This window comes from Cytobacillus praedii (assembly GCF_001439605.1).
GTDB classification, from domain to species: domain Bacteria; phylum Bacillota; class Bacilli; order Bacillales; family Cytobacillaceae; genus Cytobacillus; species Cytobacillus praedii.
Window position 1 is genome coordinate 1 of sequence record NZ_LMBX01000014.1, and the last position, 45573, is coordinate 45573.

At 34.7% G+C, this 45573-nt stretch carries 45 protein-coding genes, 1 pseudogene and 1 other annotated feature; of the genes and pseudogenes, 36 read left to right on the plus strand and 10 right to left on the minus strand.

Going from position 1 to position 45573, the window contains the following annotated elements:
* The first annotated feature begins 226 nt into the window (after positions 1–226).
* The 3 genes from ASU02_RS15060 to ASU02_RS15065 all read left to right on the plus strand — a co-directional run bounded on the left by ASU02_RS15060 (position 227) and on the right by ASU02_RS15065 (position 2650).
* Positions 227–1234 (plus strand): ketoacyl-ACP synthase III, encoded by a 1008-nt coding sequence (locus ASU02_RS15060; protein ID WP_057765038.1) that lies wholly within the window; start codon positions 227–229, stop codon positions 1232–1234.
* A gap of 384 nt (positions 1235–1618) precedes the next feature.
* Positions 1619–1762, plus strand: coding sequence for a hypothetical protein (locus tag ASU02_RS26705; RefSeq protein ID WP_165571608.1), 144 nt, complete (start codon positions 1619–1621; stop codon positions 1760–1762).
* 264 nt (positions 1763–2026) lie between these two features.
* Positions 2027–2650 (plus strand): nitroreductase family protein, encoded by a 624-nt coding sequence (locus ASU02_RS15065; RefSeq protein WP_057765040.1) that lies wholly within the window; start codon positions 2027–2029, stop codon positions 2648–2650.
* Between the two features lie 156 nt (positions 2651–2806).
* Here the strand turns inward: ASU02_RS15065 and ASU02_RS15070 are convergent, their stop codons facing one another.
* Entirely contained in the window at positions 2807–3244 is a 438-nt protein-coding gene (locus ASU02_RS15070) for a GNAT family N-acetyltransferase (protein WP_057765042.1), read from the minus strand.
* Positions 3245–3446: 202 nt separating this feature from the next.
* On the opposite strand from ASU02_RS15070, the gene ASU02_RS15075 reads away from it, so the two are divergent.
* The 5 genes from ASU02_RS15075 (at position 3447) to ASU02_RS15095 (ending at position 8115) form a co-directional block, all read left to right on the plus strand.
* A complete protein-coding gene (locus tag ASU02_RS15075) occupies positions 3447–4019 on the plus strand; it encodes a helix-turn-helix domain-containing protein (protein ID WP_057765044.1) in 573 nt (190 codons plus the stop codon).
* A 228-nt stretch (positions 4020–4247) separates the two neighbouring features.
* Positions 4248–5489, plus strand: coding sequence for a CynX/NimT family MFS transporter (locus tag ASU02_RS15080; protein ID WP_057765046.1), 1242 nt, complete (start codon positions 4248–4250; stop codon positions 5487–5489).
* Positions 5490–5735: 246 nt separating this feature from the next.
* On the plus strand, positions 5736–7022 hold the full coding sequence (locus ASU02_RS15085) for a histidine--tRNA ligase (RefSeq protein WP_057765048.1): 1287 nt from the start codon (positions 5736–5738) through the stop codon (positions 7020–7022).
* Positions 7023–7103: 81 nt separating this feature from the next.
* A complete protein-coding gene (locus ASU02_RS15090) occupies positions 7104–7535 on the plus strand; it encodes a DUF4181 domain-containing protein (protein WP_057765049.1) in 432 nt (143 codons plus the stop codon).
* 136 nt (positions 7536–7671) lie between these two features.
* Positions 7672–8115 carry an SRPBCC family protein gene (locus ASU02_RS15095; RefSeq protein WP_057765051.1) on the plus strand — a complete coding sequence of 148 codons (444 nt, stop codon included), beginning with the start codon at positions 7672–7674 and terminating at the stop codon, positions 8113–8115.
* 73 nt (positions 8116–8188) lie between these two features.
* Here ASU02_RS15095 and ASU02_RS15100 read toward each other — a convergent pair whose 3' ends face one another.
* Entirely contained in the window at positions 8189–8995 is an 807-nt protein-coding gene (locus tag ASU02_RS15100; protein WP_095396724.1) for an MBL fold metallo-hydrolase, read from the minus strand.
* A gap of 471 nt (positions 8996–9466) precedes the next feature.
* On the opposite strand from ASU02_RS15100, the gene ASU02_RS15105 reads away from it, so the two are divergent.
* Positions 9467–10288: an MBL fold metallo-hydrolase gene (locus ASU02_RS15105; protein ID WP_057765055.1), complete on the plus strand. Its 822-nt coding sequence runs from the start codon at positions 9467–9469 to the stop codon at positions 10286–10288.
* A 192-nt stretch (positions 10289–10480) separates the two neighbouring features.
* Positions 10481–10924: an NUDIX hydrolase gene (locus ASU02_RS15110; RefSeq protein WP_095396725.1), complete on the plus strand. Its 444-nt coding sequence runs from the start codon at positions 10481–10483 to the stop codon at positions 10922–10924.
* A 113-nt stretch (positions 10925–11037) separates the two neighbouring features.
* On the opposite strand, the gene ASU02_RS15115 is transcribed toward ASU02_RS15110, so the two are convergent.
* A complete protein-coding gene (locus tag ASU02_RS15115) occupies positions 11038–11490 on the minus strand; it encodes a hypothetical protein (protein ID WP_057765059.1) in 453 nt (150 codons plus the stop codon).
* A gap of 90 nt (positions 11491–11580) precedes the next feature.
* Here ASU02_RS15115 and ASU02_RS15120 point away from each other — a divergent pair, with 90 nt between their 5' ends.
* From ASU02_RS15120 to ASU02_RS15235, 23 genes and pseudogenes are all read left to right on the plus strand, one after another.
* The gene (locus ASU02_RS15120; protein WP_408607279.1) at positions 11581–12036 is read left to right on the plus strand and encodes a GNAT family N-acetyltransferase; all 456 of its coding nucleotides are present in this window, start codon (positions 11581–11583) and stop codon (positions 12034–12036) included.
* 352 nt (positions 12037–12388) lie between these two features.
* Positions 12389–13090 carry a class I SAM-dependent methyltransferase gene (locus ASU02_RS15125; protein WP_057765062.1) on the plus strand — a complete coding sequence of 234 codons (702 nt, stop codon included), beginning with the start codon at positions 12389–12391 and terminating at the stop codon, positions 13088–13090.
* Between the two features lie 67 nt (positions 13091–13157).
* Entirely contained in the window at positions 13158–13445 is a 288-nt protein-coding gene (cutA, locus tag ASU02_RS15130) for a divalent cation tolerance protein CutA (protein WP_057765064.1), read from the plus strand.
* Positions 13446–13460: 15 nt separating this feature from the next.
* Positions 13461–13913: a GNAT family N-acetyltransferase gene (locus ASU02_RS15135; protein WP_057765065.1), complete on the plus strand. Its 453-nt coding sequence runs from the start codon at positions 13461–13463 to the stop codon at positions 13911–13913.
* Between the two features lie 77 nt (positions 13914–13990).
* On the plus strand, positions 13991–14371 hold the full coding sequence (locus ASU02_RS15140) for a hypothetical protein (protein ID WP_057765067.1): 381 nt from the start codon (positions 13991–13993) through the stop codon (positions 14369–14371).
* Positions 14372–15020: 649 nt separating this feature from the next.
* Positions 15021–15235, plus strand: a binding site (T-box leader).
* A gap of 47 nt (positions 15236–15282) precedes the next feature.
* The gene (gene argS / locus ASU02_RS15150; protein WP_057765071.1) at positions 15283–16971 is read left to right on the plus strand and encodes an arginine--tRNA ligase; all 1689 of its coding nucleotides are present in this window, start codon (positions 15283–15285) and stop codon (positions 16969–16971) included.
* Positions 16972–17021: 50 nt separating this feature from the next.
* Entirely contained in the window at positions 17022–18251 is a 1230-nt protein-coding gene (locus ASU02_RS15155; RefSeq protein WP_057765073.1) for an MFS transporter, read from the plus strand.
* A gap of 160 nt (positions 18252–18411) precedes the next feature.
* Positions 18412–19137 (plus strand): beta-ketoacyl-ACP reductase, encoded by a 726-nt coding sequence (locus tag ASU02_RS15160; protein WP_057765075.1) that lies wholly within the window; start codon positions 18412–18414, stop codon positions 19135–19137.
* A gap of 38 nt (positions 19138–19175) precedes the next feature.
* On the plus strand, positions 19176–19631 hold the full coding sequence (locus ASU02_RS15165; protein ID WP_057765078.1) for a GNAT family N-acetyltransferase: 456 nt from the start codon (positions 19176–19178) through the stop codon (positions 19629–19631).
* Between the two features lie 153 nt (positions 19632–19784).
* On the plus strand, positions 19785–20210 hold the full coding sequence (locus ASU02_RS15170) for an SRPBCC family protein (RefSeq protein WP_057765080.1): 426 nt from the start codon (positions 19785–19787) through the stop codon (positions 20208–20210).
* Positions 20211–20543 (plus strand): ArsR/SmtB family transcription factor, encoded by a 333-nt coding sequence (locus ASU02_RS15175; protein WP_057765082.1) that lies wholly within the window; start codon positions 20211–20213, stop codon positions 20541–20543.
* A 161-nt stretch (positions 20544–20704) separates the two neighbouring features.
* The gene (locus ASU02_RS15180; RefSeq protein ID WP_057765084.1) at positions 20705–21739 is read left to right on the plus strand and encodes a DUF3231 family protein; all 1035 of its coding nucleotides are present in this window, start codon (positions 20705–20707) and stop codon (positions 21737–21739) included.
* Between the two features lie 91 nt (positions 21740–21830).
* Positions 21831–25052: a DEAD/DEAH box helicase gene (locus tag ASU02_RS15185; RefSeq protein ID WP_057765086.1), complete on the plus strand. Its 3222-nt coding sequence runs from the start codon at positions 21831–21833 to the stop codon at positions 25050–25052.
* 37 nt (positions 25053–25089) lie between these two features.
* Positions 25090–26268 (plus strand): DHH family phosphoesterase, encoded by a 1179-nt coding sequence (locus ASU02_RS15190; protein ID WP_057765088.1) that lies wholly within the window; start codon positions 25090–25092, stop codon positions 26266–26268.
* 463 nt (positions 26269–26731) lie between these two features.
* On the plus strand, positions 26732–27304 hold the full coding sequence (locus ASU02_RS15195; protein ID WP_057765090.1) for a histidine phosphatase family protein: 573 nt from the start codon (positions 26732–26734) through the stop codon (positions 27302–27304).
* An 11-nt stretch (positions 27305–27315) separates the two neighbouring features.
* Complete coding sequence (locus tag ASU02_RS15200) at positions 27316–27957, plus strand: kinase (RefSeq protein WP_057765303.1); 642 nt, start codon at positions 27316–27318, stop codon at positions 27955–27957.
* A 50-nt stretch (positions 27958–28007) separates the two neighbouring features.
* Entirely contained in the window at positions 28008–28829 is an 822-nt protein-coding gene (locus ASU02_RS15205) for a GNAT family N-acetyltransferase (protein ID WP_057765304.1), read from the plus strand.
* Positions 28830–28846: 17 nt separating this feature from the next.
* Positions 28847–29268: pseudogene (locus ASU02_RS15210) on the plus strand (DUF1801 domain-containing protein).
* Positions 29269–29378: 110 nt separating this feature from the next.
* Entirely contained in the window at positions 29379–30038 is a 660-nt protein-coding gene (locus ASU02_RS15215) for a Type 1 glutamine amidotransferase-like domain-containing protein (protein WP_057765092.1), read from the plus strand.
* Positions 30039–30062: 24 nt separating this feature from the next.
* A complete protein-coding gene (locus tag ASU02_RS15220; RefSeq protein WP_057765094.1) occupies positions 30063–31280 on the plus strand; it encodes an MFS transporter in 1218 nt (405 codons plus the stop codon).
* A 198-nt stretch (positions 31281–31478) separates the two neighbouring features.
* Positions 31479–31940, plus strand: a complete 462-nt coding sequence (locus tag ASU02_RS15225) for a GNAT family N-acetyltransferase (protein WP_057765096.1) — start codon at positions 31479–31481, stop codon at positions 31938–31940.
* 660 nt (positions 31941–32600) lie between these two features.
* Positions 32601–34937, plus strand: coding sequence for an RNA polymerase recycling motor HelD (gene helD / locus ASU02_RS15230; protein WP_057765098.1), 2337 nt, complete (start codon positions 32601–32603; stop codon positions 34935–34937).
* Between the two features lie 172 nt (positions 34938–35109).
* Entirely contained in the window at positions 35110–36636 is a 1527-nt protein-coding gene (locus tag ASU02_RS15235) for a DHA2 family efflux MFS transporter permease subunit (protein WP_057765100.1), read from the plus strand.
* A gap of 328 nt (positions 36637–36964) precedes the next feature.
* On the opposite strand, the gene ASU02_RS15240 is transcribed toward ASU02_RS15235, so the two are convergent.
* Positions 36965–38002 carry a serine hydrolase domain-containing protein gene (locus ASU02_RS15240; RefSeq protein WP_057765103.1) on the minus strand — a complete coding sequence of 346 codons (1038 nt, stop codon included), beginning with the start codon at positions 38000–38002 and terminating at the stop codon, positions 36965–36967.
* A 169-nt stretch (positions 38003–38171) separates the two neighbouring features.
* Between ASU02_RS15240 and ASU02_RS15245 the strand changes: the two genes are divergently transcribed.
* From ASU02_RS15245 to ASU02_RS15255, 3 genes are all read left to right on the plus strand, one after another.
* The gene (locus ASU02_RS15245; RefSeq protein ID WP_332307641.1) at positions 38172–38807 is read left to right on the plus strand and encodes an NUDIX hydrolase; all 636 of its coding nucleotides are present in this window, start codon (positions 38172–38174) and stop codon (positions 38805–38807) included.
* 8 nt (positions 38808–38815) lie between these two features.
* On the plus strand, positions 38816–39352 hold the full coding sequence (locus tag ASU02_RS15250) for a small multi-drug export protein (protein ID WP_057765106.1): 537 nt from the start codon (positions 38816–38818) through the stop codon (positions 39350–39352).
* A gap of 77 nt (positions 39353–39429) precedes the next feature.
* The gene (locus tag ASU02_RS15255) at positions 39430–40359 is read left to right on the plus strand and encodes a glycine-rich domain-containing protein (protein ID WP_057765108.1); all 930 of its coding nucleotides are present in this window, start codon (positions 39430–39432) and stop codon (positions 40357–40359) included.
* Positions 40360–40411: 52 nt separating this feature from the next.
* On the opposite strand, the gene ASU02_RS15260 is transcribed toward ASU02_RS15255, so the two are convergent.
* From ASU02_RS15260 to ASU02_RS26995, 6 genes are all read right to left on the minus strand, one after another.
* Complete coding sequence (locus tag ASU02_RS15260) at positions 40412–41575, minus strand: ABC transporter permease (protein ID WP_057765110.1); 1164 nt, start codon at positions 41573–41575, stop codon at positions 40412–40414.
* A gap of 15 nt (positions 41576–41590) precedes the next feature.
* Positions 41591–42847 (minus strand): hypothetical protein, encoded by a 1257-nt coding sequence (locus tag ASU02_RS15265; protein ID WP_057765112.1) that lies wholly within the window; start codon positions 42845–42847, stop codon positions 41591–41593.
* Positions 42844–43722: an ABC transporter ATP-binding protein gene (locus ASU02_RS15270; RefSeq protein ID WP_057765115.1), complete on the minus strand. Its 879-nt coding sequence runs from the start codon at positions 43720–43722 to the stop codon at positions 42844–42846. Before ASU02_RS15270 ends, ASU02_RS15265 begins: the two co-directional genes overlap by 4 nt.
* Complete coding sequence (locus tag ASU02_RS15275) at positions 43706–44479, minus strand: hypothetical protein (protein WP_057765117.1); 774 nt, start codon at positions 44477–44479, stop codon at positions 43706–43708. Before ASU02_RS15275 ends, ASU02_RS15270 begins: the two co-directional genes overlap by 17 nt.
* On the minus strand, positions 44466–45023 hold the full coding sequence (locus tag ASU02_RS15280; RefSeq protein WP_057765119.1) for an RNA polymerase sigma factor: 558 nt from the start codon (positions 45021–45023) through the stop codon (positions 44466–44468). Before ASU02_RS15280 ends, ASU02_RS15275 begins: the two co-directional genes overlap by 14 nt.
* 255 nt (positions 45024–45278) lie before the next feature.
* Positions 45279–45573, minus strand: a 295-nt coding sequence (locus tag ASU02_RS26995) for a hypothetical protein (protein WP_232426264.1), incomplete at its 5' end; no start/stop codon positions are given.

A 45573-nucleotide genomic window follows, 5' to 3' on the forward strand; every position in this document is an offset into this window, starting at 1 on the left:
TATTGTTCTATTTCTATTTTAAAACAAAAAAGACTGTAGGCAAACTCGATTTTCATCGAGTTTGTCTACAGTCTGAGCACCCTAAAGGGGTGTTTTTTTGTTTTGGAAAAAACAATTTTAATTTAAAGAATAAAAAAGGAATATATTTGCTTTTATCGTAAATTAATCGGTATAATTAGTACTAGGTACTATTACTAACTTACAATAAAGATTTGAGGTGTTGAGGATGATAGGTGCAAGAATTACAGCAATTGGGACATTTGTCCCCGAAAAAATATTAACAAATTTTGAACTTGAGCAAATGGTTGAAACGAATAATGAATGGATTATTCAAAGAACAGGCATTCATGAACGCAGAATTACGCGGCCAGATGAATTTACAAGCGATATATGTGTATCAGCTGTAAAGGATTTAATGTACAGATTCAACAAAAAAGTTGAAGATGTAGACATGATAATAGTAGCAACAAGCACACCAGATTTTCCATTTCCTTCAGTCTCTAGTATTATCCAAAATCAGTTAAACATCTCTCAAACAGGAGCAATCGATTTAAGTGCAGCATGTGCTGGATTCGTATATGCCTTGCATACTGCTCATAGTTTAATTTCATCAGGCCTTCACAAAAAGGTGTTAGTGATTGGTGCAGATACACTCTCAAAAATTACTGATTATACAGATAGAAGTACCTGTATTTTATTTGGGGATGGAGCGGGTGCCGTGTTAGTTGAAAGAGATGAAGAATCGAAAAGTTTCATTGGATTCCATCTTGGAAGTGATGGGAGCGGATCACAGCATGTATACCGTTCAGGTTTATCCAAAAAAGTCAATGGAATTGAATTAATAGATACTCAATTTCTTGTGCAGAATGGGAGAGAGGTTTTTCGTTGGGTTGTTAGGAATGTTCCTGCTAGTGTAAGGAGAATTTTGGAAAAAACACATACCAGTATAGATCAAGTAGATTGGTTTATCCCTCATAGTGCAAACTTAAGGTTGATTGAACCAATTTGTGATAAATTAGAATACCCAATGGAAAAGACACTTTACAGTTTAGTCAACTTTGGAAATACGTCGGCAGCAACCATTCCTTTAGCTCTTGATTTAGGAATTCGTTCGGGAAAAGTTAAAAATGGGGATCGAGTTCTTATGTATGGTTTTGGATCTGGGTTGGTTCATGCAGGACAGCTTTTAGAAATCAATTTAGATGAGCAAGTGAAAATACCAAGCCCACTTTGAAACTGTTATTAAAATGAAAAATGCATTTATAAATAGGTCGATAAATGATTAATTGACCAATTTTTATTTTTGGGTGCTATTTTTCCTAATTAATTATTTAAGTTTAGGGCAATAAGAAAAGAAAAGGTTAAAATTAAATCTGGGTATTCTTATTTTGCGAAAAAGATTAACCCTATTGAATTCTTACACACTGAAATTTTATAAACACTCATTAGAGATGTATCAGAAATGTAAAAAATACAAACTACCGCGGACTTTTTCTATCGAATGACCTGTATTGATATTTTTGTATGTCGGTAAAAAAAAAGTATTCACAAATCTTCAACCTTCTTCAATAATTCCCATAATTAATGGACATTTTATTATTATTGGGGGGTGATTGTTTTGACAGAAAAGGACTTTCAAAATGTTAGTTTAGGCGGGAAGATAGTAAAAGAAAAGGGAAATGGCGGAGATCAAATTCACGGCCGCGAGAAAGAAAATAAAAATGGAAAATTTAATACGAATCCCAAAGTCGATTTAAAGTAATAATGACAGAACCAGTTGACCATTTTGTTAACTGGTTTTTTTGTACAAAATTGATAATGGCTTTGATGGGTAAATAAGGAGGAAATTAACAATTGATATAAATTTTACAAAAAGTTATTGACTAAGATAAATATAAGAATTAAAATTATTTTGAATTAGAGATATTTTAAATAAAGGTAAAAATGTGTACATAGTCTAAATAAGGTTAACCTTATTTACATGCATTTGTTTAAAAAGAAACAACAAAGCTTAAATACGAGGAGAATGAAAATGGATTTTATAAATTTGGTACAGGATAGACGATCAGCGAGCAACTTTTTAGCAGACCAAGTAATAGATCAAAAAGAATTAAATGAAATATTTGAATTAGTAAAGCTTGGTCCATCGGCATTTAATTTACAGCATACAAAATATATAACTGTTCTAGACCCTGATTTGAAAGAACTAGTAAGGAAAGCAGCAAATGGACAGTACAAGGTTTCAAGTGCATCAGCAGTTGTATTCGTTGTAGGTGATAAAAATGCTTATCAGCAAGCTCCTGAAATTTATGAAGGATTAAAGCTGCTGGGCATTGTAAATAAACAAGAATATGATCACATGGTTAATGACACAATATCATTCTATGAATCTGGGGGCGAAGTATTTCAACGGGACGAGGCTATCAGAAATGCATCGCTGTCAGCCATGTTATTTATGTTAGCTGCAAAGGAAAAAGGTTGGGATACATGTCCAATGATTGGATTTAATCAACAGGAGATAAAGGATTTATTGAAAATTGATGAACAATATGAGGTTGTGCTGATGATAACAATAGGGAAGGAAAAGGTTTCAAGCAGAAAGCCAAGAGGCTATCGCAAACCTGTTAGTGAATTCGTTACTTATATATAAATTTCTAGTAAATAATAAGGAGTGTATTTTGTAGGAAAACAAAAAATGGGGATCCACCACAATTTATTTTCAATATCTAAAGACGTATCCTAGAGCAGAATAGACTAGTATATAGAATAGCAACATCTACATTGATTAGATGTTGCTTTAATTTATCTACAAGTGTTTAACCATAATTATATGTGGACCGATAGGTGGATAATCAAAAACCTCTCCATGTACTTCAAAACCTAATTTAGAATAGTAATCTTGTACTGACGTCCTGCCCTTGCACCACAACAGATCAAAACCTTGTCCTTTAATTAAACTTTCCGCTAAGGAAATAAGTGATTTCCCCGCTCCGAGCTTTCGAAATTCCTCTAGGGTTGCCATTCCACGTAAGCGATATTGCATTTCTGTTGAAAAATCTGGATTCTTTTCAATACAAAATGATGCAATACTAATTAATTTTCGTTGATAAAAAGCGCCAACATGAAAAGCTCCTGCCCCATAGTCAGTCTCATATTTACATTCATCTATTAACTGGTGCGGACGCAAAACAGAATGTCTAATTGAGTAAGTCATTTCTGGTTCAATTTTTCTAATCTCAATCATGCGATACCTCCCATTATTATATGGATTATTGATCTATGTAATAAATAATTCAAGGTTCTTACTATTAATCCTGCTTAAAATTAAAAGCTCCATTTTTTTTAAAGGGTTTAAACGTTTGTTTCTTATTTTTGGTAAACTATAATATATATAATTACTTTTAACATCTTTTGGGTTTATAAAGACAATTTAAAGTGAGGATAAAATGACTAAAGGACCAGATGAACAAAAACAAGTCGTATTACAAGTCGGAGCTGTACTTAAAAAGCTCCGTAAAGAAAAGAATTGGAGTCTTGAAGATTTATCGGAATTATCAGGAGTGAGTAAGCTAACATTAGGAAACATCGAGCGCGGTGAAACCAATCCAACAATAGGGATGTTATGGAAAATTTCGAAAACTTTATCGATTCCACTCATGTCTTTATTTTCTAATAAGGAAAATACTGTAAATCTGTCTCGTGCTGGAAAAGGATTAAGAATTACTGGTAATGAGAAAAGTTGGGCAATCGAACCGATTTTTCAAAATTCCACGAATGAAACGGAAATGTATCGGGCTTATTTACAGCCAAATAGCTCGTACTATCCAGAAAAACATCACCTGAATACGACAGAAATAGCGACAGTTATGACAGGAACTCTTTCAATTCAAGTTAATAATGAATCCTATAAGCTAAACCAATTTGATTCAATCAGTTTCGGAGCAGATGGGGAACATTCTTATACAAATGATTCAAACGAACTTGTAGTTCTCCATATAATATTAAAATATGGAGTCTAATCATCATGCGAATAAACATGGAATTAGCCCTCTATCTAAGGATAGAGGGTTATTTTACGTGATTCATTGTATTGAGAATATAAAAACATAGACAAAACACGAATGGTATATTATATTATACTAATCGCGCGTGATAATATATTATAATTTTTAACTTGAATATAGAAATGATCTTTATTCAATAAGGTAGAAGATACACGAATTTTCACGGCAACTGGAGGCAATACAATGAGTAAAACCAATCAAGCAACGATTGAACAGGAAAAAAAATCAGTCCCTATTGGCCGTAGAACCGCTGGGGTTTGGGTAATGATTATAGGAATTATATTTATTGCAACAAACCTTCGTTCTCCTTTAACTTCAGTAGGGCCGCTAGTAGGTTTTATAAGGGATTCAATGCATATTTCAAATACATTGGCAGGAATGATAACAACATTGCCTTTGCTTGCTTTTGCATTTTTCTCACCTATTGTTCCTAGATTAGGAAGAAAATATGGAATGGAACCCATCATTTTAGTCTCTATCATTGTTCTTACACTAGGAATCGTCTTGCGTTCCCTTTCTGGTGTTGCAGCCTTATATATCGGTACAGCAGTCATTGGCTTGGCTATTTCTGTTTGTAATGTATTGCTGCCCAGCCTTATTAAAAGAGAGTTCCCAGAAAAAATTGGCTTAATGACGGGTGTGTATTCCATTTTTATGAACCTATTTGGAGCAATAGCATCTGGAATTAGTGTACCAATTGCTGTTCATTTAGGATTCGGGTGGCAAGGTGCACTGGGAATATGGGGGATTGTAAGTTTTATAGCTATTTTGACTTGGCTTCCGCAAATGAAACGTCGCAATCGCACTGCTGCCAACGTTCAGAATAAACCAGATGAACGCATAGTAAATGTATGGTCTTCCGGAATTGCATGGCAAGTATCTTTGTTTATGGGTTTACAGTCCATGCTGTTTTACGTACTTATTGCTTGGCTGCCTGAAATTTTAAAGGTACAAGGCATAAGTTCTGATCAATCTGGCTGGTTGCTTACTATTATGCAATTAGCTTTGCTTCCATTTACATTTATCGTTCCCGTGATTGCTGGACGAATGTCCAGTCAGCGTTCCTTAGTTATCATTACCTCATGTTTGTTTATTGCTGGAACACTTGGCCTGCTTTACGGGAGTTCCTATTTACTTGTCCTTTGGGTGATTTTATTAGGAATTGGCGGAGGCTTTGCCTTTAGTTTAGCGATGATGTTCTTTAGTCTAAGAACAAGAAATTCACATCAAGCGGCAGAATTGTCTGGCATGGCTCAATCAGTCGGTTATTTACTTGCTGCTATTGCTCCAACGCTTTTTGGTTATATACATGATATAACAGATAGCTGGACGATCCCGCTTCTTATTATGACGGGTTCATCATTCTTGCTCTTTATATTTGGACTTGGCGCAGCTAGGAATCGATTTATTGCGTCTAGCACGTAAAAAAAGATTTGCTATATTTTTTAAAATATGGTAAATTGATTGGAAATTAGAGGTGGATAAAATGTTTGCTTTTAAAAAAATAATGTCATTAACTCAATTACATCATCATATTGATTAGCCTTGCTATACGATTTTAAAAAATCGAAAATAGGAAGGCTATTTATCATTAAACCGTATTTGATTAAGTTCAACACTTATATCAAGTGCGGTTTTTTATTTTATAAAAAAATATGGAGGTTACTAAAAATGAAAAAAATGAAAGCTCAAAATGTAAAGGGGACACAGGATTATTTGCCAAATGATGAAATGGTAAGGAAGGAAATTACAAAAGTTTTAGAGGACACGTTTGTCCAATATGGCTGCAAGCCACTTGAAACGCCGATTTTGAATTATACTGAAATACTTGCTTCAAAGTATGGCGGAGGAGCTGAAATTTTAGAAGAAATGTATACATTATCAGATAGAGGAGGAAGAGAACTTGCTTTAAGATATGATCTCACAATCCCTTTTGCAAAGGTAGTTGCAATGAATCCGGGAATTAGGATGCCCTTTAAGCGTTATGAGATTGGGAAAGTATTTAGAGATGGTCCCGTTAAGACTGGCAGGTTCCGTGAGTTTACTCAATGCGATGTGGATATGGTTGGAGTGGAGTCACAAATTGCAGAGGCAGAATTAATGAAAATGGCATTAGATGCGTTTAATAAACTTGGATTGAATGTAATCATTCAATTTAACAATCGAAAATTATTAACTGGAATGCTTGAATTCTTCGAAACAGATAATAAATGGATCAATAAAGTAGTGCTAATACTAGATAAACTTGAAAAAACAGGTTTAGAAGCTGTACTAGCTGAGCTCACTGAACTCGGACTGCAAGCTTCAACAATAAAATTAATCGAACAATTTTTGATTGAAAGTAATAATAAAAGTTACAGTTACTTTGAGCAAGCCTCCCAAAAAAATATTCTTGTTAAACAAGGGATTGAAGAGTTAAAAGAACTGGAAATGTATTTGGAATATCTTGATCTAAAAGAACAATGTGTATTTAATCCATTTTTAGCGAGAGGTTTAGAAATATATACGGGTACCATATATGAAATTTTCTTGGCAGATCAATCAATAAAGTCTAGCATTGGAAGTGGAGGAAGATATGACAATGCGATAGGTGGACTGATGGGAACTGAAGAAAGCTTTTCAACAGTAGGGATTTCTTTTGGTCTTGATGTGATTTACTCAGCTATTACAGCATCTAACAATATTTTCACAAAAAATACGTATGTTGATTTCTATATTATCCCCTTAAATACCAAGAAAGAATCGCTGCTGCTGGCATGTTATTTAAGAAGGAAGGGGTATAATGTTGAGTTAGAATTAGGAAATAAGAAGATTGGTAAGGCACTTGATAAAGCAAACAAGGAAAAAATTCGAACCGTCATAATAATTGGTGAAGATGAAGTCAAAAATAATCAATTTAAAATTAAGGATATGGCATCTGGAGAAGAAAGATATGAAGAATTTATGTTTAAAAGCTAAGTAGGAATTTGCTCACTAAGCAAATTGTATATGATGTGGAATTGGTTATTTGTGGTAATATTAAAGAAAGGGGGAGAGCTCGTGTATGGATTAGAAGCAGATTTTTGGCCAAAGTTATTTCTTATGTTAGCTATCATTTACCTGGTTTTAGTTCTGTTTAATATGATGATGGGGAAATGGCTAAAAGTAGAGAAAAAGAAGTTTCTTTCATATAACTACGTGAATGAAAAACACAAGAAAATTGATCGTGTAGTTAGAATCACTATCTTATTTATATTAATGGTCGGATTCTTCATTAATATTACAAGTGATCCTGTGGGTGCATTTTGGCTATTGCAACCAGCATCTATATTATTTGTTTTTATTTTTGTGACTGAATCTATTCGAGCTTTTATGGAATGGAAATATGCAGAAAATAAAAAAGCCTATATAGTAACGGTTAGCCAATTAATATTTATCTCTTTATTATTAATGTCTATAATTAAGACAAGTTTTTTTGGAATGTTTAGTTGACTCACATATAAATAATATACGTATGAATTAAAAGGGAGTACCTAGAAAGTTATGAGTTGATAATAATAGCAAATAATATATTCTTTAAATCCTAGGTAGAAAAACAAACAATCATTTCAGGGAGGTTTGTCTCATAATGGATAAACAAATAACTACAAAGTTTAGAATATATAGTTCTGCAATAGAGATATTTGAGGCGATAGTAGATCCGAAAAGAATTGGTAACTTTTGGTTTTCCTCAAGTTCGCATAGATGGGAACAAGATAAACAAATTACATTGAGATATGATGAATATGGAGCAGTGGGGATTATTAATGTATTAGAAGTTGACCTAAATAAGAAAATCGTCTTTGCTTGGGGAGCAGAACATGATAATGAAACGATTGTTACCATTACAATCAATGAGTTGGAAAAGATGAATACAATTGTAGAAATAAATGAATCAGGTTTCAAGGCAGAAGACCCAGATATAGTTGATAAAATGATTGGACAAAAAGAAGGCTGGGTTTATATGTTATCTTGTTTAAAATGTTATATAGAGAATGATGTTAAGAATTTAAGAGCTTCCTTGCTCCATTAGATTAATTCTTGCCTAAATAGATTGGCAGCCTCCAGGTATAGATGGTATCTAGATTTATGGAGGCTGCTAATTTTTACCCCTGAATGATCGAGTCTATAATGTGTATGGAGTCCCATTCCCCTGAAGAGAGTAAGATGATGGGATACTTTTTTGGAAAAAGAATTTTTTTTATCTGAATTGATGTCATCCCATTGTTATAGAGGCTGATCACTTTTTCCTGGAGTTCTAATAAATAATTTAGTTTTCTTTCTAAGGCATGACGCCCATTTTCTAAATAGCCAGCATGTGAACAGAACACATCATCAAAATCATAAGTTAAAACTCTCTTTAGAGACTCGATAATCATTGGAATACTTTCCTCACGTAATATGACCTTTGTTTTTTCCTGGCAATACAAATCCCCAGTAAATAGCTGACCTGTTTCACGATTCAAAAAAGCCAAATGTCCAATTGCATGACCAGGGGTTTTGATCACATCCCATGTTGTATTGCTTGAAGAAAAGGTTTCGCCCATTTCTTGTGCATGGAATGGCAATCGTTTTCCCCAAAATAACTTACGATACATTGGGTAATCTGCCTTCTTTTTACAATATTCAAGCATTTTATCATCCATATAAATAGGCAGCTGAAGTTCTTTCTGTAAAAATGCTGCACACCCAGTGTGATCCTCGTGAAAATGAGTAATCACAACTTGAGTGATGTCAGTTTGCCTGAAAAATGGCATGTATAAATGTTCTAATGATTTCGCTCCTGTATCAATTAAAACACTATCAACAACATAACAATGAACATTTAATTGTACCCCTTGAAAAGCTACTGAGCCGTGTCCAGATTGAACTCCATTTATCGTCTGCTGCTTAAAGTTCCTTTTTAATAACAAAAACAGACCCTCCCTAAAACCTCCATTTTATTAAATTCTAACGCATAATGAATAATCATTCATTATTATTCTTAAAAATATTGATAAAGGAAGGAGCAAAGTATTTTATTAGTGAACGATCACGGAAAACATGATTTCTTAATAAAAATGTGTGTTATTAATGGAAAAGTATATTCATGTAATCAAATAGACTCTAGCCTACAGTGCAAATACACGAATGTTTCCAACCTTTAATGAGTAATTATTAATGAATCAAGGGTTTTTGTTACTCTAAACGAAGAGAAAATGAAGCCTCATTGCTTGTTGTCAATGCAGAGGGTGAAAGGACCCTTCTGCTATGGCAGTATGCAAATTACCAGTATTTTATAATAAAAGTGAATAGAATAAAGAAAAAATTTAATGAGCATTTTACTTTCATGATGACGGAAAATTATTTATTATTTGAATATATTTAGTTCAGGGGGGAAAATATTGGGGAATTATATTTGTGTCACTTGTGGGGTCCAATATGAAAGTTCAATCCAAGTACCAGACCAATGTGTGATATGTAATGAAGAAAGACAATATGTAAATAAAAACGGACAGTCTTGGGTTACCTTAGAAACTATGATCAAAGAAAACTACTATAATAATATTCTTTTTGAAGAAAAAGGATTACATAGCATAACTACATCTCCAGCATTTGGCATTGGCCAAACAGCATATCTTGTCCAGAGTGATGGCTTTAATTTGTTATGGGATTGCATATCATTTATTGACGTAAAAACATTAAATAAAATCAGAGAGCTGGGAGGACTTAATGCTATTGCCTTATCCCACCCTCATTATTATTCAACCCAAGTAGAGTGGGCAGAAGCATTTGATGTACCAATTTATATTCATGAAGATGATAAGGAATGGGTAATGAGACAAAGTGATAAGATTATTTTCTGGTCCGGTGAATCCCATGAATTGCATGATGGTTTAGTCATTCATCGTTTAGGTGGGCATTTTAAAGGAGGGGCAGTATTGGAATGGAAAGGCGGGAATGAGCAAAAGGGGATATTACTAACAGGTGATATCATCCAAGTTGCTGCAGACAATCGATGGGTGAGTTTTATGTATAGCTACCCTAATCTAATCCCACTCCCTGCAGCAAAAGTACAGGAAATTGCCAACGTCGTAAGTGAATTAACTTTTGATCGTATATATAATGCTTTTCATCGCGTAGTAAAAAAAGATGCTAAAATGGCTGTACAGAAGTCGGCAAAAAGGTATGTAGATGCATTAAATGGTTTATTATTCAATACGTAACATAGGAAGTGAATTTATTATGAACCGTATTTGATTCATATCGATCAAGTACGGTTTTATTATGTTTACATGGTGTACCAACTAAATCTGACAAGAGATTATGAACAAACCAACAGGAGGAAATACCAAGCCTAATATCGAAATAAGACACATATCCTTAAAGTGGAAAAATATTTAATGGAGGTTTTATACATGAACCCACCAAAGCATATTGTTTCAGCAGCAACGATAGTATTAAATGATCAAGGAGAAATCTTATTAATTAAAGGACCTCGTAGAGGATGGGAGATGCCCGGGGGGCAAGTGGAAGAAGGAGAATCACTAAAAGATGCTGCAATTAGGGAGACAAAAGAAGAATCTGGTATTGATATCGCAGTAACAAAATTTTGTGGTATTTTTCAAAATGTTGATCGCTCTATCTGTAATACATTATTTTTGGCTAAAGCCATTGGCGGAGTACCTGCAACTAGCCCAGAGAGTTTAGAAGTAGGCTTTTTCCCAATAAAACAAGCGTTAGAAATGGTAACTTGGAAAAATTTTAGGCAAAGAATAGAATACTGTTTAGATGATTGTGTACAGCCCTTTTATGTGGAATTTTCTGGTGGGGAAAATGAGGAGATAATTTGTAAATTATAATATGGGAACAGTATAACTATTTACATAGTTTATTTTCTATTATATTACCGGGCAGATATAATTATTAGAAATCAGGAACCGCTCATGCAGGTTCTATGTGCGGTTCCTGAAATCTACTTACATGATTTAATATGGTTTGATAATATACTAGGTCCTAATTTATTTGTCTTTGAATTAGATAGTCTAACCTGAACATGGATATTCTCCATTTTTGCTGTGATTAAGTCAAATCTTCCTGCCCATGTTGGACTTTCTTCTTCTGGTGTTGGATAAAGCCTGAAGCGCCAGCTAATTTCGTCGGGAATATATGCAAAACCTTCATAACTATCGTAATTTCCGTATGTTGAAGGGGCTGGCAGGTGTACAGCAAAAATACTTATATTCGTTCGTGGAAAGCTTGGTGGATGCAATTGAACCTTATAAATCAATGCTATTCCTTTTGCGTTGGTAAGAGTTTTATCTGTTGGCTCTAAAACTAAACTGCAAGGCATACTAATTGCATTTGTTAAAGATGGATTTATAACCAAGAAAGTCAGTAAGAATAATCCCATAATAATTCGTTTCATAAATCACCTCGTATATTTTCTTTTTTATTTTGTCCAAGCTTGTTCTAATTAATTTACTTATCATTTGCTTATATTGAAGAGGGCGGAGGAATGCTAGTGAAAAAAAACTCTATCAAAATTGTAAAATTTAACCCTAGGTATGCGAAACAAACAGTGGAGATGTGGCGAGATAGCAAAGAGCAGGCGATCGGTCAGAAAGAATTCCATAGTTTTGACAATCACTTATATTTTTTAAATCAGATATTAACTGAAAAATTTTTTGTAGAATTGGCGCTTTTAGATGAAAAAGTAGTAGGAATGATTGCTTATAATGATAAAGAAATAAATCAGCTCTATACCCACATAGAATTTCAAGGAATCGGAATTGGTACAACCTTGCTGGAAAGAGTGAAAGCACAATCAAGCGGGAGGTTATCATTATATACATTCGAAGTAAACAAAAAAGCTCAACGATTCTATGAAAAGCATGGATTTAAAATTATAGGGAGAGGACACGCAAATGAAGAAAATTTACCAGATATTCTTTATGAATGGATTTCAAAATAAAGGAGAAGAATCCTTATAATTCAGTGTAAATGAATCAAATAAATAATCAGCTGAATTTTGAAATAGTTATGTAATATATGTAAAAAAATAAACTTAACTTGAAAAACCATACCCTTTATACGTATAACTGCAGCACCATATTAAGTGATTTTCGCAGAGGGTGTTTTTACCCTTGATCGGTTAAAAGCTGTAAATTTGGCGTCTCCAAAAAGTTTTAATGAGGGAAATAATAGTTAATATAGAAGGCAATCCAGAATAAAGTAATATGATTTTAATATTCCTTTAACAATGAATGGTTTGAAATTTAGTACAATAATTCAGATAACAATTCATGAAAAAGTAGGGATAGCTTTTGAAAGAAACAATTTATAATTATGAAGATTTATTATTAATGTTAGACTCTTTATTAAGAGAACCATCTCAATTTTGGAATGATTTTTATACTGACCGTGAAAAGAGTGTTCCTTTTTTTGTTCATTCACCAGATGAAAATTTAGTTAGTTACTTCGATAAGAATTATTTCGAAAAGGGGAAAGTTTTGGAATTAGGATGTGGCCCAGGACGAAATGCCATTTATTTAGCAAATAAAGGATGCAGTATAGATGCAGTGGATTTATCGATAGAATCGATAAAATGGGCTAAAGAACGAGCAATGGAAAGCAATGTCAAGGTTAACTTTATCCACTCAAATATTTTTGAATTGGACATGGAAGATGGATCATATGACCTGGTTTATGATTCAGGCTGCTTTCATCATATCGCTCCACATAGAAGAATGAGTTATATTAATATAGTGAAAAAAGCCTTAAAACCAAATGGATTTTTTGCAATGACATGTTTTGTCCAAGGCGGCGAGTTAGGCGGAGCAGAAATTTCTGATTGGGACGTCTATCGATTATTAAGTCTTAAAGGTGGTTTAGGATATACAGAGGAAAAACTAAGAGCAATATTTAAAGATTTTAAGTTAATCGAAATAAGAAATATGAAGGAATGCCGACAGGAGGATAATATTTTCGGTGTTTCAGGAATGCAGGCTGCTTTATTTCAAAAATAATTTTTCAAGATATGAAGATTAAGAGATCATTTAAAGGGAGAGTAAGGATGTCCAAGTTGAGGTTTTATTGCCGGAAGAATACATTGAAGAGTTAAGGAATAGGCTAAATGATATTGGTGCAATAACTGTAGGCAAATATGATCATGTCATTTCATACTCGGTTGTTCAAGGGTTTTGGAGGCCATTGATGGGATCTAGGCCATTCAATGGGGAGGCTGGTAAAATTTCATCTGGAACTGAATGTAAAATGGAGTTTAAATGTTTATACGAAAATATCGGAGAAGTGAAAAATATCATAAATAGTATTCATCCTTATGAGGAACCTGTGATCAATATTATGCCATTGCTGGGTTAAAGTATTGGAGGAAAAATGAATCACTTTCAATTAATGAAGATTAACAATCTTGATACGATTGATCTGAATCAGCTGATAAATGAAAGTATAGAGGAAGGCTTTGGTTTTTTAACTAGATTGGTTAATGACTATAAGAATGGGACGAATACCTTTAACAAATTTGGTGAGGCTTTGTATGGTGTTTTTAATGTAAAAGGTGTTCTTGTTGCAATTGGAGGCCTTAATATAGATCCTTTTTCCAGTGAACAAGTTATTGGCAGGATACGAAGGTTTTATGTCTGTAAAGAGTATAGAAGAAGTGGTATTGGAAGTATGCTGCTAACAAAGATTATTGAGGATGCAAAAGATTATTATCATGTTTTAGTGCTTTATACAGATACAAAAACTGGAGCCCTTTTTTATAGCTCACATGGATTTTTAATGTCGAATATGTATGCTAATTCTACACATTATAAAATGCTGAAATAGAGATAAATAATCATTTTCTTAAAAAAGAACTAATTTCCAAATGAACCATCGTTATTTTTCAAACATGGGGTGTGAATATGAGTTTTTCTGAGATTGCAATCATGGTTCTCGTTTTTAGTGGACTATTCATATATTTTTTAGTCCCATTTGAAAGATCGGCAAATATAACAAATCAGCAAAAAGGTAAATTAATTTTTAACAGAGTTTTAAAAGATCGAATCTTTTACATCCTTCATCAAAAGAAAGCTATTTTCGCTTGTATTTTATTAGTTGTTACACTTTTGGGTACTTGGTTCGGTTATGCAACAGCGGAAGATCATATAAATGCACACAGTGGATATTCACCAATCAGTATGAAAGAAAATGCCTACTTTACGATGGGAATTGTTCTCTTATATTCTTTATTTTTATTTTTTCTTATCGTATTTATGAATGCTCTAAAGGTATACAAGGAGTAATCAAGTGAGATAAGAAAATGAATATTTCTAATCAGTTTTGTTAGGCTTGTAAATTTTTTCGAAAACCTTTTGAAAGCAGTAATTTATTATTGCATCACCCAAAATTATCAGTAAAAAATAATAGGATTTCACATTTATTTTAAAGAAATTAGTTTTTCTGAATAGAGAAATGACTGGAAATGCATAAATTAAATCCGCTACGAAATTGATTAGAGCATATAAGAGAAACTTTCCTTTTGATAAATAAAAGAACCAAATATTTAAAACGAGGTATGGTCCAAAAATAAGAAGTAACGCAGTATGCAGCATTTCTTTTTGTTTTCCTTTTACTTTCCAAAGTTTATATGCAGAAAAAAGAAAAATTTCTCCTAAAAGGATCATGGAGGAAAATAAGGTAACAGGCAAATATTTGATGAACACTTGTTTTTTGTTTGGCAGAAAAATCACAGTCAGCCACGAAATGATAAACATGGCTATTCTAATTCTAGGTTGCATCATTTCATCATTATTTAAGGGTTTCTTAAGGCCAGATATATTATTCCCATAAAAGATAAAAGTACTAACTGTATAAGAGTATTTTATTTATCATAAAATACAAATTAGTATTGCAATTCCTATCCAAAGGGATATAATAATTTAAAATACTTTTAAAAAATCAATGACAAAGAGAGTAGTTATTTGTGACGGTAAAGCGAGTCAGGGATGGTGAAAGCCTGATCATGGAACACATAATGAACCGCACTTTGGAGATGCTTTCCTGAAAGATACATAGGGAGAGCCGGGGTGAACCCCGTTATCAATTGGAGTGGTTTTTTTAAACAAGTAGAGTGGTACCGCGGGTTAATTTAAAATCCCGTCTCTTTTTCTTAGGAAAAAGAGACGGGATTTTTTTAGTTGAGGAGGAAAGAGAAATGGATTATAAAATGGAATTGGCAGATGTCCTTTACGATCAATTAAAAGAGCATATAGGAAAAAGTAAGTTGATGGCCATGATAGAAAAACCAAAATTTGAGAATATGGGCGATTTAGCGTTTCCCTGTTTCGAATTAGCAAAAATTTATCGTAAGGCACCCCAGACCATTGCAATTGAACTCATAAAAAACATGGGGGATTCAAACTTTATTCAGAATGCGGAGGCAGTGAATGGGTATGTCAATGTATTTTTAAATAAAAGGGAAGTGTCCACACGTATTATTCAGGAAGTTCTCTCAAGTAAGGAAAAATATGGGGATATTAACATAGGCAATCAGGACATTATTACGATTGATTTTTCATCCCCCAATATTGCGAAACCTTTTTCAATGGGGCATCTCCGTTCCACAGTAATTGGGAATTCACTTGCACATATCTCTGAAAAATGTGGGTTCAAGCCGATTAGAATTAATCATTTAGGTGATTGGGGCACACAATTTGGCAAATTAATTGTAGCCTATAAAATGTGGGGAGAGGAGCAGAAGGTAAAAAAAAATCCGATCAAAGAGCTGTTAAGCCTGTATGTTCAATTTCATGAGGAGGCAGAACTTGATTCGAGTTTAAACGATCAAGGAAGACTGTGGTTTAAAAAGCTTGAAGAAGGAGATAAGGAAGCATTCGAACTATGGGAATGGTTTAGAGAGGAATCATTAAAGGAATTTTCGAAAATATATGATTTATTAGGAGTGAGCTTTGATTCCGTTCATGGCGAAGCTTTTTATAATGATAAAATGGATCAAGTAGTTCAAATACTTGAGGAAAAGCAATTATTAAAAGAATCGGAAGGAGCAAAAGTAGTAGAAATTAACGGCGATTTACCTCCTTGTTTAATTAAGAAAAAAGATGGCACCACTCTGTATGCTACCCGTGATTTAGCAGCAGCTATTTATCGCCAAACTCATTACGGGTTTGTTCAGTCATTATATGTTGTTGGGAATGAGCAAACACTCCATTTTAAACAATTATTCGAAGTGCTGCAGAAAATGGATTATACATGGCATGAAGGACTCAAGCATATTCCTTTTGGGATGATGCTAAAAGATGGGAAGAAAATGTCTACACGAAAGGGAAAAGTTGTATTATTGGAGGAAGTATTAAATGATGCGATAAATCTTGCAAAGAAGAACATTATGGTGAAGAATCCTGAGCTGGAATCTAAAGATACAGTTGCCCGGCAGGTTGGTGTAGGTGCTGTCATATTTCATGATTTAAAAAATTATCGATTAAATGATATAGAATTTTCTTTGGATGACATGCTGCGTTTTGAAGGTGAAACCGGTCCATATATTCAATATACGCACGCACGTGCATCTTCCATATTGAAAAAGGGAAATTTTGTTGAAAGCAATGATAAGTTAGCGATTACAGATGATGAAGCATGGTTGATAATAATAAATCTTATGGCTTTTCCAGCAGTCATTAAGCGTGCATTTGATGAATATGATCCATCCCAAATTGCTAAATATGTAATTGAACTGTCTAAGGCATTTAATAAATATTATGGATCTGTTCGTATTTTAGCTGATCATGAACATAAACAAGCGAGGTTATCATTAGTATTTACTGTTCAAATCGTTCTAAAAGAGGGCTTAAGATTATTAGGAATTAAAGCGCCAACAGAAATGTGAGTGTTCCCTTTAAGGAGATAATATTTACTTAACTGAAGAGGAGTTTTTCATTGAACCGGTCCTTTTATGCTTTATTAATCAGTCAAACATCAACAAATCTCGGATTTGCATTGTATACAATGATCGTTGTTTTACATCTTTTTAATGAAACAGGTTCTACTGCCTTGTCAGCAGCAGTCACTTTAGTTAGTGTCATCGCACGGATGGGCAGCGGGCTTATATTGCCGGCAATATCAGATCGATTTCTGCTGACTCATTTGTTAAGGTTTGCTCAAATGAGTCAGCTCCTATTGCTGGTTATCATATTTGTACTCTTTCAACAAAAACTGACGACTGCCATTTTAGTACTTATCTTTATAATACTAGCGACCATTTCCTTTTTTAATGGATTTTTTTCTCCCATCAAGAGCTCTTTAGTTAAATCGATTGTCGATGATAGCAGGAGGGTTAAAGCAAACAGTCTCATCTCAAGTGTGGATCAAACATTTTTGTTTGCCGGATGGACATTTGGCGGCATGCTTCTTGCTTTTTTAGGTGATGAAACAACTTTTGCTATTACATTTGGATTACTTGGCATCTCAATCGTTTGTTTACTTTTTGTAAGGGTAAACAAACCAATACCTATTCACTCACAGGGTGGATATTTAGAAAGCATAACAACTGGATGGAAACAGCTTTTTCACCATAAGGGTTTAAGGATCTTAGTCATCATGGATTTAATGGAAGCATGGGTTGGAACGATTTGGATAGGTGCAGTTACTTTAACCTTCACACAGGAAGCACTCGGGAAAGGTGAAACTTGGTGGGGGTATATTAATGGCAGCTATTATTTAGGCACAATCATTGGTGGAATAATTGTTTTTCGTTTATCTAAATGGATTCAAGGTCGTTTAACAGTCTTTATGCTTGCAGGGTCTTTCTTTTTCGGACTGCTCACTTTTATTTATGGATTTATCTCGCAGCCGTTTCTAGCATTAGTTCTTGTGCTATTAATGGGACCAGCGTATCAATTGAGAGATTTGGCACAGGAAACCATGTTTCAAAATAGTGTAGATGATCAAACATTGACGAAAATACTTGCTGCACGGTCAACACTTGTTCAGTTTATTTTTATTTTCTCTGTTATTGGAATTGGGGTATTAACAGACCTTATTGGTGTTCGTTTAATTTATATTTTGTCAGGTTGTTTATTGATAATTTCAGCTATTTACGGCTTTATTCACCTCCATATAAAAGGCATTGGATCGACTTTAGAGACTGAAAAAGTAAAAGCTTCTTGAGAAAGTTTGTCAATGATTATTAATACACAAAAAATGCTTGGAACATCCTTGCGTTTTCTAGGAGTAAGTTTTTTCTGCTGTTTTACCACAATCTTTTGAAATAAGTATGTTAAAATAGAATTATGTAAATTCTGAATTTTAACTTTAAAGGGTGATACATATGAGATTAATGGGGAAAACAGCTGTAATTACAGGTGGGGCGAGTGGTATTGGCTTAGAAGCTGTTAAACTTTTTGCTAGTGAAGGCGCAAATGTAGCAATGGTCGATTTTAATGAACTAGAGGGTAAGAAATATGCAAATGGAAGTAACATTCTATTTTTCCAAGCGGACGTGTCAAATCGAGAAAGTGTAGATCGTTCGATCCAAGATGTCATCGAGGCGTTTGGGAAAATTGATATTTTAATTAATAATGCGGGCATTACAAAAGATGCAACCTTACGAAAAATGACGATTGAAGATTTTCAAAAAGTGATAGACGTGAATCTAACAGGAGTTTTTCATTGTACACAAGCTGTACTTCCTATTATGCTGGAGGCAGGGAAAGGGAAAATCATTAATACTTCCTCAATTGCAGGGGTTGGGGGGAATTTTGGACAAACGAACTACTCTGCTGCAAAAGCAGGTGTAATCGGATTAACAAAAACATGGGCAAAAGAATTAGGTAGAAAAGGAATTAATGTAAATGCAGTTGCCCCAGGTTTTATCGAGACGGACATGATAAGTACGATACCTGAACATATCCTAATGCAAATTAAATTAATTACACCTAGTAACCGTCTGGGAAAGCCAAAGGATATTGCTAATGCATATTTATTCCTAGCATCAGATGAATCCGATTTTATAAATGGACATGTATTAAGTGTTGATGGGGGAATGATGAAATAGTTCATCACCATATTTACTTTAATAGAGAGGGAAACGTATTGATTAAAGAAATAGATATTACTAATAAATTGATTGCTGAAAATGTTCTGAACATTCAAATTCCGTCGTACCAGATAGAAGCTGAAATAATCGGTTATTCTGACATCCCGCCATTAAAGGATACAATTTCTGCATTGATGAATTGTGGAGAAACATTCATTGGTTATTACATAGATGAAGAGTTAAGTGGCGCCATTTCTTTAAAGAGAGACAAGGATGAAATTGATATCCACCGGTTGATGGTCCACCCAAAGCATTTTCGAAAAGGAATTGCAAAGAAGCTTCTAAATTATATCGAAAGTAATGCAGACGGGATAAAAACACTAATCGTATCAACAGGCTCCAAAAATATGCCTGCAATTTATTTTTATGAAAAATTTGGCTTTGTAAAAACAGGAGAAATGATTATAAACGAACAGTTATCTCTTACTTCTTTCTTAAAACGAATAAAATAGACTTATTAAGGGGCTGCGGGACAGCTCCTTTTTCTGTCATTTTGGGGCATAATAGGTGACATTATAAAGTAGCTTGACATGAAACCAAAAGGTGTTATAATATTCAACGTGAAACCAAAAGGTGTTATATTAACTGCTAAGAGGAGCGTTATGATGAGAGATCAAAATAGAATTAGAGATATCGAACAAAAAGTGATAATTGAGGCACCAATTCAAAAGGTTTGGGATAAAGTAGCAAATGCAGAGGGGATTGCTGCATGGTTTATGCCAAATGATTTTAAGGCAGAGGTAGGCTATGAATTTCATTTACAGTCACCTTTTGGCCCATCCCCATGCAGGGTATTAGAAATAGATGAACCACACAAGCTTTCCTTTTCATGGGATACCGATGGATGGTTTGTTTCATTTTTATTAAAAGATTTAGATGGAAAGACAGAGTTTACACTCATTCATGGTGGATGGAAAGAAGAGAATGAAATTGTACCAAAAGCGGGAGAACAAGCTTCTGTTATTCGTGATCGTATGAATCAAGGCTGGATTGGAATTACAGGTAAGCTTAAAAAGGTTGTGGAGGGCTAAGTGTCTCAAGCTCAACAGAAGCATGATGTCTTTCAAGCGATAGCAGACCCTACTCGCAGGGAAGTTCTTCGGCTGCTTTCTCAAAAAGAAATGCCAATTTCAAAAATCACTGTATATTTTCCAATAAGTCGAACTGCAATTGCCAAGCATCTTCACGTACTAAGCGATGCAAAATTAATAAGTGGACGTAAGGAAGGCAGAGAAAAAATTTATCAGCTGCACCCTGAACCTTTAGAAGAAGTCCAACAATGGATTTCGTTCTATGAGAAATTTTGGAGCAATAAATTATCTATTCTTAAACATATTGTTGAAAATGATGACAAAAATCATTAAATTGGATCCAGGCCGACAATCAATTGCGTCGGTCTTTTTCTATACAATTTTCGAGCAGAACCCTTTCATGTAAATTGATTTTTGGAGAATCAGAGTCACGACAGTATATATTTCGTCCGGAAGAAAATACTATCAAAAAATCGGACGAAGGAGATGTTATTTTGCAACCCATAAAGCCGATTAAATTAGGCGCTAATAAATCAAGCATCAATGAAAAACTTAGTTCTGCAGAAATGGGGAAATTGTGGGCAACCTATATGGGGAACAGCATGTCAAAGTGTATTTTAAGTTACTACCTTCAACATGTTGAGGATAATGACATTAAAAGCCTACTAGAAAATGCATTAAGTCTATGCAAGGAATTTATTCAAACGACAACTGAAATATTTCAAAAGGAGAACTTTCCGATTCCAAAAGGATTTGGCCCTGAGGACGTTAATCTAGGAGCCCCGAGATTATTTGAGGATGAATTCTATGTCCATTACTTAAAATATATTGCAAAGGCAGGATTAAGTATATACACCATTGCAGTTCCAATCGTTTTTCGTAAGGATGTGAATGAGTTTTTTACTCATTGTTTGCATTCCACTATTTCTTTGATGGAGCAGATAAAGGAAATATTAATGAATAAAGGATATATGATAAAGCCACCGATTATCCCAGTGCCAGAAAGAGTAGACTTTGTACAAAATGATTTCTTAAATGGTTTTTTTGGTCATGTCCGACCTTTACATGCCTTAGAAATTGCTCATTTTTATGATAATATAGAAAATAATGTAACTAGTAAAGCACTCATAATGGCATTTGCGCAAGTAGTAAAGGATGAGAAGATTAGGGAATTATTTGAAAGAGGAAGAGACGGTACAGCCAAAAATGTAGAACAATATATGAAAATGCTGCTTAAAGAAAATTTACCTACACCTACTTTCATTGATGATTTAGTGACAGATTCTACATTTTCTCCATTTTCAGATAAACTAATGCTCTATCATAAGATGGATATGTTTACGATGAAAATCAGAGCATTTGGAAATTCATTAGCAGTAAATGGCAGGCATGATATTGGAGCGCTTTATACGAAATCTTTTATGAAAGTCGGCGTTTTTGTGGAAAATGCTGCGGAAATTATGATAGAAAAGGGCTGGATGGAACAGCCGCCTTATGCAATTGATCGAAAAAAATTAGCGTCTAATTAGCGGTTATCCTGAATGGCTTCATTCAGTAAATAATGTTATTCTTTAAGCATAAAACATAAAGATTGAGCTGGCAGTATAAGGGGGAGGACTCTTGAATTTCAAATTAAATCAGAAAATGATTAAAGAAATGTGCGGAATCGTCTCCTTTAAACGAGGGGACGCTTTTTATCGTGCAAATAAAGTATCTTTTGAACATTATGATTCAAGCAGCTGCACGGCAATCGTTTCAGGAAATGATAACTTTTATGTAACCATTAAAAAAGACAAAAGCAATGAGATATATACAGAATGCAGCTGCCCAAAATTAGCTTCTTTCGACAAAGATTGTCAGCATATAGCGGCAGTATTGATTGCAGTGCTTGAACATCAACGACAAAGTTTGACTCCTTCTGATGCAAAAAAGTTCAAATCAGAATCTGTAAATACAAATGGGCTCACGGAAGAAATGATGTCTCTTTTCAGTGATAAGCTTGTCCGTTCAAGCGGTCATCAGCTGCATTTTGAAAATAGACAAGTCATCGATGCAGATTTTATATGTAGACCTATTTCTATAGATAAGGACAACATATTATTTGGAATGGAAATAAGGATTGCTTCAATCCAGGTGAAAAATATCCATGGATTTTTAGGAGATATTAAAGAAGGAAGACCATGCAAGCTTACTAATGTGTTTACATTTGATCCCCATTCTCATTGTTTTCGCAGGGAATCCGATGCAGTAATTGGGCAGCTTATCGAGATTGTTAAAGATGAAGAAGTCTATATGACAAGTTTGTCAGATGAAGTGAGTAATAGGATCAGCCATAATGAAATGGTGCTTATACCGCCAACATCATGGGAGAAACTGCTGCATCTCCTCACAAAAGCTCCAGCTGTTAAGCTATTATATGATGGGAACATATATGAAGGACTTCGGTTATCTGAAAAAACACTTCCATTACAATTTCATTTTGAAGGTACACAAGAAATGGGCTATATGCTAAAAATCAATGGGTTAAACCAAATGATCATCCTCCATCCCTACCGTTCCGTATTATTTAAAGGGAAAATTTATGACTTAAAAAGGGATGACAGTAACCGTCTTTTTGAATTAAAACAGATGCTTGATGCATCCGACACGAATCAAATTCCCATTCATAGGGACCAAATTGACTTTTTCATAGAGAAAGTAGTCCCAGGTTTGAAAAGATTAGGAAATGTGCAAATAACGGAGTCGATTACAAAGGAGTATTTGAAAACACCATTAGTGGCCAAGCTGTATTTAGATCGGGTGAAAAATCGTTTACTTGCGGGTCTTGAATTCCACTATGAACATATAGTCATTAACCCTCTTGATGACAAAGAAGTTCAGACAAAATCTTTGCTTATAAGAGATGATGTGAAAGAAGATGCGATATTAAAGCTGATGGGAGATAGTTCCTTTGCGAACACTGAGGGTGGATATTTTTTACATAATGAAGAATTAGAGTATGAGTTTTTAACTTATATTCTCCCGAAATTACAAAAGCTTGTTCAAGTGTATGCTACTACTGCAGTTAAAAATCGAATTTTCAGAGAGGCTGCTCATCCTCAGGTTCGAGTTAAATTAAAAAAAGAACGTACGAACTGGCTCGAATTTAAATTTGAGCTGGATGGTGTCTCTGAGAGAGAAATACGTGAGCTCTTATCTGCTTTAGAAGAAAAGCGAAAATATTACCGTTTGAGGAACGGATCGCTTCTTTCATTAGAGACAAGGGAATTTCAAGAAATTCAGCGTTTTCTCCATGCACTTCCTGTACAAAATGAAGATCTTGAAAGTGGTTTGAATGTTCCCATTGTTAGAGGAATACAACTTCTTGACTCTCTGGGAGATAGTAAACTACTCACGATGGAAGAATCATTTAGACAATTAATTGACACCCTAACTAATCCTGCGAATCTGAATTTTAGTATTCCGGTTCGTTTACAATCGAAATTACGAGACTACCAGAAGACAGGATTTAAATGGATGAAGGCACTTGCAAATTATGGATTTGGCGGGATTTTAGCGGATGATATGGGGCTGGGTAAAACCATTCAAAGTATTACATTTATTTTATCAGAACTTCCAGTTATTCGTGAAAGGAAGCAACCGGTGCTTATAGTTTGTCCATCATCATTAACCTATAACTGGTTGAATGAAATGATGAAATTTGCACCTGAGCTTCAAGCTGTTGTCATTGATGGAACAAAGACAGAAAGAGTGGGATTACAAAAAAATGTATCGGATATGGATGTTGTCATAACTTCTTACCCCCTTGTACGAAGAGACATTAATTGGGTGGAGAAACATATCTTTCATACTGTATTTTTTGATGAGGCTCAAGCATTTAAAAATCCGGTCACCCAAACAGCACGTGCTGTAAAAAGGATAAAGTCAACTCATCGTTTCGCATTAACGGGTACACCAATTGAGAATTCGATAGAGGAATTATGGTCTATTTTTCATGTGATTTTTCCCGAGCTTTTCCAAGGGTTAAAAGAATACAGTCAACTTTCAAGAAAGACAATTGCACGAAGGGTACGGCCATTTTTGTTACGGAGAATGAAGGAGGATGTCCTTTCAGAGCTCCCTGAAAAAATCGAGTCAACTGAATCAGCTGAGCTGCTGCCAGATCAAAAACGGCTGTATGCGGCTTACTTAGCAAAACTAAGACATGATACACTTAAACATTTGAACAAGGATACTTTGAGGAAAAATAAAATCAGAATCCTTGCTGGTTTGACAAGGTTAAGACAGATTTGCTGTCACCCAGCTTTGTTTGTAGATGGCTATAAAGGAGACTCGGCAAAGTTTATTCAGCTCATGCAAATTATTGAAGAATCTAAGCTTTCTGGAAGGCGTGTTTTAATTTTTTCACAGTTTACGAAAATGCTGGCACTCATCGGAAGAGAATTGAGCATTAGGGATATGCCGTTTTTCTATCTTGATGGACAAACTCCCTCAGAGGAGCGGGTGAAAACCTGCCACCGATTTAATGAAGGGGAGCGGGATTTGTTTCTCATATCGTTGAAAGCTGGCGGGACAGGGCTTAATTTGACAGGTGCGGACACCGTCATCCTCTATGATATATGGTGGAATCCAGCGGTGGAAGAGCAGGCAGCAGATAGAGCGCATCGTATTGGTCAAACAAATACTGTTCAGGTGATTAAGCTTGTATCTAGGGGAACAATAGAAGAAAAAATGAATGAACTGCAAGAAAAAAAGAGAGATTTAATAGATGAGGTGATTGATACTGATAAAAATACTTCCTCTTTAACTGAAGAGGATATTCGAGAGATACTTAATATTTAATGTGGATTTGTATCTATACTACTTTAAGGGTGATAACATGTATAAACTTTTATCTCACAATGATTTGGATGGAGTAGGATGTGGAATTCTGGCCAAGCTTGCTTTTGGAAACGATGTGAAGGTTCGCTATAATTCTATTTCGGCTCTGAATCGGGAAGTTGAATGGTTTTTGGAAAATGATGAGAAAGATACTTTTTTAATGATTACGGACTTATCCGTTAACGAAGAAAATGAAAAAAGATTGGAGTCCTTTTATCAAGATAAAGGAAAAGTACAATTAATCGATCATCATAAAACATCACTTTCTTTAAATGAATATGAATGGGGTTATGTTGTCGTTGAAGATGAGGCGGGAAAATTAACTTCAGCTACATCTTTATTATATGATTACTTAATCAAGCATCAACAATTGAATCCAACAAACGCTATATCCGAATTTGTTGAGCTAGTTAGACAGTACGATACTTGGGAATGGGAGAAGAACAATAATCAGCAAGCACGACGGCTAAATGCACTTTTTTATCTTATTTCCATTGATGAATTTGAAGAAAAAATGATTCAACGATTGAAGCAGGAAGACTTCTTTTATTTTGATGAATTTGAGAAGAAATTGCTTGATATGGAGGATGCTAAGATTGAACGTTACATCCGCAGGAAAAGAAGAGAACTAGTCCAATCACAAATCGGTGATCATTTCGCAGGAATTGTGTATGCGGAATCCTATCATTCAGAACTAGGAAATGAGCTAGGAAAGGAATACCCCCATCTCGACTATATTGCAATCATAAACATTGGAGGAAAAAGGCTAGGTTTTCGAACCATTCATGATCATATCGATTTATCAGAAGTGGCAGGGAAATATGGAGGCGGTGGACATGCAAAAGCATCTGGGTGTTCCTTAACAGATGAGACTTATAAACAATATGTGACTGATACTTTCCATTTCGATCCGCTGCGGGAGGATGCTAGACAAAACCGATTTAATCTCAAACGATCTTCGTTCGGTTCACTATACCAAGATCGGACTGATAATCTCTTCCTTCTTTACCCTCTAAATGAACAAGAATGGGCAATTACAGAAAATAAAACACAAATGGCAGGGACTTTTCCAAGCTATGAAGATGGCGAAAGCTTTTTAAAAAGAACGTTTGCTGCTTGGCTAGTTAAAGATGATGTATTCGTTCATTATTTAATGGATGAAGTAAAAAATAGCTAAAATAAGAGAAAATTAAGCGATCTTCAGTGAAGGAGGATCGCTTTTTGTTTACAATTTATCGCTCAAGGAGTATGATTTTTAAAATAATTATAAATTTTCTGGTTGTCTGATGGCATTCTCTCCATTAAAGTAAGAAGATAATACATATTTTAGAGTGAACATTTATGGACAGCCATGTAAAAGTCGAGCAAATAATACAAATGCAGGAAGGATATTTGAGCTATCTGAGTTTTTAATAAAAGTAGTGGAAGTTGGTGCATCTGTTGTCCTTTGCCACCGCTCTCTAAAGTTGAACCTTCGAATATTGGGAAAGAGTTTTAAAGGATGACGATGTACTTTTATTTGGAGCAATTAAAAATAATCAAATTTTCAGTGCGTGATTGAATGCAACACTTTTCTATTATAAGGACATGAAAGATAAGCATAGTTCGAATATAAAATAATACAAGTAGGAGAATGACATATGCTGACAAGACTATATTTTGTACGCCATGCCCACTCCATATATACGCCAGATGAGCGGCAGCGGCCATTATCAGATAGAGGCCTATTAGATGCAGAAAAAACTACTAAATTATTACTAGCAGAAAACATCGATTATGTTATTTCAAGTCCATACAAAAGGGCAATCCAAACAGTTGAGGGAATTGCAAAATATATCGGGAAAGAAATAATTATTGAAGAAGGCTTCAAAGAACGAAAATTATCAGAAGGACCTGTAAAGGACTTTGATTTAGCAGTTAAAAAAGTATGGGATGTTCCTTCATTTTCATGGAAAGGCGGAGAATCCAATCAAACTGCTCAAACGAGAGGCGTGCACGCTACAATTCAATTATTAAATCGATTCGAAGGAAAAAGGATTGTCATTGGAACCCATGGAAATATAATGGTTTTAATTATGAATTTTTTTGAAAAAAAATATAATTTTGAGTTTTGGAAGGAGCTTTCCATGCCAGACATTTATAAATTAGAATTTGAAAAAGAAAAACTGAGAACTGTTAAAAGAATATTCGAAAAGGAAATTTTGCTTTTCTGATGAAAGCGAGTATGAATAAAATGACAAGTAAGGAAATAGCTGAGATTATTCTTATTCAATATTTAGCACGTACGAATAAACTAAGTCCGTTAATCGTTGCAATTGACGGGTTAAGTGGCTCAGGAAAAACAACACTAGTACATCAGATCGAAAGAGAATTAAGAGATAATGACTGCAAAGTTGTCATTATCCATATTGATGATCATATTGTCGAGAGAACCAAACGGTATGACACTGGTTTTGATGAATGGTATGAATATTATTATCTTCAATGGGATATAGAAATGCTGACAAACCAATTATTGCAGAGTTTGCGCAATAACAGTCATGATTTATCACTACCGTTTTATGATCAAACCGCCGATTCATTAACAACTAGACAACTATCATTCTCTAATGAATCAATAGTTTTAATTGAGGGTATTTTTCTTCAAAGAAAAGAGTGGAAGAGCTTTTACGACTACACATTATTTTTAAAATGCCCTCGAGAGGTAAGGTGTGAAAGGGTGTTAAAACGTGATAAGTATATTGGAGATTTGGAAAAAAGACTAAATAAATATAAAAGAAGATATTGGCCGGGAGAGGATTATTATTTGGAAGCAGAGAAACCAATAGAACATGCTGATAAAGTGATAGATATATTGAATAATTGAAAAAGAAGGTGGAGAAACTGGAATATTCAGAGAAACATTTTACGGAAAGAATGTTGAGAATTATAAAAAATGCTGAAAATGAAGCAACAGCAGATAAAGTGTTAATGCCTATTCATCTATTGATAGCCTGTCTGCAAGAAAAAACAGGTTTACTAGGGGTAATTTCACTAAAATGTGAGTTGAAAGTATCTTCATTAAGAGCTCTGGCTAGTAATGGGATGGAAAATTCAACTACTGATTCCAAGAAAGATCTTCTTTTCAATGTTCCTGTATCTAAAGATGTCCAACTCGTTTTTCAGGAAGCGGCAATATGTATGAAAAATTATAATCAAGTGTTTGTAAATGAAGGACATTTGCTCAAGGCATTACTAACTACAAAAGTTATTGATCAATATTTATCAGAAGAAGATAAAAAAATTATTTTGAACCTCGGTACGACATCTAGAGATATGGTTGCTCATTTAGGAGAATTCAATTTTCCTCTTGCAGGTGCAAATATTGTTCGCAGAGTAAACAATAACGATTATTCAAGTCTATTACAATTTGTAGAAGCAAACTTTTCATCTGAATGGTCGCAAACATTGAAGGATGGATTTTTAGCAGATGCCCCTTCTATATATATAGCTGTTGCTGATGAAGAAATAATAGGATTTGCAGCTTTTGATGTGTATAAAGGGAGAAAATGCTATTTTGGTCCAATGGGAGTATCTAAATCGAATCGAATAAAGGGTGTTGGAACATTACTCCTTCATCAGTGTTTAAGAGAGATGAAAGAAATCGGATATGAGTATGCCATTATCGGTGGAGCAGGACCGATTGAATTCTATGAAAAAGCATGTCATGCAGTAGTCATTCCACATCATCGATTTTAATAAGGAGGGTATCCATTATGTACGAATTAAAAACAAAAGAAACCGATAACAGTGTCATCGAGTTTATTGAAGCGGTTGAAAATCCCAAGAAACGCGAAGATGCCTACAAATTATTGGATATTTTTAAGGAAACTACTGGATTTGAAGCAAAGATGTGGGGACCAAGCATTATTGGTTTTGGTTCGTATCATTATAAATATGAGTCTGGTCACGAAGGGGATGCCCCCCTTGTTGGTTTTTCACCAAGAAAAGCTAAAATCAGCTTATACTTTGCACCAGGTGAAAAAAACGAGAACAATTGTTGAAGAATTTCGGTAAGCATACAACAGGAAAAGCATGTGTGTACATTAATAAAATTGCGGACATTAATGAAGACGTATTAAAAGAATTGATTAATGAATCCGTTAAGTTTTTGAAGGAGACTTATCCACATAAGTAAGAGGGAAATAGTAATCTGGATTTTTTAACAAACCTCCTTTAGAAAGTTCGGTTAAGAAAATAATAAAAGTATTATTATAATTTCAGATTTTTTTCAAAGGGGTGATTTAAATGGACACACATTTATTTTTATTTGGCGGAGGTCCGCCTTTTACTAATAAAATGGCGAAATTATTTGTTGAAAAATTAAAAGATAAAAGTGTTCCTATTTCCATTCTATTTGTTGATAGGGAGGGATGGGAAGACTATATGCCGAAATATACAAGTGCTTTGGAAGAATATAACATGAACGATTTTCACTTGTTACCTTTACCGACAACACCGATTGAACAGGTGATGAATTGTTTGAGAATTAGTTCAGGTATCATCATAGGCGGTGGGGATACGAATGCGTATGCTGATTATCTTGTAGAGACGCCTATCGCCATTAGTATTAAAGACAGGTTTCAAGAAGGTGCACCTGTTGCCGGGTTTTCGGCAGGAGCATTGATTAGTCCCAACATTTGTGTCATATCTCCAAAGGATAACCCACAGAATGAATTTCAATATAGAAAAGGGTTGGGTTTAATTGAAGACCATTTATTTGCTGTTCACTTTTCAGAATGGAATGATGAGGACCATCTAAGAAATGCAGTGAATAAAATTAAAGCTGCCTCTAATTATGGGATTGATGAGAAGGCTGGAACCTATTTCCTAAATGGCGATCTTGATTCCATTGAAGGGAATGGCGTGTATTCCATTAAAAATGACGTATTAGTAAAATTAAGTTAACAGCTTATGAAATAAGGTGAATGAATGAAGTCATGGAAAAATCCACTTCTTTTAATAGCTGGTATAGGCATATCTCACTTAGGGAACTGGATTTATTTAATTGCTATTAATCTATCAATTTTAAACTTAACAGGTTCAGCTGCAGCAGTTGCGGGTCTTTATATGATTAGACCAATGGCTGTTTTACTTACAAATACTTGGTCTGGAAGTATTATTGACCGTGTGAATAAAAGAAAATTAATGATTTTGGTTGATGTTATTCGAGGTATTTTCGTTCTATGTATTCCATTTCTAGGATCTCTTTGGGCTATCTATTCATTACTCTTTTTAATTAATATTGCAAGTTCCTTTTTTGGGCCGAGCTCATCGGTTTATATTACGAAACTTGTACCTGCTGAAAATAGAAAAAGATTCAATTCATTGATGAGTATGATCAGTTCAGGGGCATTTCTAGTTGGTCCTGCACTATCTGGATTTTTGATCATGCTTGTAGGAACAAAGCTCTGTATCATTATTAATGCTATTACATTTTTTATTTGTGCCATTTTTATTTCTCTTTTACCCGATGTGGATGAAAAAACTGAAGATAAAAGAGAAAAGATTAATTGGCGGACGCTTATTCACGATTGGTTAATAATCCGTGATTTTGCCAAATCAGCCAAATACTTTATTACTGTTTACATATTATTTCAGAGCGCGATGCTAGTAGGATTTGCCCTTGATTCCCAAGAGGCAACATTCATTAAACAGCACTTACAATTATCTGACCAAGATTACGGATGGATTGTAAGTATTACTGGTCTTGGAGCATTGGCTGGTGGATCTGTCGCTGCATTTGCAGCAAAAAAGATACAGTTACGACTTTATTTAGGTGTAGGCATGCTTTTGACTGCAGTCGGCTATGTATTATTTTATGCTTCTTTCAACTTTTTATCGGCTACATTGGCCTTTGTATTTTTAGGCTTTTTTATGGCATTTGCCAATACAGGCTATCAAACCTTTTTCCAAAACAATGTGCCAGTTGAATTAATGGGCAGATTTGGAAGTATGGCTGAAATGATACAGGGCTTAATACAAATTGGATTGACATTACTTCTAGGATTAACTGCTGACTGGTTTTCATTACAAACAGTTTGTATTATTTTCTCAATTGTGAGTACAGTATTCGCTGGCTTTCTCTTAGCCTCAGTCCTGCTTTCGGCAAAATCTAAGTATTTCGAGGAGAATGTAAACGTAAACTAGATAAAAATGTAGGCAAATATTGCTATTTGTGATATAATTTAGTAGTTCTTATATATGCAAATAGTTAAGAACGATTGATTGTAAAGGAGGCGTTCAATTATGTTAAATAAAATGCTAGTTGTCGTTACACTTAAAAAGGGGAATCTGCCTAGTTAATGCAACTTTGCTATTCCCCTGCAAATGAGAGGGGAAATTATCATGATTACAGAGAATATTAAACTAGTGGAATTAAATTCGGATAATTGGTATGAATGCTGCCAATTAGAGGTATCTGAAAATCAAAAAGCTTTTCTCGAACCGAATGCAGTATCCATCGCTCAATCTAAATTTGAAACAACATTAAAAACATACGCAATTTATCTTGAAGATAAAGCAGTAGGCTTTCTCATGTATAATACAGTGATAGAAGAGCTAGGAGGCTATTGGGTATACAGAATTATGGTAGATGAAAATTACCAAGGCAAAGGAATTGGCAAAAGAGCAACAGAGCTAATGATTTCAGAGATGGCTAAATTACCAGGTGCGCAGAAAATAATTGTAGGCTATCATCCGAATAATTTAGGTGCGCATTATTTGTATTCCAGCTTAGGATTCGAAGACAACGGTGACCGTTTTGGAAAAGAAATGGCGGTTGTAAAATATATTAATAAAAGAAGTTAACACAGTATAATTTAGTAAATAATAATGGGTAAAATCATTTTGATTTTACCCATTATTATTAAATGAAAATCGTATGCTGCTATCATTTGGGTGCAGCTTTTTTGATTGCCAGATGTCCGATTTGAAGAAGTCGATGAATCAAGTTGTCCAAAAACACCATTTGTAATGATCATGTGGCATTATAACTTTTATACTTGTAAAGCATCCGAAACCTTTCATTAATAAGAATTTTTATTTAGCCCTTTCCAGCTTTGGGGAGAGGCTTTATTTATTGAGGAAAAATTATTTTAAAAACAATGAAATTATTTAAAGGGCTAACCCGTTCTAATAGCTGTTAGATGAAAACAAGGCATGCGCATGATTGTTTTAAGCAGGAGGTCAAAATGGAAGATGAACATCAATAGGTGCAAGAAGTGCTTTTGGGAAAAAAATAGGGGTACAGCCAATTTTGGCGGTACCCCTATTAATATTTAAAGAATCGCTGAAGAAAAAGCAAATATAGATTTTAAGAAAATATATTGAAAAAAGTAATACCGTGTGGTAAATTTATATAGATATACACTAATTAATCACAATTAAGTATATTATCCCTATCTTAATTATACAGTGTAATCGATGTGATAGTCAACCCTTTTTTAAAAAAATTTAGGAGTGTTTGCAATGAATTTGAAATGTCAGCAGGAGCAAAAACGAGTAGACAGTGTAATGCAAACAATTACTCAGGAAATCAGTAAATTGGAAGAAGAAACCTCCAGGCGCAGAAATGAAGTGGTTCAAATCCGCAAGCATTTTTGGGATGAAATCAAGGTGAATACGGATACATTTGATGATTATCTTGAGACGATTATCGGTTTAAGACAAGAGGCACAAGCTCTGTCGGTAAACCAAAGTGCCCATAGGCATGCATCCAAGCGTTTGTCCACTCTGCGGAGAATGCAGGAGATTCCTTATTTTGGACGAATTGATTTTATTGAAGAGGGTACTTCAACGGAAGAACAAATTTATATTGGTATTTCTTCGCTTAGTGATCCCCATGGTGAAGATTTCCTCATCTACGATTGGAGGGCTCCGATCTCAAGTGTTTACTACGATTTTCAGCCTGGTCCTGCTAAATATTTAACACCAGGTGGCACAATTCAGGGCATATTGGAGAAAAAGTGGCAATATCTGATCCGCAGCGGTGTCCTTCAATCGATGTTCGATACGAGTCTTACCATTGGAGATGAAATTTTACAGCAGGTTCTGGGGAAAGGGACCGACAAAAAGATGCACAATATAGTAGCGACCATTCAACAGGATCAAAATCAAATCATTCGTCATGATCACCGAAGGCTGCTCATTGTACATGGAGCTGCTGGAAGTGGCAAGACATCCGCTGCGATGCAGCGAATTGCTTATTTGCTATATAAATATCGAGATCGAATAAATGCTGATCAAATCATTCTTTTTTCTCCTAATTCCATGTTTAATAGTTATGTGTCAAATGTACTGCCAGAACTTGGCGAAGAAAATATGCAACAGGTTACATTCCAAGAATATTTGGATCATCGTCTAAGTAACGAGTTTCAAATTGAAAACCCCTTTGAGCAATTGGAATATGTTTTAACAGGAGTGCATACTCCCTCGTATAAAACAAGGGTTGCGAGTATTCGATTCAAAGCATCTAGTCGTTTTTTTGAGGCAATTCAATCTTATAGACAATCACTAGAAGTATCAGGAATGCTATTTAAGGATATTAGCTTCAGAGGGAAGCCTATCGTTACTTCACAACAAATTGCGGACAGATTTTATCGGAATGAGAAATCACTTCGCTTTCACAATAGACTTGAAAAAATAAAGGAATGGCTTATTAAGAAAATAAATGATGCAATAAAGGAAGAACGATATAAGCCATGGGTTCAGGAAGAAATCGAACTGCTTAGCAACGAAGATTATCATAAAGCCCATAGTTACTTAGCGGAAAAACGAGGGTTTAAAGGCGAAGATAAAGCCGACTATGAGATCGAGCCCGAAGCACTAGCAAGATTGATTGCTCACCAAAAAATGAAGCCGTTAAGAAAACAAGTGCAAAAATTTCACTTCGTTGACATGAAAGGGATGTATAGGCAGCTTTTTGCTAATCCAAAAATCATTAAGGATTGGATAGGGGGGGAGACACCAGAAGAGTGGGGCGATATTTGTCAAATGACGCTGAAAATACTAGATGAAGATAAACTTTTTTATGAGGATTCTACTCCGTTTCTACTTTTGAAAGAGATGATTCTAGGCTTTCAGACAAACAGTTCAATTAAACATGTCGTTGTTGATGAGGCACAGGATTATTCTCCTTTTCAATTTGAGTTTTTGAGGCGTTTATTTCCTGCGGCAAGAATGACTGTGCTAGGCGATTTTAATCAGGCGATATTCGCCCATGCCAGCGAAATGGTTGATTTTAACACACTTATGAACCTATATGGACCTGATGAAACGGAAGTGATCAACATGGCACGCAGTTACCGATCTACCAAACCGATCATTGAGTTTACCAGAAAGCTTATTTCTAACGGAGATAGGATTATCCCTTTCGAACGCGAAGGTGAGCGACCTAAGCTAACACAATTAGTTGACCATATAGAACTCCACAGCTGTATTGCCTCCAAAATCGCAGATTTGCGAGGTATAGGCTTTAATAGCATTGCGATCATATGCAAATCTGCTGAAGAAAGTATAAGTGCCTATGAAGCCTTATCGAGCCTTGATGAAATCAAGCTCTTGAAGAGTAACTCGATTGAATACGAACAAGGAGTCGTAGTTGTACCATCCTATTTGTCCAAGGGTATTGAATTCGATGCCGTCATCATTTATGATGCATCGGAGGATGTATACGGTGATGAGAGCCTCAGAAGAGTATTTTACACCGCCTGCACGAGGGCAATGCATTTTTTACAGCTTTACTGTGTAGGTGAACCTAGTCCATTTTTGCGGGACGTTTTGCGTGAAGGCCACATTCAAGCTTGAATTAGGTGGATTTTTTCGTTGGAACTGTGTTCCTAAACACTTACAGCACTTTCTGCCATAAAGTTTCATAAGGAAGTGAAAGGTATAGAATTTATAGAAAATGATAGTGATTAAAAGTTGTATTAAACACCCATGCACCAAAACTTAACAAAGAAAGTAGGAATGATTTTATATGTCTGAGCAATCCAATTCTGTCCAAAAAAAACCGCCATATGGCATGATTGCCATTTTATTTATCGGGGCTTTTGTTGCTATATTAAATGAAACCTTACTAAACGTTGCTCTTCCATCTATTATGGAAGAATTCGATGTGAATGCTACTGCGGTACAATGGCTCTCCACTGGTTATATGCTCATTAATGGTATTTTAATACCAGCCAGTGCGTTCTTCATTCAGCGCTTTTCTGACAAAAAGTTATTTATTACAGCCATGTTATTATTTACTTTAGGAACACTTCTAGCCAGTCTAGCACCTGCATTTGGTGTGTTATTAGGAGCACGTATGATTCAAGCTTCAGGCTCCGCGATTATGATGCCGTTATTAATGAATGTCATGCTTACCGCATTTCCGGTTGAAAAAAGAGGAGCGGCAATGGGAATGTTTGGCCTTGTTATGATTACAGCTCCAGCGATTGGACCGACTCTTTCTGGATGGCTGATTGAGCATTACAGCTGGAGAATGTTATTTGACCTTGTTCTTCCAATAGCCATTTTAACTTTAGTCTTAGCATTCTTTAAATTGAAAGATGTAACATCGCAACGTGCGATTAAGCTTGATGTTATCTCTCTAGTTTTATCAAGCATTGGATTTGGCGGTTTGCTTTATGGCTTTAGTTCTGCAGGGGAAAAAGGATGGGATCATCCATTCGTATACGGTACGATTATTATAGGTGCAATTGCTTTAATTACCTTTATCCTCCGTCAGCTCCGGATGGATGATCCTATGCTTGAGTTTCGCATTTTTAAATATCCAATGTTCGCCTTGTCATCAGCCATTTCAATCGTAATTGCAGTCGCAATGTTTTCAGCAATGATCTTAATGCCTATCTATGTGCAAACCATTCGTGGGATTTCTCCAATGGAATCCGGCCTATTGATGCTTCCTGGAGCTATTGTCATGGGGATAATGTCGCCTATTACAGGAAAACTCTTTGATAAGTATGGGGCAAGAACGTTGGCTGTAATTGGACTGATCATTACGGTTGTGACAACCTATTACTTTAGCAAAATTGGTATGAATACTGCTTATTCTACCCTTGTTCTGCTGTTTACCTTTCGGATGTTTGGGATGTCAATGGTTATGATGCCAGTAATGACAAACGGTTTGAATCAGCTGCCAGCAATAAATAATCCACACGGAACAGCGATGAACAATACACTTCAGCAGGTATCTGGTGCGATCGGTTCCGCATTGTTGATTACCGTAATGAACAACCGAACGAAAGTAAAAGCTGAGGAATTAGCTGCTGATGCAATGGCAAATATGGGTTCCAGTACAACTCAACCATCTGCACAGGCTGCAGCTGAGATAAAACAACAAATCATGAATGAAGCAATGCTGCATGGTATTAATTTTTCTTTTTTCATTTCTACTATGATTGCTGTTTTAGCACTCATTCTTGCTCTCTTTATTAAAAGAGTAAAACCCAATCATGAAGAAGTTGCAGCAAAACATTTAGATACTGTTCAAGAAGAATAGATTTGCTGAAAATCGGTGATGCCTAGGTCTAACCTCTCGGCTAATTAAAATTCATGGCTCTGCAGCAAAATTATAGATTAAACTAAACAAGTGCATAGAATATAAATAAAGTATAAAGTAAACCGATTTTTTACAAACAGGCATTTATCTGTAAGAACAATACAAAGTCCAATTTTTCACTATTGATGCTGAGAAATTTGGACTTTGTATTGCTTAATGGGAAAATAACTAATAAAAAAGTTACGCTTCGAAAAACTTGCTGTTAACGAAACATCCCTTTAATGTCAGCAAATATCTTTAGAGAAGAATTTTGCTGAAATGCTGGCAATTAAAAGGGGTAGGCTCTGTAAATATCTCCAATAATGCCCTTTAATTGATGAACACCTAAGTCAGTATTTGTCATTATAACTAGCCCTGTTTCGATATCAGGATAAGCCACCATCATACTTTGAAAACCAGCCCCCCAACCTAGAGAAGAAATTTCAATTCCCTTTTCGGTTTTATCAAGGAAGACACCTAACCCAGTCCATTCTTTTGTACCTTGTGGAGTAATCACTTCAATAGCTTTACTTACAGAAAGATTAAGTTTACTTGCGCCTTTTAAAGAATTTATTAATTCTATAACCAAGAGAGCTAAATCTGAAGGAGTTGTCCAAAGACCAGCAGCAGCTGGATATGGATAAATGGGGTACTTTCCACATACTTCGTCCCCAGCTTTGTTATGACCAGTAGAAAAATTGGATTGAACAGCCCCCTCATTTGGAGGATCAAATGTGCTATTTTCCATATGTAATGGTTGAAAAATAAATTCATACATTATTTCGTTGAAAGTTTTTCCAGTCACATCCTCAATCAAGAGTTGTATAATACAAAAGCCTGCATCCGAATATTGAAAGTCACTTTCAGGTTCATAATTCATTTCAATAGGAACGTTACAGTAGGGGGTTTTTCCTTCTAATAGCTGTACCATTGTAGGAAAACCTATTTTCGAATCGAGTACAGGAAAACTTCCTTCAGGATCAACAACTCCTGATTGATGACATAGGAGATTTCTAAGGGTCACTTTTTTTCTCCGATTCGATTCATTATAAGGAATTTGCCACGATACAAGTTTTTCATTTATATCTTCATCTAAATCAAGAATACACAAGTCTGTTAACTTCATTACTAACATTGATGTTAGAAATTTACTAATTGAACAAGCACTAAATATCGAATGGATATCCACATTTTTTTCCGAATTTGCATCAATTAACCCATAGCATACCGTCCTGCTTACCTTACAACCTTCAATGCAAGCCATACTAAGCCCAGTTACATGATAATTATCCATAAGATTTTGAATCTTGTTATGCTGTAATTTCATATGTACCTCTCCATAAGTTTAATATATTCTCATTTTACTAAATATTTTTATAATGATAAATTATGTATCTTCAATTTGAAAGTTAAAAGCTAAATAGACTCATAGTTGAGTTCATAAACCATGATCTATAAAATAAGATTTATAGTGATTTGGAAAAAATATATAGGATGTGGAAATATTGGAAAATGAAATACTGAAAATATTCGATCAACATCGGAATCAAATAGGCACTGCATCAAGAGAAGAAGTCCATAGGGTTGGTTATTGGCATGAAGCTTTCCATTGCTGGCTTTTTAGCAGAGAAGGGGATGAGTTGTACATTTATCTTCAAATTCGGAGCGAAATGAAAAAGGACTATCCGAATCTAATCGATATTACAGCAGCAGGACATCTTTTAGCGAATGAAACAGTTGAGGATGGGACTAGAGAGATTAAAGAAGAAATTGGGATTGACGTGTCTTTCGATGAGTTAATTCCAGCAGGTGTATATAATTATTCTATAGTAAATGAAAAATTTATCGATAATGAACTGGCTTATATCTTTCTATATGAAACGAATTGTAGCCTTCATGATTTTACATTACAAAGAGAAGAAGTATCAGGGATTGTTATGGTAAAGTGGAATGAATTCTATAAGCTTTGGTCATACGAGAAAGAAGAGGTCATCATCCAAGGCTTTGAAATAAATAATGAAGGGCAAAGAACTCTAATTAACAGGGTTGTAGGCAAAAAGGACTTTGTCCCACATGAACAGTCATATTATGAACATATTATTCAAGCGTTTCAGAAAATAATGAGAGATTAGGTGATCAAATGGTAGTATCATACTTTTTAGTGTTTTTATTGGCCGCAATTCCATTGTTTGAACTATTTACAGTTATCCCGATAGCGATCATTGGCGGATTGTCGCCTGTTCCAGTAGCTATCCTTGGCTTCTTTGGAAATCTATTAACTATTTTATTATTAATTGTTTTTGTAGATAAAATTAAAATATTTATAAAAACTAGAAAGCAAAAACGAAAGGTAATTCCTGAAGTTGAAGGCGGGGAAAACCGATATACGGATGGGATGGAAACAGAAAATGATTCCAAAAAACAGAAAAGAGCTAGAGCACTTTTTGATAAATACGGTGTTCCCGGTTTAACAATTTTTGGCCCGCTATTAGTTGGCTCACATATTTCTGCATTCATGGGAATGAGTTTTGGATCAAACAGGGGGCTTGTGACAGGTTGGATGATTGCAAGTTTAGTGATATGGACGATTGTCTCAGCAGTTTTAGCGAATTCTGGTGTATCATTCTTGGCGCCTGAGTTGAAAGAGAATGGTTTTCTGCTCCGGATCTTCAAGTAAAAATGAACCTGTTCTTAAATAGCGAATGGTTCTTAAGCGAAGTAATTATAGAAATAAATTAATGAGGAGGGCTGATATTGGAATGGATCCTTTTTATCCTTATTTTAGGATTTATCCTGTTTTTTATTTTAAATACAATAAAAAGAAGGAAGCGTAAAAGGCGCTTGAAAACTGAAAACGTGCCACCACATTTAGGCATACATGTACCTGAGGGGAATTCAATTGTAAAAACATTAGATGCTTCATTCCCATCCAACTTTAAAGGCAATGTAAAAAAGAGGATTTTAGCGAAGCATTCCAATTGGACAGAAAATGAGTATCAATGGAAGTTTTTTGAACTAAAAAGATATTTTGTTTTGAATAGTCTGTTGAAATCCGTTCCTATGTTCAGTGTGGAGGTTGATGAAGTTTGGCATGAAATGTTGATGTTCACGAAGGATTACGAAAAGTTTTCACAGAAATTTTATGGAGAGTTTTTGCACCATATGCCTAATATGGAAATTGAACCGATACCTGGTGAAAGAGCCTTTTTTGATTGGATGTATTTAAGTTTATTTGAACCAAGATTAAACAGCCATATCCTTTGGGGTGACTTTTTGAGGCATCCTATTAAGAAGGACATTCTTCTAGACTTTAAATATCTTTCAGAAGAAGAGCTCTTAAAGAAATATTTTCGGCAAACGACTCAATGGGATCCGGTAAAGAAATACTTGATCAATAAACTAAAATTAGAAATTAAACAGGCAGAACAATTCCAACATGGAAAAAATCCATTTATCAAAATAAAATCGGAAAATGAATTTCATATTATTCTTCCAGCTGCAGTATTTTTCTCCCTATACGGGGTTGATCACTACGAAACTAATATAAGCAGTTTGCTTCCTTTCTATTCAGCAAAAGAAGCAGCATCCGGAAGTTCCTGCTCAGGTTTCGGCTGTGTCAGCTCATCGGATAGTGATTCAGGAGGATCAAGCTGTTCGAGTTGTGGCGGGGGATGCAGCAGTTAGTTAAGAAAAGAAAAACAAGATCTCCATTCAAGATCTTGTTTTTTTATAATTATTACTCCAAAATATCCTTTGTTTGCCTATTCCTTACTATCCAACCGATGACAGAAATAGGAATGATGATCATGATACTGTAAATCATTCCAATTTCCCATTGAGAGCTAGTAAGGTGAAAAGCTTCAACAGGAAGCACACGTTTCTTAATTAGCCAATATAAAACAGCAAATAGAGGGAGCTGAATGCCTATAATGGAAATATAGTTTTTGCATATACTTGATACAAAAATTGCTAGTAAACTTAATGAGAGTGTAATCACGTATGTAAGCAGGATCGTCATAATTATTAATTGGAGGAAAGAGAAATCATACCAATATACTGTCCCCATAAATGAGTTAATTTCACTTTCGAGAAACATTCCAATATCGTTAGTTGAATACAATCCATAATATACGATGATTAAAAATGTCGTAATAATGAAAGTTGCGAGCATGCCAGCAGTAACCTTTTTCAAAACTAAGCCTCTCCCGATCTTAGAACTATATTGCAATCCGAACATATTGTTCTTATAATCCCTAATAAAAATGGGAGAAATCATAAAGATGACACTAACTAGAATTGTAATGGCAATGGATTGACTGATCGTTTGAAAATTATATTCAACAGGGTAGGAAGGAAAGATTGCATTCACTTTTCCAGATTGAATGATTTCTTGAATTCTTTGATCCTGCTTTGAGGTTGGTAGTTGAACTAGATCGCTATATCCATACCTTTCATTAACAAACTCCATTTTCTCAATAACATTTTCTCTTTGTGGGATCTCCCAGAATAGATCAATCTCCTTATCAAACATAATTTTTGAAGACAATAGATCAATTTCTGGGTTTTCTTGATTTTCTTTTCTCATGTCAATAAATTCGCGGTAACTAGTAATTCCTAAGTTAGAAAATTCTTTATCTGCTTGAATATATTTATCAGCCTTCTTTATTTCCTGCTGCAGCACTTTTGTAAAGTCCTTCAGTTCATTTTCATCTAATTCATGCCCATATTTATCAACCATTTCAATACCGATATTATACATATCGGTAGCTGGTCTTCCGTTAGGAAATACACTTATATCAAAATCAATAAATATATAATACATAAGCAAGTTAATTAATAGGCAAATAAGAAGCATAACGGGGTGAAAAATCTTCTTCATTTCCTCTATGATGATCCGCAAATCTATTCAACTCCTTTATTTCAAATCGCATTTTTGGAAACTTTTAGCACTGTAAAAGACAGCAAGCAGTAAAATGACATACCATGCCAAAATAGTAATAATTTCATAGTACGCAGTAAATGTTATAGTTCTTTGCATAAACCAAACAAATGAATTCAAAATAAGATGAACGGGAGTAAAGGAACCAAGCAGAAATAGCATACTGCTATTTTCGAACATTCCTTGATTGATAAAAATAGCACCAAATAAACATAAAAAGGTGAAGAACACAAGATAACTATTCCGAATCCATCTGGCAAGAACAACAGTTATTAGAGTGAAAAGGATAATTAACAGATAGGACAAGACAACAGCTACCGCTAAATATTCAATAAAGGATAGGTTCCACCAAGACATAAACCATTCTTTGCCAGCATTGAATGAACTGCTAATTGGCACAAGCCAAAATTCTCTATAAGAAAACACACTGAAATAAACCGCTAAACTAATTGCGAGTAGGATGGACAAAATAGAAACATTAGTAATTAACGCAGCAAAAAATTTATTTAGCCATAATTTTCTTCCTCTTTTTGAACTATAAGCAAGTAAATAGGTTCCTCGTTCAAACTCAAAGTTCATTACATATGCTGTCACTAGAATTGTCAGAAACAAACTTTCAATTAGCAATGCCTTAAACATATTTTTAAACAGTAATAAATGAGTTTCCCAAACACTCTGTGCAGGGAATAGGTACTTATATTCCCTATTATCTTTCACCTCATTAAAGCGTTCCGTAAAATTGTTATATTTGCTTCTAATTAATTCTGCCGCTTCTCCGCTGATTCCATAGACTTTCAGTTCATATTCGGCTTTTTTAACAGGGTCACGAGCAAGGAAGCTTTCGTCGATTATTAAACTATTAGAATAATAATATTCTAATAAAGCAGTTTTATTGAAGATCTGTATTTCTTTCTCAGAAAACTTCTCAGGAATATAAATGGAGCGGTCAGAATAAAATGCATCCATGTTTTTGTAAGTCTTTGACACTGCGTTGCTAGTTATTGCATTTACTTTTTTCAATGAGGCCTCATAATCACTCTGCATCTTACTTAACATCTCATCATTTATTTCTGTTCCATACGTTTGGGCTATCTGATTGAGGCTGCGGATATCATCCTTAATATAAGAATTCTCATAGATGAGATAGAAATTAAAGCAGAGAAATAGGAATGTAAGTCCAAGAACAATAGGGGAGACAATGATTTTGCGAACCTCATAAAACAAAATTCTCATTTCAATTGCTCCAATGAATGATCCTGATACTCAAATAGAAAGACATCCTCTAGCGTTGGATTTACTTGCTTCCAATTTGAAGACGATCCTTCCTCTGCAATAAAACGAATCATCATTCTTCCATTTTCTTGGCGTTCAGAAAGAGACAAATAATGCCTCCGAAACTCTTGAACTCTGTCAAAATTCATCTCGGTTTCAAATACCTTGCCTTGTAGCTTTTGACAAATGATTTGAATACTATCTTTAAAAAGGACTTGTTTATCCTTGATCATAATTATTTGATTGGCAATAGACTCGACATCTGAGACGATATGAGTAGATAAAATGACGATTCTGTCCCTTGCTAATTCTGATAAAAGATTTCTGAATCGGACACGTTCTTTCGGATCTAAACCTGCGGTCGGTTCATCAAGAATTAAAATTTTCGGATCGTTTAGCATCGCCTGTGCAATGCCAACCCTCTGAATCATTCCCCCTGAAAATTTTCTCATTTTCTTTTTAATGGCGTCTTCTAAGGCAACTAGCTTAAGCAGTTTTGGAATTTTTTCATTAGCCGCTTGTTTTGAAATTCCTTTTAATGCAGCTAAGTATTGTAAATATTGATAAGGATTGTAGTTTTTATAATAGCCAAATTGCTGTGGTAGATAGCCAATTAAATCCCGATAATTTTCTCCCATACTAAAGATATTTTGACCTTCATATAAGATTTCGCCTTTTGTTGGATACAGTAAGGTAGTCAGCATTTTAATTAACGTTGTTTTTCCAGCGCCATTAGGAGCCAATAATCCGTAGACTCCGTTTGAAAATTCAAGCTGTATATCTTCTAAAATGGATTCATTTCCAAATTTTTTATTTACATTAGTAACCGTTAACATATCCGTTTACCCCTCTCAACTTATTCTGAAGCATGAATTCTTTAATCTTTTTTACGTATAGATAGGAGGCCAGACAAATAATCATTCCGTATAAATACCATGGAACTGAAACGAGCAGCTTATAATAGACAGTTGAATCAATTATGACGAGCATTAGGTTTATTCCTATCCAGCTCAGTTGAATCCCAACTTTTGCTATTAGTGTTTTTACTATAGACAGTATATAGATAAGCACAAGTGAAAATAGCAGCAAAGAGGTGGTCGATATCAAAAATGCCTGAACAAACTGAAATGAAGAAAATTTCATTGCCAGCAAAATAATCCAAATTGTATTTAATAGAAAACAAAAAATGCTAAAAGAAAACATACGAAATGCTGCAATTTGATATAAATTATATTTACATGTCATTTCCACTTCGTAAGTTTCATTTAATTTGTTCTGAATAAATGGAAATATTGAAAGAAACATGTAAAGGATTGGTGAAACAAGCATAATCATCCCGTAATAATGAGTTTGTTTGTATTGTGTTGTTTGTCCATTCTTTGTCATGACATACATAAACAAAGCCATTACAGCAACTGCAGCTATGATTTCTTTGTAATCTCTCATGATAAATCGAATCCCAATTTGCTTATACATGCTGATTAGCATCTTCGCTAAAGAATCTCTTTTGACCATTCCTTTGACAACGATTGTATTTATTTCAGATTCAACAAGTCTCTCATCCGGAAAGAGAGATTGATTATTCTTGTCCATCTTCGTCCTTCACTCCTTTTCTTACAAATTTTAAACTGCGGTAGTATTTCGTTTTCACAGTAGATTCTGGAATCTGTAAAGAGGCAGCAATTTCCTGGAAGGTGTACTCACCAAACAACTTTAAGCGGAAGATTTGTTGATGTGATGTTTCCAATCCATTTACAAATTCCATCACAGTGCTAAATTTCTCCTTATGTAAAAGTGAGTCTGTAAAGTCTTCCTTTTCTCCTATTTCAATTTCATCAATGGAATCTGAGAGATTTCGAAATTTATAATGTTTAGAACGAAAATAATCAACCATTTTATACGTGGCAATTTTGTATAGCCATGTTCGAAAAGATGCTCTTTTCCCTTCAAATTGATGTATTCCTTGGAGCATATTAATAAAAATTTCTTGAGTTATATCCCGTGATTGCTCTTGATCAAGTGTTTGTTTAAAGACATAATGATAAATCTCGCGGTAATAGTGAGACACAAGCTCATTCGCTGCCGCTTCATTTCCTTTTTTCTGTATTTGTTTAACTAGCTTTAAGTCTCGGTCCATCTTTCACCACTCAATTTCTGTAAAATACGTTTAGCTTCTAGAAGCATTTCATTATAAGCTTACATTTATATATTCGTAATAACTCAAAAGATAGTTTTGGCTTTTCATTATTTTTTCTAAAAAACTAAGAAATGATGAATTTTATGGTGTTTTCTATTAAATACATAATAATTCTCCTTATGAATTTTTTGCCGTTAAGATCTATACTACTAAAAAAATAGGGATATAGATTTTAAAATGTCTATTAAATGCTAATCAGTGAAGTTGGCCAAAGGTTATAAGAGAGCTTGGGGATGGGACTTCACCAGTGTGATGAGGGATCAAACTTGATTTGAAGAGGCGTTCATGGAAGGGTAGAAGAACTAGACTGGATGGAAAAACGTGTGAAGGGGCATTCATTGAATGGATGAAGACCCAAAATGGATTAAAAAGCCTGAAAAAGAGTCCGTCATCAGAGGGATGAAGTCCCAAACTTGATAAAAAAGCGCGAAAAGGGTCTTCATGAAAAGGATGAAAGCCCAAACTTGATAAAAAAACGAGAAAAGGGTCT

Excerpts from the sequence above, each read along its gene's own strand:
- ASU02_RS15140 (WP_057765067.1), top strand. The coding sequence starts at position 13,991 with ATGAGTTTTTCTGAGATTGCAATCATGGTTCTCGTTTTTAGTGGACTA.
- ASU02_RS15270 (WP_057765115.1), bottom strand. The coding sequence starts at position 43,722 with ATGTTAACGGTTACTAATGTAAATAAAAAATTTGGAAATGAATCCATT.
- ASU02_RS15070 (WP_057765042.1), bottom strand. The coding sequence starts at position 3,244 with ATGATTGAGATTAGAAAAATTGAACCAGAAATGACTTACTCAATTAGA.
- ASU02_RS15250 (WP_057765106.1), top strand. The coding sequence starts at position 38,816 with ATGGTAGTATCATACTTTTTAGTGTTTTTATTGGCCGCAATTCCATTG.
- ASU02_RS15095 (WP_057765051.1), top strand. The coding sequence starts at position 7,672 with ATGGATAAACAAATAACTACAAAGTTTAGAATATATAGTTCTGCAATA.
- ASU02_RS15240 (WP_057765103.1), bottom strand. The coding sequence starts at position 38,002 with ATGAAATTACAGCATAACAAGATTCAAAATCTTATGGATAATTATCAT.
- ASU02_RS15215 (WP_057765092.1), top strand. The coding sequence starts at position 29,379 with ATGGACACACATTTATTTTTATTTGGCGGAGGTCCGCCTTTTACTAAT.
- ASU02_RS15265 (WP_057765112.1), bottom strand. The coding sequence starts at position 42,847 with ATGAGAATTTTGTTTTATGAGGTTCGCAAAATCATTGTCTCCCCTATT.
- ASU02_RS15275 (WP_057765117.1), bottom strand. The coding sequence starts at position 44,479 with ATGGACAAGAATAATCAATCTCTCTTTCCGGATGAGAGACTTGTTGAA.
- ASU02_RS15115 (WP_057765059.1), bottom strand. The coding sequence starts at position 11,490 with ATGAAACGAATTATTATGGGATTATTCTTACTGACTTTCTTGGTTATA.
- ASU02_RS15120 (WP_408607279.1), top strand. The coding sequence starts at position 11,581 with ATGCTAGTGAAAAAAAACTCTATCAAAATTGTAAAATTTAACCCTAGG.
- ASU02_RS15205 (WP_057765304.1), top strand. The coding sequence starts at position 28,008 with ATGTTGAGAATTATAAAAAATGCTGAAAATGAAGCAACAGCAGATAAA.
- helD (WP_057765098.1), top strand. The coding sequence starts at position 32,601 with ATGAATTTGAAATGTCAGCAGGAGCAAAAACGAGTAGACAGTGTAATG.
- ASU02_RS15280 (WP_057765119.1), bottom strand. The coding sequence starts at position 45,023 with ATGGACCGAGACTTAAAGCTAGTTAAACAAATACAGAAAAAAGGAAAT.
- ASU02_RS15220 (WP_057765094.1), top strand. The coding sequence starts at position 30,063 with ATGAAGTCATGGAAAAATCCACTTCTTTTAATAGCTGGTATAGGCATA.
- ASU02_RS15065 (WP_057765040.1), top strand. The coding sequence starts at position 2,027 with ATGAAAATGGATTTTATAAATTTGGTACAGGATAGACGATCAGCGAGC.
- ASU02_RS15195 (WP_057765090.1), top strand. The coding sequence starts at position 26,732 with ATGCTGACAAGACTATATTTTGTACGCCATGCCCACTCCATATATACG.
- ASU02_RS15085 (WP_057765048.1), top strand. The coding sequence starts at position 5,736 with ATGAAAAAAATGAAAGCTCAAAATGTAAAGGGGACACAGGATTATTTG.
- argS (WP_057765071.1), top strand. The coding sequence starts at position 15,283 with ATGGATTATAAAATGGAATTGGCAGATGTCCTTTACGATCAATTAAAA.
- ASU02_RS15135 (WP_057765065.1), top strand. The coding sequence starts at position 13,461 with ATGAATCACTTTCAATTAATGAAGATTAACAATCTTGATACGATTGAT.
- ASU02_RS15110 (WP_095396725.1), top strand. The coding sequence starts at position 10,481 with ATGAACCCACCAAAGCATATTGTTTCAGCAGCAACGATAGTATTAAAT.
- ASU02_RS15190 (WP_057765088.1), top strand. The coding sequence starts at position 25,090 with ATGTATAAACTTTTATCTCACAATGATTTGGATGGAGTAGGATGTGGA.
- ASU02_RS15170 (WP_057765080.1), top strand. The coding sequence starts at position 19,785 with ATGAGAGATCAAAATAGAATTAGAGATATCGAACAAAAAGTGATAATT.
- ASU02_RS15060 (WP_057765038.1), top strand. The coding sequence starts at position 227 with ATGATAGGTGCAAGAATTACAGCAATTGGGACATTTGTCCCCGAAAAA.
- ASU02_RS15235 (WP_057765100.1), top strand. The coding sequence starts at position 35,110 with ATGTCTGAGCAATCCAATTCTGTCCAAAAAAAACCGCCATATGGCATG.
- ASU02_RS15075 (WP_057765044.1), top strand. The coding sequence starts at position 3,447 with ATGACTAAAGGACCAGATGAACAAAAACAAGTCGTATTACAAGTCGGA.
- ASU02_RS15160 (WP_057765075.1), top strand. The coding sequence starts at position 18,412 with ATGAGATTAATGGGGAAAACAGCTGTAATTACAGGTGGGGCGAGTGGT.
- ASU02_RS15200 (WP_057765303.1), top strand. The coding sequence starts at position 27,316 with ATGAATAAAATGACAAGTAAGGAAATAGCTGAGATTATTCTTATTCAA.
- ASU02_RS15080 (WP_057765046.1), top strand. The coding sequence starts at position 4,248 with ATGAGTAAAACCAATCAAGCAACGATTGAACAGGAAAAAAAATCAGTC.
- ASU02_RS15225 (WP_057765096.1), top strand. The coding sequence starts at position 31,479 with ATGATTACAGAGAATATTAAACTAGTGGAATTAAATTCGGATAATTGG.